At 72.9% G+C, this 56,762-nt stretch carries 52 protein-coding genes and 1 pseudogene (2 of these 53 running past the window's edge); 42 read left to right on the top strand and 11 right to left on the bottom strand.

The genetic code is table 11. The features are described 5' to 3' along the window. The 5 genes from clpB to CNQ36_RS18665 all read left to right on the top strand — a co-directional run. Positions 1-2,527 carry the 3' portion of an ATP-dependent chaperone ClpB gene (gene clpB, locus CNQ36_RS18645; protein ID WP_121546831.1) on the top strand. The gene continues 71 nt to the left of window position 1, outside the view, so only the last 2,527 of its 2,598 coding nucleotides appear in the window; its start codon lies beyond the left edge, outside the window; the stop codon is at positions 2,525-2,527. Between the two features lie 175 nt (positions 2,528-2,702). Continuing rightward, positions 2,703-3,230 carry a YbjN domain-containing protein gene (locus CNQ36_RS18650; protein WP_004928682.1) on the top strand — a complete coding sequence of 176 codons (528 nt, stop codon included), beginning with the start codon at positions 2,703-2,705 and terminating at the stop codon, positions 3,228-3,230. 419 nt (positions 3,231-3,649) lie between these two features. Beyond that, positions 3,650-4,501, top strand: a complete 852-nt coding sequence (locus tag CNQ36_RS18655) for a hypothetical protein (protein WP_121546832.1) — start codon at positions 3,650-3,652, stop codon at positions 4,499-4,501. A 97-nt stretch (positions 4,502-4,598) separates the two neighbouring features. Next, positions 4,599-5,255 (top strand): DUF433 domain-containing protein, encoded by a 657-nt coding sequence (locus CNQ36_RS18660; protein ID WP_004928677.1) that lies wholly within the window; start codon positions 4,599-4,601, stop codon positions 5,253-5,255. Beyond that, positions 5,245-5,631: a PIN-like domain-containing protein gene (locus CNQ36_RS18665; protein ID WP_121546833.1), complete on the top strand. Its 387-nt coding sequence runs from the start codon at positions 5,245-5,247 to the stop codon at positions 5,629-5,631. Before CNQ36_RS18660 ends, CNQ36_RS18665 begins: the two co-directional genes overlap by 11 nt. 87 nt (positions 5,632-5,718) lie before the next feature. Here the strand turns inward: CNQ36_RS18665 and CNQ36_RS18670 are convergent, their stop codons facing one another. After that, a complete protein-coding gene (locus CNQ36_RS18670) occupies positions 5,719-6,912 on the bottom strand; it encodes a pyridoxal phosphate-dependent aminotransferase (protein WP_121546834.1) in 1,194 nt (397 codons plus the stop codon). Positions 6,913-7,713: 801 nt separating this feature from the next. Between CNQ36_RS18670 and CNQ36_RS18680 the strand changes: the two genes are divergently transcribed. From CNQ36_RS18680 to CNQ36_RS18765, 18 genes and pseudogenes are all read left to right on the top strand, one after another. Beyond that, entirely contained in the window at positions 7,714-8,232 is a 519-nt protein-coding gene (locus CNQ36_RS18680; protein WP_163013295.1) for a DUF2617 family protein, read from the top strand. Positions 8,233-8,327: 95 nt separating this feature from the next. Next, complete coding sequence (locus CNQ36_RS18685; protein WP_121546836.1) at positions 8,328-10,001, top strand: polyamine aminopropyltransferase; 1,674 nt, start codon at positions 8,328-8,330, stop codon at positions 9,999-10,001. A gap of 87 nt (positions 10,002-10,088) precedes the next feature. Next, entirely contained in the window at positions 10,089-10,937 is an 849-nt protein-coding gene (locus CNQ36_RS18690; protein WP_121546837.1) for an SRPBCC domain-containing protein, read from the top strand. 595 nt (positions 10,938-11,532) lie between these two features. After that, positions 11,533-12,321 (top strand): aldose epimerase family protein, encoded by a 789-nt coding sequence (locus tag CNQ36_RS18695; protein ID WP_121546838.1) that lies wholly within the window; start codon positions 11,533-11,535, stop codon positions 12,319-12,321. Between the two features lie 10 nt (positions 12,322-12,331). After that, a complete protein-coding gene (gene pyrE / locus CNQ36_RS18700) occupies positions 12,332-12,880 on the top strand; it encodes an orotate phosphoribosyltransferase (protein ID WP_121546839.1) in 549 nt (182 codons plus the stop codon). A 161-nt stretch (positions 12,881-13,041) separates the two neighbouring features. Further along, positions 13,042-14,073, top strand: a complete 1,032-nt coding sequence (gene fbaA / locus CNQ36_RS18705; protein WP_004928656.1) for a class II fructose-bisphosphate aldolase — start codon at positions 13,042-13,044, stop codon at positions 14,071-14,073. A 75-nt stretch (positions 14,074-14,148) separates the two neighbouring features. Further along, complete coding sequence (locus CNQ36_RS18710) at positions 14,149-15,621, top strand: MFS transporter (protein WP_121546840.1); 1,473 nt, start codon at positions 14,149-14,151, stop codon at positions 15,619-15,621. Positions 15,622-15,647: 26 nt separating this feature from the next. Next, entirely contained in the window at positions 15,648-16,061 is a 414-nt protein-coding gene (locus CNQ36_RS18715; protein ID WP_004928648.1) for a DUF3151 domain-containing protein, read from the top strand. Positions 16,062-16,223: 162 nt separating this feature from the next. Beyond that, entirely contained in the window at positions 16,224-17,069 is an 846-nt protein-coding gene (locus tag CNQ36_RS18720) for a tryptophan 2,3-dioxygenase family protein (protein WP_121546841.1), read from the top strand. Then, the gene (gene kynU, locus CNQ36_RS18725; RefSeq protein WP_121546842.1) at positions 17,062-18,255 is read left to right on the top strand and encodes a kynureninase; all 1,194 of its coding nucleotides are present in this window, start codon (positions 17,062-17,064) and stop codon (positions 18,253-18,255) included. The genes CNQ36_RS18720 and kynU overlap by 8 nt, the downstream gene beginning before the upstream one ends. A gap of 160 nt (positions 18,256-18,415) precedes the next feature. Continuing rightward, positions 18,416-19,285, top strand: coding sequence for an alpha/beta hydrolase (locus CNQ36_RS18730; protein WP_121546843.1), 870 nt, complete (start codon positions 18,416-18,418; stop codon positions 19,283-19,285). 141 nt (positions 19,286-19,426) lie between these two features. After that, positions 19,427-20,505, top strand: a pseudogene (locus tag CNQ36_RS18735) (alpha/beta hydrolase). Further along, complete coding sequence (locus CNQ36_RS18740) at positions 20,502-21,692, top strand: acyltransferase family protein (protein ID WP_121546844.1); 1,191 nt, start codon at positions 20,502-20,504, stop codon at positions 21,690-21,692. Before CNQ36_RS18735 ends, CNQ36_RS18740 begins: the two are co-directional and overlap by 4 nt. After that, positions 21,685-23,007: a sensor histidine kinase gene (locus CNQ36_RS18745; protein WP_121546845.1), complete on the top strand. Its 1,323-nt coding sequence runs from the start codon at positions 21,685-21,687 to the stop codon at positions 23,005-23,007. The genes CNQ36_RS18740 and CNQ36_RS18745 overlap by 8 nt, the downstream gene beginning before the upstream one ends. Then, positions 23,004-23,666 carry a response regulator gene (locus CNQ36_RS18750; RefSeq protein WP_121546846.1) on the top strand — a complete coding sequence of 221 codons (663 nt, stop codon included), beginning with the start codon at positions 23,004-23,006 and terminating at the stop codon, positions 23,664-23,666. Before CNQ36_RS18745 ends, CNQ36_RS18750 begins: the two co-directional genes overlap by 4 nt. Before the next feature lie 120 nt (positions 23,667-23,786). Further along, positions 23,787-25,124 carry a sensor histidine kinase gene (locus CNQ36_RS18755; RefSeq protein ID WP_228313004.1) on the top strand — a complete coding sequence of 446 codons (1,338 nt, stop codon included), beginning with the start codon at positions 23,787-23,789 and terminating at the stop codon, positions 25,122-25,124. Beyond that, on the top strand, positions 25,121-25,786 hold the full coding sequence (locus CNQ36_RS18760; RefSeq protein WP_121546848.1) for a response regulator: 666 nt from the start codon (positions 25,121-25,123) through the stop codon (positions 25,784-25,786). Before CNQ36_RS18755 ends, CNQ36_RS18760 begins: the two co-directional genes overlap by 4 nt. A gap of 41 nt (positions 25,787-25,827) precedes the next feature. Continuing rightward, positions 25,828-27,048, top strand: coding sequence for a cytochrome P450 (locus tag CNQ36_RS18765; RefSeq protein ID WP_121546849.1), 1,221 nt, complete (start codon positions 25,828-25,830; stop codon positions 27,046-27,048). Positions 27,049-27,090: 42 nt separating this feature from the next. Here the strand turns inward: CNQ36_RS18765 and CNQ36_RS18770 are convergent, their stop codons facing one another. Together CNQ36_RS18770 and CNQ36_RS18775 are read right to left on the bottom strand one after the other, a co-directional pair. Next, the gene (locus tag CNQ36_RS18770; RefSeq protein WP_121546850.1) at positions 27,091-28,752 is read right to left on the bottom strand and encodes an ABC transporter permease; all 1,662 of its coding nucleotides are present in this window, start codon (positions 28,750-28,752) and stop codon (positions 27,091-27,093) included. Beyond that, positions 28,749-29,693 (bottom strand): ABC transporter ATP-binding protein, encoded by a 945-nt coding sequence (locus CNQ36_RS18775; protein ID WP_121546851.1) that lies wholly within the window; start codon positions 29,691-29,693, stop codon positions 28,749-28,751. The genes CNQ36_RS18770 and CNQ36_RS18775 overlap by 4 nt, the downstream gene beginning before the upstream one ends. A gap of 104 nt (positions 29,694-29,797) precedes the next feature. Here CNQ36_RS18775 and CNQ36_RS18780 point away from each other — a divergent pair, with 104 nt between their 5' ends. Next, entirely contained in the window at positions 29,798-30,295 is a 498-nt protein-coding gene (locus CNQ36_RS18780) for a GbsR/MarR family transcriptional regulator (protein WP_121546852.1), read from the top strand. 84 nt (positions 30,296-30,379) lie between these two features. After that, complete coding sequence (locus tag CNQ36_RS18785) at positions 30,380-30,970, top strand: Uma2 family endonuclease (RefSeq protein WP_121546853.1); 591 nt, start codon at positions 30,380-30,382, stop codon at positions 30,968-30,970. A 6-nt stretch (positions 30,971-30,976) separates the two neighbouring features. On the opposite strand, the gene CNQ36_RS18790 is transcribed toward CNQ36_RS18785, so the two are convergent. After that, complete coding sequence (locus CNQ36_RS18790) at positions 30,977-31,849, bottom strand: diacylglycerol kinase family protein (protein WP_121546854.1); 873 nt, start codon at positions 31,847-31,849, stop codon at positions 30,977-30,979. A gap of 187 nt (positions 31,850-32,036) precedes the next feature. Between CNQ36_RS18790 and CNQ36_RS18795 the strand changes: the two genes are divergently transcribed. After that, positions 32,037-33,320, top strand: a complete 1,284-nt coding sequence (locus tag CNQ36_RS18795) for an adenylosuccinate synthase (protein WP_121546855.1) — start codon at positions 32,037-32,039, stop codon at positions 33,318-33,320. A gap of 100 nt (positions 33,321-33,420) precedes the next feature. Then, a complete protein-coding gene (locus CNQ36_RS18800) occupies positions 33,421-33,711 on the top strand; it encodes a hypothetical protein (protein ID WP_004928597.1) in 291 nt (96 codons plus the stop codon). Positions 33,712-33,717: 6 nt separating this feature from the next. Here CNQ36_RS18800 and CNQ36_RS18805 read toward each other — a convergent pair whose 3' ends face one another. The 3 genes from CNQ36_RS18805 to CNQ36_RS18815 all read right to left on the bottom strand — a co-directional run bounded on the left by CNQ36_RS18805 (position 33,718) and on the right by CNQ36_RS18815 (position 36,701). Next, complete coding sequence (locus CNQ36_RS18805; RefSeq protein ID WP_004928595.1) at positions 33,718-34,368, bottom strand: hypothetical protein; 651 nt, start codon at positions 34,366-34,368, stop codon at positions 33,718-33,720. Between the two features lie 54 nt (positions 34,369-34,422). Continuing rightward, on the bottom strand, positions 34,423-35,196 hold the full coding sequence (locus tag CNQ36_RS18810) for a GntR family transcriptional regulator (protein ID WP_121548509.1): 774 nt from the start codon (positions 35,194-35,196) through the stop codon (positions 34,423-34,425). Positions 35,197-35,345: 149 nt separating this feature from the next. Beyond that, positions 35,346-36,701 carry an aspartate aminotransferase family protein gene (locus tag CNQ36_RS18815; RefSeq protein WP_004928589.1) on the bottom strand — a complete coding sequence of 452 codons (1,356 nt, stop codon included), beginning with the start codon at positions 36,699-36,701 and terminating at the stop codon, positions 35,346-35,348. 185 nt (positions 36,702-36,886) lie between these two features. Between CNQ36_RS18815 and CNQ36_RS18820 the strand changes: the two genes are divergently transcribed. The 4 genes from CNQ36_RS18820 (at position 36,887) to CNQ36_RS18835 (ending at position 41,835) form a co-directional block, all read left to right on the top strand. Continuing rightward, entirely contained in the window at positions 36,887-37,492 is a 606-nt protein-coding gene (locus CNQ36_RS18820) for a DJ-1/PfpI family protein (protein ID WP_121546856.1), read from the top strand. After that, positions 37,489-37,959, top strand: coding sequence for a MarR family winged helix-turn-helix transcriptional regulator (locus CNQ36_RS18825; RefSeq protein WP_121546857.1), 471 nt, complete (start codon positions 37,489-37,491; stop codon positions 37,957-37,959). Before CNQ36_RS18820 ends, CNQ36_RS18825 begins: the two co-directional genes overlap by 4 nt. Before the next feature lie 75 nt (positions 37,960-38,034). Continuing rightward, positions 38,035-40,152, top strand: coding sequence for a serine/threonine-protein kinase (locus tag CNQ36_RS18830; protein WP_121546858.1), 2,118 nt, complete (start codon positions 38,035-38,037; stop codon positions 40,150-40,152). Positions 40,153-40,290: 138 nt separating this feature from the next. After that, positions 40,291-41,835: a substrate-binding domain-containing protein gene (locus CNQ36_RS18835; RefSeq protein WP_121546859.1), complete on the top strand. Its 1,545-nt coding sequence runs from the start codon at positions 40,291-40,293 to the stop codon at positions 41,833-41,835. Between the two features lie 22 nt (positions 41,836-41,857). Here CNQ36_RS18835 and CNQ36_RS18840 read toward each other — a convergent pair whose 3' ends face one another. Further along, complete coding sequence (locus CNQ36_RS18840) at positions 41,858-42,607, bottom strand: SLATT domain-containing protein (protein ID WP_121546860.1); 750 nt, start codon at positions 42,605-42,607, stop codon at positions 41,858-41,860. A 273-nt stretch (positions 42,608-42,880) separates the two neighbouring features. Between CNQ36_RS18840 and CNQ36_RS18845 the strand changes: the two genes are divergently transcribed. The 5 genes from CNQ36_RS18845 to CNQ36_RS18865 all read left to right on the top strand — a co-directional run bounded on the left by CNQ36_RS18845 (position 42,881) and on the right by CNQ36_RS18865 (position 45,372). Next, positions 42,881-43,225 (top strand): YbaB/EbfC family nucleoid-associated protein, encoded by a 345-nt coding sequence (locus CNQ36_RS18845; protein ID WP_004928579.1) that lies wholly within the window; start codon positions 42,881-42,883, stop codon positions 43,223-43,225. A 77-nt stretch (positions 43,226-43,302) separates the two neighbouring features. Beyond that, positions 43,303-43,902, top strand: coding sequence for a recombination mediator RecR (gene recR, locus CNQ36_RS18850; protein WP_004928577.1), 600 nt, complete (start codon positions 43,303-43,305; stop codon positions 43,900-43,902). Next, positions 43,895-44,554: a DUF5063 domain-containing protein gene (locus tag CNQ36_RS18855; protein ID WP_121546861.1), complete on the top strand. Its 660-nt coding sequence runs from the start codon at positions 43,895-43,897 to the stop codon at positions 44,552-44,554. Before recR ends, CNQ36_RS18855 begins: the two co-directional genes overlap by 8 nt. Before the next feature lie 93 nt (positions 44,555-44,647). Then, positions 44,648-45,040, top strand: a complete 393-nt coding sequence (locus tag CNQ36_RS18860; RefSeq protein ID WP_121546862.1) for a type II toxin-antitoxin system RelE/ParE family toxin — start codon at positions 44,648-44,650, stop codon at positions 45,038-45,040. After that, positions 45,040-45,372, top strand: a complete 333-nt coding sequence (locus tag CNQ36_RS18865) for a helix-turn-helix domain-containing protein (protein ID WP_121546863.1) — start codon at positions 45,040-45,042, stop codon at positions 45,370-45,372. The genes CNQ36_RS18860 and CNQ36_RS18865 overlap by 1 nt, the downstream gene beginning before the upstream one ends. Positions 45,373-45,474: 102 nt before the next feature. Here CNQ36_RS18865 and CNQ36_RS18870 read toward each other — a convergent pair whose 3' ends face one another. Further along, positions 45,475-46,029 (bottom strand): M23 family metallopeptidase, encoded by a 555-nt coding sequence (locus CNQ36_RS18870; RefSeq protein ID WP_228313005.1) that lies wholly within the window; start codon positions 46,027-46,029, stop codon positions 45,475-45,477. 317 nt (positions 46,030-46,346) lie between these two features. Here CNQ36_RS18870 and CNQ36_RS18875 point away from each other — a divergent pair, with 317 nt between their 5' ends. The 4 genes from CNQ36_RS18875 to CNQ36_RS18890 all read left to right on the top strand — a co-directional run bounded on the left by CNQ36_RS18875 (position 46,347) and on the right by CNQ36_RS18890 (position 50,983). Beyond that, positions 46,347-47,624 (top strand): aspartate kinase, encoded by a 1,278-nt coding sequence (locus CNQ36_RS18875; RefSeq protein WP_004928564.1) that lies wholly within the window; start codon positions 46,347-46,349, stop codon positions 47,622-47,624. Beyond that, the gene (locus CNQ36_RS18880) at positions 47,624-48,730 is read left to right on the top strand and encodes an aspartate-semialdehyde dehydrogenase (protein ID WP_121546864.1); all 1,107 of its coding nucleotides are present in this window, start codon (positions 47,624-47,626) and stop codon (positions 48,728-48,730) included. Before CNQ36_RS18875 ends, CNQ36_RS18880 begins: the two co-directional genes overlap by 1 nt. Before the next feature lie 364 nt (positions 48,731-49,094). Beyond that, a complete protein-coding gene (locus CNQ36_RS18885; protein ID WP_176117814.1) occupies positions 49,095-49,766 on the top strand; it encodes a SigE family RNA polymerase sigma factor in 672 nt (223 codons plus the stop codon). Next, a complete protein-coding gene (locus CNQ36_RS18890) occupies positions 49,763-50,983 on the top strand; it encodes a hypothetical protein (protein ID WP_121546865.1) in 1,221 nt (406 codons plus the stop codon). The genes CNQ36_RS18885 and CNQ36_RS18890 overlap by 4 nt, the downstream gene beginning before the upstream one ends. 55 nt (positions 50,984-51,038) lie before the next feature. On the opposite strand, the gene CNQ36_RS18895 is transcribed toward CNQ36_RS18890, so the two are convergent. Beyond that, positions 51,039-51,851 carry an SURF1 family protein gene (locus CNQ36_RS18895; protein WP_121546866.1) on the bottom strand — a complete coding sequence of 271 codons (813 nt, stop codon included), beginning with the start codon at positions 51,849-51,851 and terminating at the stop codon, positions 51,039-51,041. A gap of 156 nt (positions 51,852-52,007) precedes the next feature. Between CNQ36_RS18895 and CNQ36_RS18900 the strand changes: the two genes are divergently transcribed. Further along, positions 52,008-53,822: a S9 family peptidase gene (locus CNQ36_RS18900; RefSeq protein ID WP_121546867.1), complete on the top strand. Its 1,815-nt coding sequence runs from the start codon at positions 52,008-52,010 to the stop codon at positions 53,820-53,822. 138 nt (positions 53,823-53,960) lie between these two features. Here the strand turns inward: CNQ36_RS18900 and CNQ36_RS18905 are convergent, their stop codons facing one another. After that, positions 53,961-55,859 (bottom strand): NAD-binding protein, encoded by a 1,899-nt coding sequence (locus tag CNQ36_RS18905; RefSeq protein ID WP_121548511.1) that lies wholly within the window; start codon positions 55,857-55,859, stop codon positions 53,961-53,963. A 131-nt stretch (positions 55,860-55,990) separates the two neighbouring features. Here CNQ36_RS18905 and CNQ36_RS18910 point away from each other — a divergent pair, with 131 nt between their 5' ends. After that, positions 55,991-56,762, top strand: partial view of a permease gene (locus tag CNQ36_RS18910; protein ID WP_398488138.1) — the 5' portion only. 257 nt of this gene lie beyond the right edge of the window; only the first 772 of its 1,029 coding nucleotides appear in the window; the start codon lies at positions 55,991-55,993; its stop codon lies beyond the right edge, outside the window.

Consider the following 56,762-nt stretch of genomic DNA (forward strand, 5'->3'; position numbering starts at 1 on the left):
AAACCCCGACCTCACCCCCGCACACCTGCTGCTCTCCCTGCTCGCCGGGCAGGAGAACGAGAACATCACGGACCTGCTCGCCGCGGTCGACGCCGACCAGGCCGCCGTGCGCTCCGGGGCCGAGCGCGTCCTCGCCGGCCTGCCGAGCGTCACGGGATCCACCGTCGCACCGCCCCAGCCCAACCGTGAGCTGCTCGCCGTGATCGCGGACGCCCAGAACCGCGCCCGCGACCTCGGCGACGAGTACCTGTCCACCGAACACCTCCTCATCGGCATCGCCGCCAAGGGCGGAGCCGCCGGCGAGGTGCTCGAGAAGCAGGGCGCCACCGCGCGGAAGCTGCAGGACGCCTTCCAGAAGGCCCGCGGGGCCCGCCGGGTGACCACCGCCGACCCCGAGGGCCAGTACAAGGCACTGGAGAAGTTCGGCACCGACCTCACCGCCGCCGCACGCGAGGGCAGGCTCGACCCCGTCATCGGACGCGACCAGGAGATCCGGCGCGTCGTCCAGGTGCTCTCCCGCCGCACCAAGAACAACCCCGTCCTCATCGGCGAGCCGGGCGTCGGCAAGACCGCCGTCGTCGAGGGGCTCGCCCAGCGCATCGTCAAGGGCGACGTCCCCGAGTCGCTCAAGAACAAGCGGCTCGTCGCCCTCGACCTCGGCGCCATGGTCGCCGGCGCCAAGTACCGCGGCGAGTTCGAGGAACGCCTGAAGACCGTCCTCGCCGAGATCAAGGAGTCCGACGGGCAGGTCGTCACCTTCATCGACGAGCTGCACACCGTCGTCGGCGCGGGCGCCGGCGGCGACTCGGCCATGGACGCGGGCAACATGCTCAAGCCCATGCTCGCCCGCGGCGAACTCCGCATGGTCGGCGCCACCACCCTCGACGAATACCGCGAGCGGATCGAGAAGGACCCCGCCCTGGAGCGCCGCTTCCAGCAGGTCCTCGTCGCCGAGCCGACCGTCGAGGACTCCATCGCCATCCTGCGCGGACTCAAGGGCCGCTACGAGGCCCACCACAAGGTCCAGATCGCCGACAGCGCCCTGGTGGCCGCCGCCACCCTCTCCGACCGCTACATCACCTCCCGCTTCCTCCCCGACAAGGCCATCGACCTCGTCGACGAGGCAGCCTCCCGGCTCCGCATGGAGATCGACTCCTCACCCGTCGAGATCGACGAACTCCAGCGCGCCGTCGACCGCCTGCGGATGGAGGAACTCGCCATCGGCAAGGAGACCGACGCCGCCTCCCGCGAACGCCTCGACAAGCTCCGCCGGGACCTCGCCGACAAGGAGGAGGAACTGCGCGGCCTCAACGCCCGCTGGGACAAGGAGAAGCAGTCCCTCAACCGGGTCGGCGAGCTCAAGGAGAAGCTCGACGAACTGCGCGGCCAGGCCGAACGCGCCCAGCGCGACGGCGACTTCGACACCGCCTCCAAGCTGCTCTACGGCGAGATCCCCACCCTGGAACGCGACCTCGAGGCCGCCTCCGAGGCCGAGGAGGAGGTCGCCAGGGACACCATGGTCAAGGAGGAGGTCGGCGCCGACGACATCGCCGACGTCGTCGCCTCCTGGACCGGCATCCCCGCCGGCCGCCTGATGGAGGGCGAGACCCAGAAGCTGCTCCGCATGGAGGACGAGATCGGCAAGCGCCTCATCGGCCAGACCGAGGCCGTGCGCGCCGTCTCCGACGCCGTGCGCCGCTCGCGCGCCGGGATCGCCGACCCCGACCGACCCACCGGCTCCTTCCTCTTCCTCGGCCCCACCGGCGTCGGCAAGACCGAACTCGCCAAAGCCCTCGCCGACTTCCTCTTCGACGACGAACGCGCCATGGTCCGCATCGACATGTCGGAGTACGGCGAGAAGCACTCCGTCGCCCGCCTGGTCGGCGCGCCCCCCGGCTACGTCGGCTACGAGGAGGGCGGCCAGCTCACCGAGGCGGTCCGCCGCCGCCCGTACAGCGTCGTCCTGCTCGACGAGGTGGAGAAGGCCCACCCCGAGGTCTTCGACATCCTGCTCCAGGTCCTCGACGACGGCCGCCTCACCGACGGCCAGGGCCGCACGGTCGACTTCCGCAACACCATCCTGGTGCTGACGTCCAACCTGGGCAGCCAGTACCTGGTCGACCCGTTGACCACCGAGACGGAGAAGAAGGAACAGGTCCTGGAGGTGGTCCGGACCTCCTTCAAGCCCGAGTTCCTCAACCGCCTCGACGACCTGGTCGTCTTCTCGGCGCTCACCGGGCCCGAACTGGAACGCATCGCGCGGCTCCAGCTCGACGGCCTGGCCCGCCGCCTCGCCGAACGCCGCCTCACCCTGGACATCACCCCCGAGGCGCTGGCCTGGCTCGCCGCGGAGGGCATGGACCCCGCCTACGGCGCCCGCCCGCTGCGCCGCCTCGTCCAGACCGCGATCGGCGACCGCCTCGCCAAGGAGATCCTCTCCGGCGAGATCAAGGACGGCGACACGGTCCGCGTGGCCCGCTCCGAGGACGGCCTGCAGGTGGGCCCGGCGACCGGGAAGACCCTCTGAGTGGCGCTCCGCTTCCGGGCCCGGCCTCCCTCGCGGACGTTGGGCCCGGCCCCCGCCGGGTACTCCGTAAGTGACCGGATCGAGTCAGCCAGGGGCTGACAGGCCCCGTCGGGGCTTGCCACCCCCCTCCCCGCATGGGGGAGGATGGCGGAATCCGTACGAAGGGAAATTCACGGTGACCATCGACCCGTCCTCGATTCCGAATTTCGGGGGCCAGCCCGAGCCGCAGCCGCAAGGACCGGCGGGCCCCGTCGTCCCGGATCAGGACCTGGTGAAGCAGCTCCTCGACCAGATGGAGCTCAAGTACGTCGTCGACGACGAGGGTGACCTCGCGGCGCCGTGGGAGCAGTTCCGCACCTACTTCATGTTCCGCGGAGAGGACGACCAGCAGATCTTCTCCGTGCGGACGTTCTACGACCGGCCGCACCAGATCGACGAGAAGCCGCAGCTGCTCGAGTCCATCGACGACTGGAACCGGCGCACCCTGTGGCCCAAGGTCTACACGCACACCCATGACGACGGCACGGTCCGTCTCATCGGTGAGGCCCAGATGCTGATCGGCATGGGCGTCAGCCTGGAGCACTTCGTCTCGTCGACGGTCAGCTGGGTGCGGGCCGCCATCGAGTTCGACAAGTGGCTCGTCGAGCAGCTCGGCCTGGAGCAGGAGATCAACGAGGCGGAGAAGCCCGAGGACGACGAGTAGACCGCCCCCGAGCACAGCGTTCCGGCGCATACGGCGACGTACGCGCGGTACGCGGGAAGAGCCCGGCCCCGAGCCGTCCGGCACCACGCCGGCCGCCGGGGGCCGGGCTCTTCCGTTCAGCGGGTCCCGGCGGATGTGGGCCGGCCGGGCACCGGCTGCCGGCCGTCCTCCTGACCCGCCGGGTCCTCGCCCGCGAGGGACCGGTGGGCCACTGACCTCCCCGAAGAACCGGGAGAAAGAACCACCCGCCCACCCACCCTCCCCGCCGGAAGGCCCGCGTCACCCGTGCGAGTGACCGGCTTGCAGGCGCGGGACGCGGGCGGCTACGTTCGCCGCGACAACCGCAAACAGAGACGGCCCCCGGCCGGGACTGGCATCCCGAACGAGGGCCTCACCGATCAGGAAGCAGAACCTTCCCGATGGCTGACCCGCAGTCTAACGCGCGCCCGCGCGCCGCCGCCGGAGCTCCGACTTCCGGCGTGATCCATGTCCGCACCCGGCTCACCGCCGACTTCACAGTGGTCTCCAACGCCCTCGCCCAGCGGCGCGGCAGCGCGGTCACCATCGGCGTCGCGGTGTACATCCAGTCCCTGCCCAGCGGCACACCCGTGTCCATCGCCGCCCTGTGCGCGCACTTCACCGAGGGCGAGATCCTGATCTCCCGGGCGCTGCGGGAGCTGGAGGCGGCGGGCTACCTGGAACGCCGCCGCGAACGCCTGCCGTCAGGGCAGATCCGGACCCGCACGTACTTCTACGACGTCCCGTGCGGCGACAGGCCGCGCCCGGCCCGACGGCCCTCTCGGGACCAGCCGGTCGCCCCGGCGGTCCCGGAGGCGGCCGAGGAACCACAGCCGTCGCTCTCCCACACCGACGACGACACCCACACCGACGCCGATTCCGACCCGCGGGCTCTCGCGGTCCTCGCCGCACTGCAGCGGGTCGATCCGCGCCTGCTCCTCACCGTGCGGGAGGCCGCACGGCTGGCACCGGCCGTCTCCCGGTGGCTCGCGGCGGGCCTGCACACGGTGCAGATCGTGAAGCTGCTGACCGAGGGCCTCCCCGATCACTTCCTGACCCGCCCAGCCGGCCTCCTCGCCTACCGCCTGCGCGAGGCACCCCTTCCCGCCCCGCCCTCCGCCCCTGCCTCCCGAGGCGAGACCCCCACCGTCCACCCGTTCCAGACCTGCGACAGCTGCGACCGAGCCTTCCGCGCCCCGGCACCGGGCCGGTGCCGAGGCTGCCGCTCGGGAAGCCGTCTTCATGCCGCCTGAGCCGACGGGTGGCTGCGCCGTCGACGCTCGGACGGGAGACTGGATGTGCGACGATGCGGGATCCCGCAGCGGACTTGAGATGCGTAGGAGGTGGGGCATGGCCGACCGATTCGCAGATGGGCTTCTGACCCCCGCGGAGACAGCCGCGCACCTGCAGATTCCGCAGTCGACGCTCATCTCGTGGCTGAAAAGCCAAGCCGCCGGGGCACCGCTGGTCCACCAGGTGGAACCACTACGCAAGGGACAACCCTCGGTGCCGTTCATCGCGGTGGCCGAAGCGCACGTGCTCCGTTCCCTCCGCACCCTCGGACTGCGGATGAGTGAGATCAGGGAGGCAGCCGCCGCCGTCCGGGACGCTTTCGACACCCCCTACGGCCTGGTCTCGAAGCGGATCGCGACGGACGGTGTCGACATCTTCGTCGAGCACGGGCTGGGCGACCTTCGCCGGGCCCGAGACGGTCAGGCTCCCATCCACGAGGTCGTCTCCGACTACCTGCGGTACCTGAACTGGGAGTCCGACGACGACTTCCCCACAAGCCTGCGGCTGCGGCAGTATCCGCCGTCCGTCCCCGTCGTGATCGACCCGCGGTTCGGCCACGGAAGGCCCGTCGTGGCCGCCAACCGTGTCGCGGTCAAGGCCATCACCGACCTCTGGGAGGCAGGGGAGAGCGTCGAGGACATCGCGTACGACTTCGACATGACCCCCGAGCAGGTCGACGCGTTGTGCCGGGCAGTGGTGCGCCTTGCCGCCTGAGTTCTTCCTCGACCGCAATCTCGGACGTCGCGTCGCGGAAGGGCTGAGGGAATGCGGCTGGATCATTCACCGCATCGGGGACGTCTTCCCCGACGACGCGCAGGACATCGCTGACGAAGACTGGATCGCTCACGGTCTCGACCAGTCATGGGTACCGATCTCGAAGGACGGCCGGATCAAGAGCAGGGACCTGGAGATCCAACCGGTGCTGGAGCGAGGAGCGGTGCTCTTCTACCTCGACAACCAGCAACTCCCCAGCGTGGAGATGGTCGAGCGGTTCGAGACACATCGCGGGGCCATCCACCGGGCCGTGGCCAGGGGTGGCCCCGCGGCCTACGCGGTGCGACGCGACAGCATCGAGCGCACCTGGCCGTGACGTGCGGGACGGAACGGATGTTGTCCATCCGGCCGATCCCCGCGTCCGTGTACAGGCCGCTGATCTCGTCGGCGTCGACGAGGAGGTTCAGCGGGTTCCGGCGGCCTTGAGGCGGCGGGCTGCCTCCTCCAGTACGGGCTTCTTCTTGCAGAAGGCGAAGCGGACGAACGGGGCGCCCAGCTCGCGGTGGTCGTAGAAGACGGCCGTGGGGACGGCGACCACGCCGGTGCGTTCCGGCAGGGCGCGGCAGAAGGCGATGCCGTCGGTCTCGCCCAGGGGGCGGATGTCGGCGGTGATGAAGTAGGTGCCGGACGGGCGGTGGACCGTGAGGCCGGCATCCTCCAGGCCGGCCGCCAGGACGTCGCGCTTGGTGAGCATGTCCGCGCGGAGGTCCTCGAAGTAGGACTCGGGCAGGGCGAGGGCCTCGGCGATCGCGTACTGGAAGGGGCCGGCGGAGACGTAGGTCAGGAACTGCTTGGCCGAGCGGACCGCCGTGATCAGCGCCGGGGACGCCGTGATCCAGCCGACCTTCCAGCCGGTGAAGGAGAAGGTCTTGCCGGCGCTGGAGATGGTGACCGTGCGGTCGCGCATGCCGGGGAAGGTCGCCAGGGGGATGTGCTCGGCGTCGTCGAAGACCAGGTGCTCGTAGACCTCGTCGGTCACGACGAGCAGGTCGCGTTCCACGGCCAGCTCGGCGATCGCCGCCAGCTCCTCGCGGGTGAGGACCGTGCCGGTGGGGTTGTGCGGGGTGTTGATCAGGAGCAGGCGGGTGCGGTCGGTGACGGCGTCGCGCAGCTCGTCGAGGTCGAGGCGGAAGCGGCCCTCGTGCGGGCGGAGCGTGACGGGGACGCGGGTGCCGCCTGCCATGGCGACGCAGGCGGCGTAGGAGTCGTAGTACGGCTCCAGGGCGATCACCTCGTCGCCGGGCTCGACCAGGGCGAGCATCGCGGCCGCGATCGCCTCGGTGGCGCCGGCGGTGACCAGGACCTCGGTGTCGGGGTCGACGGACAGGCCGTAGCGGCGCTGCTGGTGGGCGGCGACCGCGGTGCGCAGTTCGGGGATGCCGGGGCCCGGCGGGTACTGGTTGCCGCGGCCGTCCCGCAGGGCCCGCACGGCGGCCTCCCTGACCTCTTCGGGGCCGTCGGTGTCGGGGAAGCCCTGGCCGAGGTTGATGGCGCCGGTCCGCACGGCCAGTGCGGACATCTCGGCGAAGATCGTCGTCCCGAACTCTGCGAGCCGGCGGTTGAGGAGGGGGCGCGCGCTGGAGGTCATGGCGGTCATCCTGCGCCGAAGCTCTGGAGTTCCTCAACTCTGCTTTGGGCCGGGCGGCCGGAGGGCATCTCCCGTTCACGCACGTGAGCGAGGCGCCCACGGGGGGCCGCTTCGGGGGATCACGGGGGATTCGGAAGGAGGGGTGGCGTCATGACCTTCGGCATCATCCTGTTCGTACTCTTCGCACTGTTCGTCCTGGCCGCGGTCCGCGGCGGCACGCGACGGACGGGCGCGGGCCGTCCGGGCCGTCGCGGCGGCAGGAGCCGTGACAGCTGGTGGGCGGGTGGCGGCGGAGGCCACGGGGGTTCCTGTGGCTCGTCGGGTTCCGGCGGAGGATCGTCCTGCGGAGGTGGCTCGTCCTGCGGAGGCGGGTCGTCCTGCGGGGGCGGCGGCGGATGCGGTGGGGGAGGCAGCTGACACGGGGCAGCCTGCCTCCACTTCGGGGGACTGTGCATCCGCGACAGCGGGGTCCGCACCTGGGCGGACCCCGCTGCGTCGTTGAGCGGCGGAAAGGGGTCCGGTTCCGGTTGGGCACGGGAGGGGGGCGTACGCCGTCACTCGGGGGCGCACGGCGGGTTTGAACAGTTGAGCTGGGGAGCCCCCGAGGGGATGGAAAGCCCACGAAGTTGGGTAAAAACGCTGTGGTGGCGCCACAGTTCATGATTGCCTATAAATCACCGATGCGGCCCCCGGACCCCCCACGGACCTTTCTTCCGGCCGGGTGACCGGGCTGACGTGCCGAGTTCCCCGGTGCGACCGGGGCGCGCGGGCCCCTATCTCCCTCTCCATGTGTGCTTGCGGAGCCGATCCATGCTCACGACCCTGAACACCTCCTATTCCGACACCCGTGCGGCCGACCTCGCCTGGGCCCTGGGGCGCGAGCCGCTTCCCGCGCTGGCCACGCTCGACCTCGAACTGGACGGGGCCAGACTTCAGTTGCGACTGCTCGGCGCGTCCCACCAGGTGCTGCTGGAGGAGGAGCGCGGGCTCTGCTCGGAGACGGTGGCGTGTATTCCGGGCAGCAGCACGCCGCTTCCGCTGGGCGTGGCCAAGCGGGTGGACGACTGGGAGTACCAGTTCGCGGCCCGCGTCGAGGCGCTCTCGCCGGGCTCCTTCGCGGGCCGGGCCCAGGAGTTGCTCGCCCTGGTCTCCGACCATCCGCAGGGCCTCGCCGGTGTCTTCCCCGGCAGTCCGTACGCCTTCACCGCCCTGCTCGCCCAGCGGCACGACGGCCAGGTCCACTGGCGGACCTGGCACGCCTACCCGCAGGAGGGGCAGCTGGTGGCGACACGGACGAGGGTGGGGATGCGGGTGAGGTCGGCGGTGTGACGCAAGGGATGGGACGGGGGATGAGCCCGGGGATAAACAAAGACCACACGTGTGGGTGACCTTGTGTGGTGCAGGCGTAACGTAACGTCGCTGGAATGATCGAACCGCAGGCCCCCGCCCCGCCCGGCTCCACGCAGTCCCGGGAGGACGCGTACGGCCCCGGTGGCGACCACGGGAGCCCGCTCTGCCTGCCGGTGCGGCAGGGCACCGGGCGGTTCCTGGTCCTCGCGGGCGTGTTCGTCTGCGCCGCCTGCGGACTGGTGTACGAGCTGGAACTGGTCGCGCTCGCCGCGTACTTGATGGGCGACTCGGTCGCCCAGACGTCCGTCGTGCTGTCCGTGATGGTCTTCGCGATGGGTATCGGCTCCCTCGCCGCGAAAGGGCTGCGGCGGCACGCGGCGGCCGGTTTCGGCGCCGTCGAGGCGGCCCTCGCCCTCGTCGGCGGATGCAGTGCGATGGCGCTGTACGCCGTGTTCGCCTGGACGGGCGACTGGGGCGGTGCCTGGGCGAACGGCCCGCGGGCGCTGCTGGTCGCCTTCTCCCTCACCACCGGACTGCTCATCGGCGCCGAGGTGCCGCTGTTGATGGAGCTGATCCAGCGGATCCGCCGGCAGGACGCGGGTGGCGCGGTCGCCGACCTGTCCGCCGCGGACTACGTGGGCGCGCTCGTCGGCGGGCTCGCCTTCCCCTTCCTGCTGCTGCCGCTCCTCGGACAGCTCACCGGCGCGCTGATCACCGGTGCCGTCAACGCGGTCGTCGGCGGCGCGCTGGTGCTCGGGCTGTTCCGGCGGGACCTCACGGTCCGCGCCCGGCGGCTGCTGGTGGGGGCCAACGTCTGTGTGCTGGTGGTCCTCGCCTCGGCCGCCGTCCTCGTCGACGACTTCGAGCGGGCCGCCCGGCACGCGATGTACGGCTCGGACGTACGGGTGGCGCTGCGGACCGACGTCCAGGAGGTGCTGCTCACCGGCGGGCGGAACGGACGGCCGCTCAACCTGTTCCTCGACGGGCGGCTGCGGGTCGCCGGCCGGGACGAACTCCGTTACCACGAGGCGCTGGTGCACCCCGCGATGCACGGCCCGCACGGGCGGGTGCTCGTCCTCGGCGGCGGGGACGGGCTGGCCGTCCGCGAGGTGCTGCGCCACCCCGGCGTGCGCCGGGTCGACGTCGTCGAGATCGACGCGGGCGTGGTGCGGCTGGCCCGCCGGGACCCCGCGCTCTCCGCGCTGAACGCGCACGCCCTCGACGACCCGCGCGTGCGCGTGGCCACCGCGGACGCCTTCGACTGGCTGCGCGGGGCGCCCCCGGCGGCGTACGACGTGGTCGTCTCCGATCTGCCGCATCCGGGGATCACTGCGAGCACCAAGCTGTACTCGCAGGAGTTCTACGGACTGACCCGGCGGGTGCTCGCGCCCGCCGGGCGGCTGGTGGTGCACGGGGGAGCGGTGGAGTCCCGGCCCCGCGACTTCTGGACGGTGGACGCCACGCTCCGCGCGGCGGGCTTGCGCACCGCGGCGTACCGCGCGAGCGGCCGGCGGGACGGTTTCGCCGCCGGACCCGACCGGGGCGCCGTGGCCACCGCCCACGCCCACCGCGACTGGGGTTTCGTGCTGGCCGCCCGCAACGCGCCCGTGCCGCGGCTGGACCCGTCCGGGCCGCGTCCGCGCACCCTCACCGACTCCTCCCTCGTGGCGGACGTCCGGGCGGCGGAGCGCACCCGGGTGACCGGTCTGCCGCCGTCCACGCTGGTGCACCCCCGGTACGGCGGCTGAGGCCCCTTACCGTGTTCCGCGCCGACGCGCCGTGACTTCCCGCCGACGGGGGTGCAGCCCGGCGTCGCGTGGGTAGGCTCCGCACTCATGGAGCACGAGGTGTTCGTTCCGGTCGAGGCGCAGCGGCTCAGGGAGGTGCTGGACGACCCCGCGCGGGTCGCCCGGGCGGTGCCCGGGCTCCAGCACGACGCCGGCGCGGATCCCGTCGCCGGCCGCCTGAAGGTCCGTGTCGGCAGCCACTCCGTCACCTACCGGGGATCCGTACGGGTGTCCGCGCGGGACGACGGTTCCTACGCCGTCGAGGGCGACGCGGCGGAGACCCGCGGCAGCGGCGCGGTGACACTGGTGCTCGGCCTGCGCCTGCGGGACGCCGAGGGCGGCACGGCCCTCACGATCACCGGTACGGCGACGGCGGACGGCCGGGTCACGGAGTTCCCGCCGGACGCGGTGGCCTCGGCGGTGTCCCGGCTGCTGAACCGCTTCGCGGAGAACCTGGGCACCGTCGCGGCGGAGACCTCCGGACCGGCATCCGGCCCGGAGTCGCCCGAGCTGCTCTCGACGGGGGACTTCGAGCCCCGGGCCACCACCGACTTCGAGACCACCCCGGACGCGGAGGACACCCCGCCGCCGGCCCCCGGTCCGGACGCCGCGTCGCCGGACGACGAGGAGAACCCGTCCGTCTTCGACGCGGAGGTCCCGCCGTCCTCCCTCGAGGAGGACGACGACTCCATGGCCGAGGCGGCGCACGCCCGGCGGACGATGATCGGGCGCAGCGCCGAGGAGGTGGACCACGCGCCGCCGCGCGGCCGGTACGCGCCCGTCCCGGCCCCGCAGACCGTCGTGTCCGCCACCCCGCTGCGCTGGGCCGCCCCCGCGGCGGCCCTGGCGGTCGCCTCGGCGGTCGTCGCGATCCGAGCCCTCCGCAAACGCCACTGAGCCCTCGCCGCCCCGGCCCACCGAAGACACCCTCCGGCCTCCGCGCCCTTCGTCGCCCCCTGCCGCTTGGGAGGCTTTCCACGGTTCCCGTGGGGGCTGGGGTGCGCTGCGCGGGCCGTGGGTCTCCGCCCGCCGGACGGCGTGGGGCCGTCCTCTCAGACCCGGACGAGTGCACCCGCCCCGCCTGGGGCGCCTTCCGGCTTCCGCGCCGCCCGGCGACCGTCCCTTCGACGCCCCGCTCGGGGGGGGGCTTTTCACGGTCCGGGGTCGGGACTGGGGTCCCTGAGGGGCGTGGGCGCCCGCGTGGCGTGTGCTGCCGGGGGCAGGCCTGCGGCTGAGTGGGGCGGGGAGCGTGGTCGTCCGCGCGCCGGGTGGTGCCGGGCGGTCCTTCGGGCCTGGGTGGGTGCACCCGACCCGCCCGGCCGAAGGTGCCCTCCGCCCACGGGGGCCGCCCGGATCCGCGTGCCGTGCGGGAGGCGGCGCGCGGCCCCCGTGGGTGTCCGCGTGCTGTCGGGGCGGGTGTGCTTCGCAGGGTTGCCGGGGACGGGAACGGGTGGGGCGGTGGAGGGGGTTGGGGGGACAGTAGGGTCGGCGTGTGCGTAACGAAGACATCACGCTGACCGCGGGTGACGCGGAGGTGGACGTGCTGCCGGGGAACGGCGGCCGGGTCGGGGGGCTGCGGGTCGGCGGCGTCGAGCTGCTGCGGCAGGGGGAGCGGTTCGGGTGTTTCCCGATGGTGCCCTGGTGCGGGAGGATCCGTGAGGGCCGGTTCCGGGACGGCGCCACCGTGCGGCAGATGCCGCTCAACGCCCCGCCGCACGCCATGCACGGCACCGCCCGCGACGCCGCCTGGCGCGTCGCGCGCACCGGCGCCGACGAGGCCGTGCTCACGTACGACCTGGCCGAGCCGTGGCCGTACCCGGGACGCGTGACCCAGCAGTTCGCGCTCACCGCGGACTCCCTGACGCTGACGATGAGCGTGGAGACGTACGAGTCGTCGTTCCCCGCGCAGATCGGCTGGCACCCGTGGTTCAACCGCAGCCTGGGTGGCGAGGACGTGGCGATCGGGTTCGCGCCCGCCTGGCAGGAGGAGCGGGGGGAGGACCATCTGCCGACCGGTCACCGCGTCGACCCGGAGCCGGGCCCCTGGGACGACTGCTTCGGGATGCCCGGCGGCGTCGACGTCACCCTCACCTGGCCGGGGCAGCTGGAGCTGCGGGTGACCAGCCGCGAGGAGTGGGTCGTGGTCTACGACGAACAGCGCGAGGCCGTCTGCGTGGAGCCGCAGACCGGGCCGCCCGACGGGCTGAACACCCACCCCCGTCTGGTCACCCCGCTGGAGCCGCTCGAGGCCTCGACGACCTGGGCCTGGACCCGGCTCTAAGCTGGCTGTCATGAGTGACGTACGTGGCGCGCTGCTGCAGCAGATCAAGGACAAGGCCGTGGTGCACGGCAAGGTGACCCTCTCCTCCGGTCTGGAGGCCGACTACTACGTCGACCTGCGCCGCGTCACCCTCGACGGCGAGGCCGCCCCGCTGGTCGGGCAGGTGCTGCTGGACCTGACCGCGGAGCTGGACTTCGACGCGGTGGGCGGCCTGACCATGGGCGCCGACCCGGTGGCCGCCGCCATGCTGCACGCCGCCGCCGCACGCGGCCGGAGGGTGGACGCCTTCGTCGTGCGCAAGGCCGCCAAGGCGCACGGGATGCAGCGGCGCGTCGAGGGCCCGGACATCAGGGGCCGCCGCGTCCTCGTCGTCGAGGACACGTCCACCACCGGCGGTTCCCCGCTGACCGCCGTGGAGGCCGTGCGCGAGGCCGGCGCGGAGGTCGTTGCCGTCGTGACGATCGTCGACCGGGCGACCGGCGCGGCCGAGAAGATCCAGGAGGGCGCCGGGGTGCCGTACCTGTTCGCCTTCTCCAAGGACGAGCTCGGCCTCGACTGAGGCCACGGGCGGGACATCACCGCGCATAACGACTTGACCTGCGCCGTCGACCAGCCGGACAAGTCTGGGAGGATGGGCCCGACAATGACGTCGCTTCCAAGGTTCCAGGTCAGGGCCGACAGTACGCAGTACGCCAAACCGCACGCATAAGGAGCGGACAGATGCCCATCGCAACTCCCGAGGTCTACAACGAGATGCTCGACCGGGCGAAGGCGGAGAAGTTCGCCTACCCGGCCATCAACGTCACCTCGTCCCAGACCCTGCACGCGGCACTGCGCGGCTTCGCCGAGGCGGAGAGCGACGGCATCGTCCAGATCTCCACGGGCGGCGCCGAGTTCCTGGGCGGCCAGCACAAGAAGGAGATGGTGACCGGCGCGGTCGCGCTCGCCGAGTTCGCGCACATCGTCGCCGAGAAGTACGACGTCAACATCGCCCTGCACACCGACCACTGCCCGAAGGACAAGCTCGACGGTTACGTCCGCCCGCTGCTCGCGGTGTCCGAGGAGCGCGTCAAGGCCGGCCGCGCCCCGCTGTTCCAGTCCCACATGTGGGACGGCTCCGCGGAGACCCTCGCCGACAACCTCTCCATCGCCCAGGAACTCCTCGAGCGCGCCCGCGCCGCGAAGATCATCCTCGAGGTCGAGATCACCCCGACCGGCGGTGAGGAGGACGGCGTCACGCACGAGATCAACGACTCCCTCTACACCACGGTCGACGACGCGATCCGCACCGCGGAGGCCCTCGGCCTCGGCGACAAGGGCCGCTACCTGCTCGCCGCGTCCTTCGGCAACGTGCACGGCGTGTACAAGCCGGGCAACGTCGTTCTCCGCCCCGAGCTGCTGAAGGAACTCAACGAGGGCGTCGCCGCCAAGTACGGCAAGCCGGCCGGCTCCCAGCCGTTCGACTTCGTCTTCCACGGCGGCTCCGGCTCCACCCCGGAGGAGATCCTCACCGCGCTGGAGAACGGCGTCGTGAAGATGAACATCGACACCGACACCCAGTACGCGTTCACGCGTCCGGTCGCCGACCACATGCTCAAGAACTACGACGGCGTCCTGAAGGTCGACGGCGAGGTCGGCAACAAGAAGACCTACGACCCGCGCACCTGGGGCAAGCTGGCCGAGGCGTCCATGTCGGCCCGCGTGCTGCAGGCCTGCGAGAACCTGCGCTCGACGGGCACCCGCATCAAGTAGGGCGGGAACGCTCCCGGAGCATCCGGACGAGCCCGGCACCGTACGCGGTGCCGGGCTCTTCCGTATGCTCGCCCCATGCCCGATGTCCGGCTGTCCTCCCCGCAGGGCAAGTGGATCCTGGTCACCACGGTCCTCGGCTCCAGCATGGCCCTGCTCGACTCGACCGTGGTCAACGTGGCCCTCCCCCGCATCGGCCAGGACCTCGGCGCCGACCTCGGCGCGCTGCAGTGGACCGTCAACGCCTACATGGTCACGCTGGCCGGGCTGATCCTGCTCGGCGGGGCGCTGGGCGACCGGTTCGGGCGGCGGAAGGTGTTCGTCGTCGGGGTGCTGTGGTTCGCCGCGGCCTCCCTGCTGTGCGGCATCGCCCCCGACGCCGGCGTCCTGATCGCCGCCCGTGCCCTCCAGGGCGTCGGCGGCGCCCTGCTCACCCCCGGTTCGCTCGCCCTCATCCAGGCATCCATCCACCCCGACGACCGGGGCCGCGCGGTCGGCCTGTGGTCCGGCTTCGGCGGCATCGGCGCGGCGGTCGGCCCGTTCCTCGGCGGCTGGCTGGTGGACGGCCCCGGCTGGCGCTGGGTCTTCCTGCTCAACGTGCCGCTCGCGCTGCTCTGCGCCCCCATCGCGCTGCGCCATGTGCCGGAGTCGTCGGGCGTGAAGGCGGAGGGCCGGTTCGACGTCCTCGGCGCCGCGCTCGGCGCGATCGCGCTGGGCCTGGTGACGTACGCGCTGATCGAGGCCGAGGGGGACCCCGTGCCGGCCGTGGCCTCCGCCGTCGCCGGTCTGGCCGCCGCGGTCGCCTTCGTGCTGGTGGAGAAGCGCCGCCCGGCGCCGATGATGCCGCCGGCCATCTTCGCGTCCCGGCAGTTCTCCGCGGTCAACGGGGTCACGCTGTGCGTGTACGCGGCGTTCGGCGGGTTCTTCTTCCTCGCCGCGCTCCAGCTGCAGGTGGTCGTCGGCTGGTCGGCGCTGGCCGCCGGCACGGCCCTGCTGCCCACCACCGCCCTGATGCTGCTGCTCTCCGCCCGCTCGGGCGAACTCGGCGACCGGATCGGCCCGCGCATCCCGCTCACCGTGGGACCGCTGCTGTGCGCGGCGGGGATGCTGCTGATGACGCGGGTCGGGCCGGACGCCTCGTACGCCACCGAGGTGCTGCCGGCGCTGCTGGTGCTGGGCCTCGGCATGGTCACCCTGGTGGCGCCGCTGACCGCGACCGTCCTCGCCTCCGTGGACACCGCGCGGGCGGGCCTGGCCAGCGGCATCAACAACGCCGCCGCCCGCGCGGCCGGCCTGGTCGCGGTGGCGGCGCTGCCGCTGCTCGCCGGGATGGGCCCGGAGGCGTACCGGATGCCGGACGTGTTCGACGCCGCGTTCCGGCGGGCGATGGTGCTGTGCGCGGGCGTCCTGGTGGTGGGGTCGGTCCTCGCCTTCACGACCGTACGCCGTCCCGCGCCGGACTGCCGGCACCCCGAATGCCGCACCCACGGCAGCGTGGCGGTGCCCCCGCTGGAGCCGGAGACGGCACCTGGCGGGGAGCGCGGCGGCTAGCCGTGCCGATGTACGAGACTGGACCCATGTCCATTCACGAGAACCTCCTCGGGGGCCCGCCCCCGACCCACCTGCCCGACGACCCCGGCCCGCGCGAGCTGCTCGCCTCGGGCAGCACGCCCGCCGACGTCGCCGGCAAGTACCCCACCTCCTCGCTGGCCTGGGCGCGGCTCGCCGACGAGGCCTACGAGCGGGGCAGCGTCGTGGAGTCCTACGCGTACGCCCGTACGGGCTATCACCGCGGACTGGACGCGCTGCGCCGCAGCGGCTGGAAGGGCCACGGGCCCGTGCCGTGGGAGCACGAGCCCAACCGCGGCTTCCTGCGCGCCCTGCACGCCCTTGCCCGCGCCGCGCGGGCGATCGGCGAGCAGGAGGAGTACGAGCGCTGCAGCCAGTTCCTGAAGGACTCCTCGCCGACGGCGGCCCAGGTCCTCGGCTGACCCGGCCCGTGACGTTCCCGGGGCCCGCCTGCTCGCTCCTGAGCAGGCGGGCCTTGCGGTGGTGGGGGACGATTGCGCAGGATGCACCGTGGGGACCGGGGCCCCCGTGCCGGTAACGGCAGGGGCGGACCGCTACCCGGAGTACATGTACAGGAGACAGCGATGTCCCACGAGGCTCACGAGCCTGAGACCCCGCATCTCGCCCCAAAAATTGACTGGAGCCAGGGAACGACTCCCTACGAGGACTACGTCAAGGCCGATGTCCTCACCCACCTCCAGCACACCCTCTCCGACGATCCCGGAGAGATGGTCTTCCTGGTCACCACCCAGGTGATGGAGCTGTGGTTCACCGTGATCGTCCACGAGTGGGAGACCGCGGCGAAGGCGCTGCGGCAGGACGACGTACCGGTCGCGGTCGACGCGCTGAAACGTTCCGTGCGCGAGCTGGAGGCGCTGAACGCCTCCTGGAAGCCGCTGAGCGGGCTCACCCCGGCGCAGTTCAACTCCTACCGCGCCGCCCTCGGGGAGGGCTCCGGGTTCCAGTCGGCGATGTACCGGCGGCTGGAGTTCCTGCTCGGCGACAAGTCGGCGTCCATGCTGGTCCCGCACCGGGGCGCGCCGCGCGTCCACGCCGAGCTGGAGAAGGCGCTGCACGAGCCGAGCCTGTACGACGAGGTGCTGCGGTTCCTCGCCCGCCGGGGGCACGCGGTCCCGGAGGACGTGCTGCGGCGCGACGTGTCGCTGCGGTACGAGCCGTCGGCGGAGGTGGAGGCGGTCTGGACGGCCGTCTACTCGGGTGACGGACGCGGCGAGGTGGCCCGCCTCGGCGAGGCGCTGACCGATGTCGCCGAGCTGGTGTGGCGCTGGCGCAACGACCATCTGGTCGCCACCCGCCGCGCGATGGGCGCGAAGGCCGGCACCGGGGGCTCCGCCGGAGTGGCCTGGCTGGAGAAGCGGGCGCGCAAGAGCGTGTTCCCCGAGCTGTGGACGGCGAGGTCCTATGTCTGAGCTTGCGGCGCGGGCGGAGAAGCTCGACGGCCTGGACGAACTGGCCCTCAAGCGGGACGAGTTCGTGCTCGACGACGTGGTCTACCTGGACGGCAACTCGCTGGGGGCGCTGCCGGCGGCCGTCCCCGGCCGGGTGGCGGACGTGGTGCGCCGGCAGTGGGGCGAGCTGCGCATCCGGTCCTGGACGGAGGGCGGCTGGTGGACGGCGCCGGAGCGGATCGGCGACCGGATCGCGCCGCTGGTGGGCGCGGCGGCCGGGCAGGTCGTGGTCGGCGACTCGACGAGCGTCAACGTGTTCAAGGCGGTGGTCGGCGCGGTGCGGCTGGCGCGGCTCGCCGACCCTGCGCGGGACGAGATCGTGGTCGACGCGACCACGTTCCCCACGGATGGCTACATCGCGGAGTCGGCCGCCCGGATGACCGGCTGCACGCTGCGACCGGTGACCCCGTCCGAGGTCCCGGGCGCGCTCGGCGACCGTACGGCCGCGGTGCTGCTCAACCACGTCGACTACCGCACCGGCCGGCTGCACGACCTGCCGTCGCTGACCGCCGCGGTGCACGCAGCGGGGGCGTACGTCGTCTGGGACCTGTGCCACAGCGCGGGCGCGCTGCCGGTCGGTCTGGACCGGCACGGCGTGGACCTGGCGGTCGGCTGCACCTACAAGTACCTGAACGGCGGCCCCGGTTCACCCGCGTTCCTGTATGTGCGCGCCGATCTCCAGGACCGTTTCGACTCCCCGCTGCCCGGCTGGAACTCCCACGCGGAGCCCTTCGGGATGCGCCCCGGGTACGAGCCCGCGGCCGGCGCGGTGCGCGGACGGGTCGGCACCCCGGACATCCTCTCCATGCTCGCCCTGGAGGCGGCGCTGGAGGTCTGGGACGGGGTGGCGGTCGACGCGGTGCGGGCCAAGTCCCTAGCGCTGACGGACTTCTTCCTGGAGTGCGTCGAGGAGTACGTGCCCGAGGGCCGGGTCGCGTGTGTGACACCGCGGGCGCACGCGGAGCGGGGCAGCCAGATCGCCCTGCGCTGCCCGGACGCCGGGGCCGTGATGGAGCGGCTGATCGAGCGGGGCGTGGTCGGCGACTTCCGTCACCCGGACGTGCTCCGGTTCGGCTTCACCCCGCTGTACGTCGGTTTCGCGGACGTGGAGCGGGCGGCGCGGGTGCTGGCGGAGGTACTGGTGTAGGCGGGCCCGGGGGCGGTGCCGCACGGTGCCGCCCCCGGTCGCGCTGACCCAGCGTGACATCCGCATGTCGGGGCACGTGGAGCGCCTGATACCGTCCCGGCCAAACGGCCGCGGTTCCGCCCGGTCCGTCGAACCACGTTGTATCGCTGAGAGGTTGAGCATGACGGACGACGTCGCAGCCGCCCGGGCCGCAGCCGAGGAGGAGTCCGCCTTCTCCCATCCGCCCGTGGACCCCGACGCCACGGCGGCCTACGGCGACGCACCGGACCAGCTGGTCGACTTCTACGCGCCCCGGGTGCAGGGCGGGCCCGGGCCCGCGCCCGTGGTGGTCGTCCTGCACGGCGGTGCCTGGCGGGCGCCGTACGGCCGGCGGCACATCAGCCCGTTCGCCGCGTTCCTGGCCGGCCGGGGCTTCGCCGTGGCCAATGTGGAGTACCGGCACGGTGCCGAGGGCGGCGGGGACGCGGTGGCCGGGCGGTGGCCCGACACGTTCGACGACGTCGCCGCCGCGATGGACGCGCTGCCCGCGCTGATACCGGAGCACCTGCCGGGGGCCGACCCGCGGCGGGTCGTGCTCACCGGCCACTCGGCGGGCGGGCATCTGGCGCTGTGGGCCGCCGCGCGGCACGTGCTGCCGGCCGGCTCCCCCTGGCGCACGGACCGTCCCGCGCCGCTGCGCGGTGTCGTCGCCCTGGCCCCGATCGCGGACCTCGAGGTCGCCGACAAGCTGGACGTGTGCGGGGGCGCCGCGCGGCAACTCCTCGGCGGGGACGACGGTTTCGCCGAGCGCCGGCCGCACGCCGACCCCGCGCTGCTGCTGCCCACCGGGATCGCCACCACCCTGGTGCAGGGGCGCACCGACGTCGACGTCCCGCAGGCGGTCGCCGAGTCGTACGCGGAGGCGGCGGCGAAGGCCGGGGAGGTGGTGGGGATGACCCTGCTGGAGGACGTCGGACACTTCCCGCTGATCGACCCGGCGGCGGACGCCTGCGCGGTGGTGGCGGAGGAGATAGCCCAACTCGCCTGGTGAACGCCCCCCTGCGTCATACCCGTAGTACTTGAGAGCCACCCCGCGACTGAGTCCCCCGGCGGGACGCGAACTACCCACGCTCCTCCGTAACTTCCCTTCCCGAGAAGCCCGACGACCGGGCGAACGGGAGGGGTGAAGAAGATGGTGCGGCAGCCATCGTCTCGCGGGCAGTCGTGCCGCTGGGGCGGCACGGGTGGGCGCGACGGCACCCCGACAGCGCCGGGCAGCGCGACCCACCCCCGCCCCACACCGGCACCGGGCAGCCGCACAAGCGCCCGAGCGCCATGGTGGCGAGGCGTCCTCGCCCTCCTCGTCGCGGCCGCCGTGGCCGTCCCCCTCGCGGGCGCGGCCCGCCCACAGCCCCCCGCGCCACCCCCCGCCCACCTCGCCCCACCCACCCCCGCGACCCTCGCCACGACCTACGCCGCCCACCGAGCCAACGCCCGGGAGGCGTCCCGGATGGCCGCCGAGCACGGCGACCACCACCGCGCGGACGTCGAACGCACCCTCGCCACAAGCCAGTTGCTCGACTTCGACGGACGGGGCCCCGGACTGGCCACGGAGGTCCTGGGCGACCTCGCGCACGCCGACCGCGTCGCCGTCCTGGTCCCCGGCTCCGACACCGGCCTCGACACCTACGGCCGGTTCCGCGCCACCGCCCTCGCCCTGCACGGACGGCTCACCCGCGAGGCCCCGGCCGGCACCCGCACGGCGGTGGTGGCTGGCTCGGCTACGAGACCCCCGGCACCGTCAGCACCGCCGTCGCCACCACCGGCCGGGCGGAGGAGGCCGCACCCCGACTGCGCGACCTCGTCCGCGACGTGCGCGCCGTCGCCGGACGGCACGTGCGCCTCTCCCTGCTCTGCCACTCCTACGGCTCCGTCGTCTGCGCCCGGGCCGCCGGCCACCTCGCCGCCGACGACATCGCCCTGCTCGGCAGCCCCGGCACCGGCGCCGACACCGCCGCCGGCCTGCGCACCGGGGCGCGGATCTGGGCCGCCCGCGGCGCCGGCGACTGGGTGGGCGACGTGCCGCACCTCAGCGCGGACCTCCTCGGCACCACCGTCGGCTTCGGCGCCGACCCGGTCTCCCCGGAGTTCGGCGCCCGGGTCTTCGCGGCCGGCGACGGCGGCCACAGCGACTACTTCGCCCCCGGCTCCGCCTCCCTTGCCAACCTCACCCGGATCGTCCTCGGCGAGACCCGGGCGGTGACCTCATGAGCGGCCGGCTCGGCACCGCGGCACGTGACGCCGCCCGGCGCGTCGACGCCGCCACCCCGGACCACCGCGACCGTGCCGTGGACGCCCTGCGCGCCCTCGCCGTGCTCGGTGTGGTCCTCGGCCACTGGCTGGTCACCGCCGTCGTCGCGGACGGCAGCACCCTGCGCACCGCCAGCCCGCTCCAGCACCTGCCGTGGCTCGCGCCCTTGTCCTGGGCGTTCCAGACCCTCGCCGTGTTCTTCCTGGTCGGAGGGCATGTGGGGACCCGCGGATACGCCTCGGCGCGCGCCCGCGGCATCCCGTACCACCGCTGGCTGCGCGGCCGTACGGCCCGGCTGTTCAAACCGGTCGTCGCCGTCCTCGTCCTGTGGACGGTCGTCGCGGCCGCCCTGCTGCTCTCCGGCGCCGAGTACGCCACCGTCCGCACGCTGGTGAAGCTCGCCCTGTCGCCGCTGTGGTTCCTGCTGGTCTTCGCCGCCCTCACCGCCGCGACCCCGCTGCTCGCTCGGCTCCACCCGCTGTGGCCGCTCGCCGTCGTCCTCCACGTCGACCTGCTCCGCTTCGGCTTCGGCGCCCCGGACGGGATCGCGTGGCTGAACCTGGTGGCCGGCTGGCTGGTGCCGTACACCCTGGGCGCGGCCTGGACGCGCGGCGAGCTGGAACGCCGCAGGACCGGCTGGACCCTCCTCCTCTCCGGCACGGCCGCCACGGCCGGCCTCGTCGCCTGGGCCGGCTACCCGGCGTCGATGGTCGGCGTCCCCGGCGCCGGGGTGTCCAACCTCAACCCGCCGACGCTCGCCGCCGTCACCTTCGGCCTCGCCCAGTGCGGGCTCACCCTGCTGCTGCGGGACCGGCTGCGCACGGCGATGCGCCGGCCGGTCGCATGGGCGGCGGTGGCGCTGGTCAACCTCTCCGCGATGACCGTCTTCCTCTGGCACCAGACCGCCCTGATGGCGACCACCGCCACCGCTCTCCCCGCCGGCCGCCTCCCCGGCCTGCACACCGTCCCCGACGGCCTCGGCTGGGTCGCAGCCCGGCTTCTCTGGCTGCCGGTGTTCGCCCTCGCCCTCACCGTGTGCGGGGTCGCGTTCCGCTCCTGGGAGCGGGGCGGGGGCGACCGGCGGCGCGGGCCGTCCCGCGTGGTCCGCGCCCACCGGCCCGCCACGGAGGACGTACGGCATGTCTAGGCTGAACCGCGTGGCGAACAAGGGGGCACAACTCGTCCGGCGGTGGCTCGGCGTGCTGCGGGACGACCTGTGGACCTGGCGGGCGGACCCGCTGCCCCCTTCGGTGTGGCTGCGCTGGGCGCCGCACGGATTCCTCTGCCTGATCGCGGTCGCCGTGGTCCTCGGCGGCCTGGCCCAGCTCACGGAGGACGGCAGGCTCGGCGACGGCCACTCCCTGCTGGTCGCGCTCGGGCAGGGCGGCGCGGTCGTCCTCGCGCTGCGGCGCCCGGTTCCGGCGCTCTGGGTGTCGGTCACCGCCACGCTGGTGTGCGCCGTTCTGCTGCGCCGCATGCTGATGGCCGGCCAGATCGACGGTTTCCCGTGGCCCTGGACGCCGTGGGGGATCGTCGCCCATCTGTGCGTGCTGCTGCTGCTCGCGCTGCGCGCGCCCACCCGGGTCTCCTTCGAGGCGCTGGCCGTGACAGGGCTGCTCACCTACGTCCTCCAGGGCCTCTGGGGTGCGTGGAACCACTCGTCCACCGGACAGCTCGCCGTCACCCTGTTCGCCGTCGTCGTGGTCCTCGGCGCCGCCCTGCGCGGCCGTCGCGAGGCCCGCGCCGAACTGGGCCGGCAGACCACGCTCACCGCCGAGGAACGCGCCCGGCGCACCCTCCTGGAGGAGCGCAGCCGGATCGCCCGCGAGCTGCACGACGTGGTGGCCCACCACATGTCGGTGATCTCCATCCAGGCGCAGGTCGCCCCGCACCTGACCCGGGACCCCTCCGACGAGCTGAGGGAGAACCTCGCCGGCATCCGGCAGAACGCCGTCGAGGCGCTGACCGAGCTGCGCCGCGTGCTGGACGTGCTGCGTTCCGAACACCCCGGCCCCGGCGAGGCCTCGGACGCCCCGCAGCCCACCCTGGACCGGCTGGAGGCGCTGGTGGAGAACACCCGCGCCGCCGGACTGACCGTGACCACCGAGATCACCGGCGGCCGGCGCCGGCTGCCGTCCGGCGTGGAGCTGTCGGCGTACCGGATCGTGCAGGAGGCGCTGAGCAACGTGCTGCGGCACGCGCCCGGCGCCACCGCCCGCGTCACCCTGGCCTACGATCCGCGGGGGCTGCGGGTGGAGGTTGTCAACACCCGTCCTGCCCGGGAGGCGCCGCCGTCCTCCGGCGCCGGGCACGGGCTGCTCGGCATGCGGGAGCGGGCCGTCATGCTGGGCGGCAGGCTGACCGCCGGCCCCTGGACCGGCAGGGGCTACCGGGTCGACGCCTACCTCCCGGCCCCCGCCCCGACCGCCACCGACCCCCTTCCCCAGGACGGCACCGCATGATCCGCGTACTCGTCGCCGACGACCAGCAGATGGTCCGGCAGGGCTTCACCGTGCTGCTCAACACGCAGCCCGACATCGAGGTCGTGGGACAGGCGGTGAACGGGGTGGAGGCGGTCGCGCAGGTCGCCGGACTCGCCCCGGACGTCGTGCTGATGGACATCCGCATGCCCGAGCTCGGCGGCATCGAGGCCACCGCCCTCATCACCTCCGCCACCCCGCAGGTCAAGGTGCTGGTGCTGACCACCTTCGACCTCGACGAGTACGTGTACGAGGCGCTGCGCGCCGGGGCGTCCGGGTTCCTGCTGAAGGACGCCTCCGCCGACCAGCTCGCCGAGGCGGTACGGGTGGTGGCGGCCGGGGACGCCCTGCTTGCGCCCGGCATCACCCGCAGGCTGATCGCCGAGTTCTCCCGGCTGGACGCCCGTCCCCGCACCCCGCTCAGACAGCGCGTCGGCGAGCTGACCGAACGCGAGACGGAGGTGCTGGCGCTGATCGCGCAGGGCCTGTCCAACGCGGAGATAGCGGTACGGCTGGTGGTGGCCGAGCAGACCGTGAAGACCCACGTCGGCCGCATCCTGGTGAAGCTGGGACTGCGGGACCGCACCCAGGCCGCCGTGTTCGCGTACGAGTCGGGGCTGGTCCGGCCCTCGGGGTACTGAAGGGCTCGACGGCGTACCGCGCGGCACGCCGTCGTGGCCCGCGTAGTACCTGAGAGGGACGCCCGGAAACCCGTCTCGGCGGGGACGACCGCCGTCACCCGGTCGGCCTACCGTGTGAGCGTGACCGAGACGACTCACCAGCAGCACGGGAACGGGACCCGCAGCCCGGAGTACCGGCTGGCCCGGAACTCCCTGCGGGGACTGCGCCAGGACCTCTTCCACGACCCCTTCGCCTACCGCCCGCTGCCGCCCCGGCGCACGGACGGCCCGTTCGTCCGCCGGCTGCCCGCCCGGGCGAGGGCGGCCGCGCAGCACCTGCCGCACGCCGTGGTGGGAGGGCTCGCGCTGCTCGCCCTGGCGGCCGGCGCGCTGTCGAGCGGTCTGCCCGGCGGGGACGTGGCCGCCCTGCTGATCGGCGTGCTGTGCGCGCTCCCGGTGCTCGCCACCCTGGTCCGGCCGGCCGGAGCGTTCTGGCTGTCCCTCGCGGTGACCCCGGTGGTCGCGCTGGTCAAGAACGGCTCGGGCGACTGGCCGTGGATGCCCGGCGCGTTCATCTGCCACCTGTCCGTACTGGTCGTGGTGGCCCTGCGCACCCGGCCGCGCACCGCCGCCTGGATGTGGGGGCTGACCGTCGCGTACGCCTTCCTTTCCGACGTCTTCTTCGGCGGGTCGTACTACTACACCAACAGCGGGCCCATGCTGGTGACGTCCGCCTTCGCCCTGCTCGTGGTCTCCGTCTGGCACATCCGCCGCACCGCGGAGCAGGAGGTGACCGCCCAGCAGACGGTCACCGCGCACGAGCGGTCCCGGCGCACGGCGCTGGAGGAGCGCACCACCATCGCCCGCGAGCTGCACGATGTGGTGGCCCACCACATGTCGGTGGTCGCCATCCAGGCCGAGGCCGCGCCCTACCGGGTGGAGAACCCGCCGCCGGAGCTGGAGCGCGCCTTCGTCACCATCAGGGAGAACGCGGTCGCCGCCCTCACCGAACTGCGCCGCATCCTCGGTGTGGTCCGCGCCGAGGACTACGAGGCCCCGGACGCCCCCCAGCCCACCCTCGCCGACCTGGACGCCCTGCTCGTCAACGTGCGCGACGCCGGTCTGCCGGTGGAGAAGGTGGTGACCGGTGCGGTGCGGGAGCTGCCGCAGGGGGTGGAGCTGTCGGCGTACCGGATCGTGCAGGAGGCGCTCAGCAACAGCCTGCGGCACGCGCCCGGCGCGAGCGCCCGCGTCGAGATCGGGTACGTCCTCGGCGGGCTCGGGGTGCGCGTGGTCAACGGTCCCGCACCGGAGCCGAGCCTGGTGAAGCCCTCGCCCGGCGCCGGTCACGGCATCACCGGCATGCGGGAGCGGGTCACCATGCTGAACGGCGAGATGACGGCGGGCCCGGCGGACGACGGGGGCTACGAGGTCGCCGTGTTCCTGCCGGTCGCCACGGTGAACGAGGGTGACGCATGACCATCCGCGTCCTGATCGCGGACGACCAGATGATGGTCCGCGAGGGCTTCTCCGTCCTGCTCAACGCGATGCCGGACATCGAGGTCGTCGGAGAGGCGGTCAACGGCCGGGAGGCGGTCGAACGGGTCCGTGAACTCGCCCCCGACATCGTCCTGATGGACATCCGCATGCCCGAGCTGAACGGCATCGAGGCGACGCGGGAGATCGTCGCCGCTGACGGCGCGGCGAAGGTGCTCGTGCTGACCACCTTCGACCTCGACGAGTACGTCTACCAGGCGCTGCGCGCGGGCGCCTCCGGCTTCCTCCTCAAGGACGCCTCGGCCCGCCAGCTCGCCGAGGGGGTGCGGGTGGTCGCGTCCGGGGAGGCGCTGCTCGCCCCCACGGTGACCCGACGGCTGATCACCGAGTTCTCCAAGCTGTCCGAGGCCCCGCGGCTGATGCCGGCCGCGCACGCGGCGTACGGCGATCTGACCGAGCGGGAGACGGAGGTGCTGGTGCTGATCGCGCAGGGCCTGTCGAACGCGGAGATCGCCGGGCGGCTGGTGGTCGCCGAGTCGACGATCAAGACGCACGTCAGCCGCATCCTGGTGAAACTGGGCCTGCGCGACCGCACCCAGGCGGCGGTGTTCGCCTACGAGGCACGGCTGGTCACACCGGGCTGACCCCCCTGGTCAGAGGCGGTTTTCCGGGCTACCGTCCGTCCATGGCAGCCCTTTCCGACCTCGCGTTCGACCCGTGGGACCCGGCGTTCGTCGCCGACCCGTACCCCGCCTACGCCGAGCTGCGGGAACAGGGCCGGGTGCGGTACTTCGAGCCGACGAACCAGTGGCTGGTCGCGCACCACGCGGACGTCTCGGCCCTGCTGCGCGACCGGCGCCTGGGACGGACGTACCAGCACCGCTTCACCCACGAGGAGTTCGGCCGCACCGCCCCGCCGCCGGAGCACGAGCCGTTCCACACCCTCAACGACCACGGGATGCTCGACCTCGAACCGCCGGACCACACCCGGATCCGCCGCCTGGTGTCGAAGGCGTTCACCCCGCGCACCGTGGAGCGCCTGAAGCCGTACGTCGAGGGGCTGGCGGGGGACCTGGTGACCGCGCTGGCCGACGCGGGCGGCGGCGACCTGCTCAAGGACGTCGCCGAGCCGCTGCCGGTCGCGGTGATCGCCGAGATGCTGGGCATCCCGGAGGCCGACCGGGCCCCCTTGCGTCCCTGGTCGGCGGACATCTGCGGGATGTACGAACTGAACCCGTCCGGGGACGCGGCGGCGAAGGCGGTGCGGGCCTCGGCCGAGTTCTCGGAGTACCTCCGCGAGCTGATCGCCGTGCGCCGCCGCAACCCCGGCGACGACCTGATCTCGGGCCTGATCGCCGCCCACGACGAGGACGACGACCGGCTCACCGAGCAGGAGATGATCTCCACCTGCGTGCTGCTGCTGAACGCCGGCCACGAGGCCACCGTGAACTCCACGGTCAACGGCTGGTGGGCGCTGTTCCGCAACCCGGACCAGCTCGCCGCCCTGCGCGCGGACCACTCCCTGGTCCCCTCGGCCGTCGAGGAGCTGATGCGCTACGACACCCCGCTCCAGCTCTTCGAGCGCTGGGTGCTGGACGAGATCGAGATCGACGGCCAGGTGATCCCGAGGGGCGCGGAGATCGCGATGCTCTTCGGCGCCGCCAACCACGACCCGGCGGTCTTCGCCGACCCGTCCCGCCTCGACCTGACCCGCGTCGACAACCCCCACATCTCGTTCAGCGCCGGCATCCACTACTGCATCGGCGCCCCGCTGGCCCGCATCGAACTGGCGGCCTCCATGACGGCCCTGCTGGAGAAGGCCCCGACCCTGCGCCTCGCGGCGGAGCCGGCGAGGAAGCCGAACTTCGTGATCAGGGGGCTGGAGGGGCTGGCGGTCGAGGTCTGAGCCGGTGGCCGGGGAGCCCGTGCGGGGGCCGCCCCGGCGCGGTCACTTCATGTCCAGGTCACGCCGGCGGAAGCCCGCCAGACCCAGCCACACCAGGCCGGCGGCGACGAGCGTCAGCAGGAGCAGCGGGGTCCAGTCCAGGTCCGCGGCGGGAAGCCGGGGGATGTGGCCGAACGGGGAGAGGTTGTTCATCCAGCCGGGGAACTGGAGGATCTGGCCGAGGTAGCCGACCACGAAGGCGTACACCGGCACGATCCAGGCCGCCTGGCCCGCCCGTGGGAACCAGCCGAAGAGCACCACGGCCACACCGGCCGTGACCCACAGCGCGGGCGCGTACGCGAGGGCCGCGCCCACCAGGTCCGGCAACAGCCCGGCGTCACCGGTCGAGGCCGCCCCGGCGACGCCGAAGCCGAGCCCGGCCAGCAGCAGCACGACCGTGCCGCCGCCCATCGCCACGGCCAGGTGGCCGCCCACCCAGCGGGAGCGCGAGAGGCCGGTGGCGAGGAGCGGCTCGGCGCGGCCCGCCGTCTCCTCGGCGCGGGGCCGCAGGGCCGCCATGACGACGTACACCGCCGCCACGACCGTCAGGACGACCATGACCATCGAGGCGAAGGACTCGACGACGGAGGCCCCGCCGAGGCGCGCCAGGGCCTCCTCGATCTCGTCGATGCCCTGCAGCATGTCCTCCGCTTCCCCGAGGACCGACCCGTACATCGCGCCCATCAGGAACAGGCCGGCGCCGAAGCCGGTCAGCATGCCGCGGTGCAGGCGCAGGGCGAAGCCGACCGGTGTGGCGAGCGCGGCGGAGGCGGTGGGGCTGCCCAGCTTCTCCGGACGCAGGCCCGCGCCCACGTCCCGCCGGGTGGACAGCACGAACCCGGCCGCCGCGCACGCCACCGCGCACACCAGGCACAGCAGCAGCGGCCACCAGCGGTTGTCGACGTACGGGTAGCTGCGCTGCACCCAGCCGATCGGGGACAGCCAGGACAGGGCGCCGTCGCCGCCGCTGTCACCCGCGGCGCGCAGCGCGTAGGCGACGCCGATGACGGCCAGTGCCGCGCCGGACGCCCCGCGCGTGTGCGCGGTGAACTGGGCGGTGACCGCGGCCACGGCGGCGAAGACCAGGCCGGCGGCCGCGTGGGCGAAGCCGTAGACCAGCGAGCCGGCCGCGTCGACGCCCTCCAGGCCCAGGCCGGTCAGGCCGAGGGCCAGCAGCAGGGCGAGGACGAGATTGGCCAGGACGGCGACGGAGAGGGCGGCGGCGAGGTGCGCGTGGCGCCCGACGACGGTCGAGCGCACCAGCTCGGCGCGGCCCGTCTCCTCCTCCGCGCGGGTGTGCCGGGTGACGACCAGCACGCTCATGAGACCGACGAGGACGGCCGTGAAGCCGATCATCTGGTGGCTCAGGATGGAGCCGAAGCCGTCGTCGGTGAGGTAGTGGCGGGGGCCGGACAGGGCCAGGTTGGCCGGGCTGTCCGCGCCCGCGACGGCGTTCGCCCGGTCCTGCGGGTCGCTGTAGAGCGTCCGGAAGCTGTTCGCCGTGGTGAGCGTGCCCAGGAGCAGGGCCCCGATCCACACCGGGAGCCGGACCCGGTCGCGGCGCAGGGCGAAGCGGATCAGCGTCCGGGTTCCGGCCAGCGCGTTGCCGCCCGCGACGGGTGCGGCGGAAGCCCGGGTGCCGGGGGCGGTGGTCGCGGAGGTCATCGCGGCTCTCCGTCCGTGTCCCGTGCGGCGCCGTGCCCGTTGGCGGCGAGCTCGTCGCCGTAGTGGCGCAGCATCAGTTCCTCCAGCGTGGGCGGGTGGCTGATCAGGCTGCGGATGCCGAACTCGGTGAGCTTGCGGACCGCGCCGTCGACCAGTCCGCCGTCGACGGCGAAGCGGATCCGGCCGGTGGCGTCGTCGACGGTCCGCAGGCCGTGGACACCGGGCAGGGAGTCCAGGCCGGTCACGGGCCGCTCGGTCTCCGCCTCGATGGTGGTGCGGGTCAGGTGGCGCAGCTCGCCGAGGCTGCCGGACTGGACGGTGCGGCCCAGCCGGATGATGCTCACCCGGTCGGCGAGCTTCTCCACCTGGGCCAGGATGTGACTGGAGAGCAGCACGGTCCTGCCCGCCGCCTTGGCTTCGCCGATGACGTCCTGGAAGACGACCTCCATGAGCGGGTCCAGTCCCGCGGTCGGCTCGTCGAGGACCAGCAGCTCGGCGTCGGAGGCGAGGGCGGCGACGATGGCGACCTTCTGCCGGTTGCCCTTGGAGTAGGCGCGGCCCTTCTTGGTCGGATCGAGGTCGAAGCGCTCGACGAGCTCGGCGCGCCGCCTCCTGTCCAGGCCGCCGCGCAGCCGCGCCAGCAGATCGATGGCCTCGCCGCCGGTCAGGCCGGGCCACAGCTCGACGTCGCCGGGGACGTAGGCGAGGCGGCGGTGCAGCTCCACGGCGTCCGCCCAGGGATCGCGGCCGAGCACCTGGGCGGCGCCCGAGTCGGCGCGCAGCAGGCCGAGCAGGACGCGGATGGTGGTGGACTTGCCGGCGCCGTTAGGGCCCAGGAAGCCGTGGACCTCGCCCGGTTCGACCTCCAGGTCGAGACCGTCGAGTGCGCGCGTGCGGCCGAACGACTTGTGCAGCCCGGACACGGTGATGGCCTTCGTCATGTTTCGGAACGTACGCTTCATTCAGAAATTTGTGAAGTTAAGGAACCGTATAAACGCGGGGCTAGACTGATCGGCGGCGGCTGAGCAGGGGAGATGATCGGGTCATGGCGGAACCGGGCGGGACGGACCGGGACCCGGAGGCGGTCTCGCGGTTCGTGGAGCACTTCGCGGCGCAACTGGTGGAAGCCGGTCTCCCGCGCATGCCGGCCCGCGTCTTCGCCGCCCTGCTCGCGTCCGACACGGGCGTGCTGACCTCCGCCGAACTGGGCGAACGGCTCCAGATCTCACCGGCCGCGGTCTCCGGCGCGGTGCGCTACCTGGCGCAGCAGCACATGGTCTCCCGCGAGCGCGAACCCGGCTCGCGCCGGGAGCGGTACCGCGTCCACGGCGACCAGTGGTACGAGGCCCTCACCAACCGCGAGGCCGTCATCAAGCGCTGGGAGGACGCCCTCCGGGAGGGCGTGACCAGCCTGGGCGCGGCGACCCCGGCGGGCCGCCGGCTGGCGGAGACGCTGGCCTTCTTCGAGTTCGTGGAGAAGGAGATCGACACGATGATGGACCGCTGGCGCGCCCACCGTGAGGAGCGGTTCGGGCGGGGCTGAGGGGTTTCCCGGAAGCCGTCACCGGTGCGTGACGGAGCGGATACGCTGAGTGGCATCTGTTCCGCATCGAGGGGAGGGCGCATCATGACTGTCATGGCAGAGCGACCGACGACACGCGGCACCGAACCCGACAGCTTCGAGGGCCTGCTGAACACCCTCGACGAGCTGGACGTGCCCGACGGCTACACAGCCGAGATCATCAGGGGGAGCATCGTCGTGTCGCCGTGGTCCAAGGGGTATTACACCCGTGTGATGCGTTTGGTGTGCCAGCAGTTGGAGCCGCACCTGCCCGAGGGGCACGTGATCGAGCGGGCGCCCAACCTGTACGTCTTCCCGGGTGCCGAGCGGGCTTATGGGCCGGACATCCACGCGACGCACGCGAAAGCCCTGGAAACGGCAGACAACCATGTCGATGGCGGGGCCCTCTGCTTCGTGGCCGAGCTCACGTCATCCACCACCCGGGACGACGACCTCACGGACAAGGTGAAGGTCTACGGGCGGTCCGGCATCCCCGTCTATCTAGTTCTCGACATGCAGGAAGAGCAGGCCACGGTCTTCTCGATGCCCTCCGCCAAGGGTTACGAGTCCCGTGACACCAAGCCGTTCGGCGAGAAGCTGCGCATTCCCCAGCCGTTCGACTGCGTGCTGGACACGACCGACTTCAAAGCTCCCTGAGGGGCCCTACCCCGTCGGTACCGTCAGTCCCCACGCCCCCTCCCGCACCACCCACGTCCGGGTGCGGACCGGGCCCGAGACGGCGGCGTCCGCGCGGTAGCGGAAGTGGGCGCCCGAGACGGTCACCGCACGGGCCTCCGCACGCAGCGGCGACGCCTCCGCGCCCACCGACACCGGGCGCACCTCGACCCTGGCCCTCCCGCAGACGCCGGGCACGACCGAGACGCCCTCCACCGGCTGTCCCAGGTCGACGAGGGTCTCCCCGTCCACCTCCACCCGCAGCCTGGCCGGCCCCGTCTCGGGGGCGGAGACGATCCCGGACGGCCGGGCCGGCACCAGGGTCCGCACCAGCGACCGGCAGGTCCGCAGCCACGGACGGCCCGCGCCGCCGTCCGCCTCCGGCTCCCGCGCCACGCCCCCGACCGGCGGGATCCGCAGCGCGCCGAGCACCACCCCGTCGCTGTCGTCCACCAGCAGGTCCATCCGCCGCACGGCCCCGTCGAGCACCGCCCGCGCCGCGGCCACCGCCCCCGTCGGCACGCCCAGCGACCGGGACAGCGCCAGCGCGCCCCCGACCGGAACCAGCGACAGCGCGCAGCCCGCCAGCTCCCGCTGCCGGTGCAGCAGCGTCACCGCCCGCACCAGCGCCCGGTCGTCGCCGACCACCACCGGCCGCCGGGACCCGCGCCGCGCCAGCGCCTTGGCGAACTCCTCGGGGCTGTCCGGCAGGCACACCTTCGTGCCGGCCGCACCCGCGCTGAGCACGTCCTTCGCGATCCGGACGGACTCGCCGTCCGCCCGTCGGGCGACCGGATCGATGACCACCAGGAGCTGCTCGGACGTCGCGGGAAAGGTCCTGGAAGTCGCCACCTCGGCCATGCCTCGCTTCCTCGGGTAGCATCTTTGTGCAAGAGCCCCTTGCGCTGTTGCGCCAGGGGTTTCGTCTATTCCGGGGCATCCGGTCCGACGGTTGGCGGCCAATGGTGGTCGCACGGTGCACGCGGCGGTGATCCTCCGTGTGCGCCCCTGACCTTGGACATGCCCCGCCCGGAAGGGGTGTACGCGCGTGCCCGCACTTGTGCTGCTCGGTGCTCAGTGGGGTGACGAAGGCAAGGGAAAGGCGACGGACCTGCTCGGTGGTTCCGTCGACTATGTGGTGCGCTACCAGGGCGGCAACAACGCCGGCCACACGGTAGTCGTGGGCGACCAGAAGTACGCCCTGCACCTGCTCCCTTCCGGAATTCTCTCCCCAGGCTGCACGCCGGTCATCGGCAACGGCGTCGTCGTCGACCCGTCGGTCCTGCTCTCCGAGCTGAGCGGTCTGAACGAGCGCGGCGTCGACACGTCCAAGCTCCTGATCAGCGGCAACGCCCACATCATCACGCCGTACAACGTGACGGTGGACAAGGTGACCGAGCGCTTCCTCGGCAAGCGCAAGATCGGGACCACGGGCCGGGGCATCGGCCCGACCTACGCCGACAAGATCAACCGTGTCGGCATCCGCGTCCAGGACCTGTACGACGAGTCGATCCTCACCCAGAAGGTGGAGGCGGCCCTCGACGTCAAGAACCAGATGCTCACCAAGCTCTTCAACCGGCGCGCGATCGGCGTGGAGCAGGTGGTCGAGGAGCTGCTGGGCTACGCGGACAAGCTCGCCCCGTACGTCTCCGACACGGTGCTGGTGCTGAACCAGGCGCTGGAGCAGGACAAGGTGGTCCTCTTCGAGGGCGGCCAGGGCACGCTGCTCGACATCGACCACGGCACGTACCCCTTCGTCACCTCCTCCAACCCGACCGCGGGCGGCGCCTGCACGGGCTCGGGCGTGGGCCCGACGAAGATCAGCCGGGTCATCGGCATCCTGAAGGCGTACACGACCCGCGTCGGCGCCGGCCCGTTCCCGACCGAGCTGTTCGACGAGGACGGCGAGGCCCTGCGCCGCATCGGCGGGGAGCGCGGTGTCACCACCGGCCGCGACCGCCGCTGCGGCTGGTTCGACGCGGTCATCGCCCGCTACGCGACCCGCGTCAACGGCCTCACCGACTTCTTCCTCACCAAGCTCGACGTCCTCACCGGCTGGGAGCAGATCCCGGTCTGCGTGGCGTACGAGATCGACGGCAAGCGCGTCGAGGAACTGCCCTACTCGCAGACGGACTTCCACCACGCCAAGCCGGTCTACGAGATGCTGCCGGGCTGGAGCGAGGACATCAGCAAGGCGAAGTCCTTCTCGGACCTCCCGAAGAACGCCCAGGCGTACGTCAAGGCACTGGAGGAGATGTCCGGCGCCCCGATCTCCGCGATCGGCGTGGGCCCGGGCCGCACCGAGACGATCGAGATCAACTCGTTCCTGTAGCCGCGGCGGGACCCCTCACCGGCGCCCGCGCGGGCGCCGGTGAGGGGGCATAGCCTGGAGTGGCACGACCGCGTGCGTCGACGAGAAGAAGGTGAGTGCGATGCGCGTGATGCTCAAGGCGACCATGGACACCGAGAAGTCGAACGAGCTCCTTCACGCCGGGAAGATGCCCGAGATGATGAAGCAGATGCTCGACCGGCTCCACCCCGAAGCCGCCTACTTCGGGCCCGTGGGCGGACGGCGGACCGCCCTGCTGTTCTTCGACATGGCGGACAGCTCCGAGCTGCCGCCCACCGGTGAGCCGTTCTTCACCCTCATGAACGCCGAGGTCGAGGTGACCCCGATCATGAACGCGGAGGAACTGCAGAAGGGGCTCTCCGAGCTGCGGTGACGCCCGTCAGCTGAAGACGATCATCGACCCCTGCGCCAGACTCCGGGTCGCCGCCGCGTGCAGGCCCAGCCAGACGTGCCGTTCGCGGGCGAAGGGGCTGGGGTCGTACGGCGCGGGGACGGCCGGCTCCTCCAGTTCGGTCGGTCCGCGCGGGGGCTCGGGGGCCGGCGGCGGGTTGGCCGGGTCGATGCCGATGGACGGGGCGACCAGCTCCAGCTCCTTCAGCAGCGCGTGGGAGGAGCCCAACGGGCCGCCGCCGGCGAGAAGTTCGTCGTTGGCGAGAGGGTGCGGGAAGTCGACGGGGACATACGCGCCCGCGTGGTCGTAGTGCCAGACCAGGTGGGACTGCTGGGCCGTCGTCTCGAACATCTCCAGCAACTGCTCGTAGTCGCCGCCCAGTTCGTCCACCGGCGTGACCGGGAGACCGCACACCTGGAGCAGGTGGACCCGCCGCAGGAAGTGCAGTGCGTCGTAGTCGAAGCCCGCGACCGGGGCCACCTCGCCGGACAGTCCCGGCATGTACTGGTACACCGGCACCGGTGGCAGCCCCGCCTCTGCCAGCACCGCGTTGTACTGCGCGAGTTCCTCGGCGAACGGGTTGTCGGGCGTGTGGCACAACACGTCGACGAGCGGTACCAGCCACAGGTCACAGGCCAAAGAGGGCTCCTCACACAGCACGGTCGTCGGGACGGTCGTCGCGGTCGGACGTGGTCAGGAAAGCGTATCGGCGCCCGGCGCGGGCGGCTCCTCCCCTGCGGATCCTCGTGCAGGTCCCTTACCCATACCGCCGGCCGTCAGCCCCTCGACGAGGGACAGCGAGTGCGCGTCGTAGGACTCGACGATGGTGCGGGCGGCATCGATGTCACGGCGGGCCAGGACGTCCACCAGATCGGTGTGTTCGGCCCACAGTCGGCCCCGGAGATCCGGCAGCCGCCGCAGGTGCTGCACCACGAACACCCAGGTCTGCACGCGCAGCCGGTGCAGGAAGTCGGTGAGGTACGGGTTGCCGAACACGGATCCGAGTTCACGCCAGAAGCGCAGGTCGTAGCCGATCAGCACGGTGAGGTCGCCGGCCAGGGCGGCCCGCTGCGCCTCCTCGCCGCGTCTGCGCACCCCGGCGAGGGCGGCGGCGACCCGCGGTTCGTCCGGCTGGAGATGCGCCATGTGGCCGTCGGTCAGCGCGTGGAACATCCCGTCGGTCACCAGGGTGCGGGCCTCGATCATGCCGTGGAAGTCCTCGGGGGAGTACTCGTGCGCACGGAAACCCCGGTGCTGGTCGGCGTCGAGCAGCCCCTGCGCCGACAGGTCGACCAGCGCCTCCCGGACGGGGGTCGCGGACACCCCGTACTGGTCGGCGATCTCCCTGACGGTGAACTCCTGCCCCGGCTGGAGCCGCCCCGCCAGCACCTCGTCACGGAGCGCGTCCGCGATCTGCTGCCGCAGGGTGCTGCGGGTCACGGCGAAGTTGCCGCTGGCGCCGGGCATGGTCGGGGCGTCTCCCTCATCGCGTTCGAGTGCGTGCACGCGGATGTCCGTGAGCACGTCACCTTACGCGGTCGTCCGGGCCGCGGGGTGTTCGAACGGGGGCGGGGGGAAGGCCCCCTCGCCCCCGTCACGCCGGGCCTCCGGAGCGCTTACTCCACGTAACCGTCCGCCACCGACAGCGCCGTGTCCAGCGCCGCCAGCCCTTCCTTCAGCTCGGCCTCGCTCGTGTTGCACGGCGGCACCACATGCGTGCGGTTCATGTTCACGAAGGGCCAGACGCCCGCCTCCTTCGCGGCGGCGGCGAAGGCGGCCATCGGGGCGTTCGCCTCGCCGGCCGCGTTGTACGGCACCAGCGGCTCCCGGGTCTCCGGGTTCCGCACCAGCTCCAGCGCCCAGAACATGCCGGTCCCGCGCACCTCGCCCACGCTGGGGTGCCGCTCCGCCAGCTCCCGCAGCCCGGGTCCGACGACGGACGCGCCGAGCGCCGCCGCGTTCTCGACGACACCCTCCTCCGCCATCACGCCGATCGTCGCGACGGCGGCGGCGCAGGCCAGCGGGTGCCCGGAGTAGGTCAGCCCGCCCGGGTAGGGCCGCTTGCCGAACGTGTCCGCGATCGCCCCGGAGATGGCGACGCCGCCGAGCGGCACGTACCCGGAGTTCACGCCCTTGGCGAAGGTCATCAGGTCCGGGACGACGTCGTACAGGTCCGCCGCGAACCAGGTCCCGGTCCGCCCGAAGCCGGCCATGACCTCGTCGAGGACGAACACGATCCCGTACTTGTCGCAGAGCTCGCGGACGCCGGCGAGGTAGCCGGCGGGCGGCGGCATGATGCCCGCCGTGCCCGGGATCGTCTCCAGGACGATCGCCGCCACGGTCGACGGCCCCTCGAAGGCGATCGTCGTCTCCAGGTGCTCGAGCGCCCGCGCGCACTCCTGCTCCTCCGTCTCGGCGTAGAAGCGCGAGCGGTACAGGAACGGCGCCCAGAAGCGCACGACCCCGGCCGTGCCGCTGTCGGAGGCCCAGCGGCGCGGGTCGCCGGTGACGTTGACCGCCTGCTGGGTGCCGCCGTGGTACGAGCGGTAGGCGGAGAGCACCTTGGGGCGGCCGGTGTGCAGCCGTGCCATGCGCAGGGCGTGCTCGATCGCGTCGGCGCCGCCGTTGGTGAAGAAGATCTTGTCCAGGTCGCCCGGGGTGCGCTCGGCGATCAGCCGCGCCGCCTCCGACCGCGCCTCGACGGCGAACGCCGGCGCGAACGTCGTCATCCGCGCCGCCTGCTCCTGGATCGCGGCGACGACCTTCGGGTGCTGGTAGCCGATGTTCGTGTAGACGAGTCCGCTGGTGAAGTCGAGGTAGCGCCGGCCGTCGTAGTCCCAGAAGTAGGACCCCTCCGCCCCGGCGACGGCGAGCGGGTCGATGAGCTCCTGCGCGGACCAGGAGTGGAACACATGGGCACGGTCGGCGGCCTTGACGGCGGCACCGACCTCGGGGTTCGGCTGAGGGGTCATGGGGCCGAGGGTAGGTGCCGGATGTGGTGCGGCGACATCGGCGGCCTGTCTGCGGTGGGGGAGTTTCCGCGACAGGTTGTCGACGGGGGAGGCGGGGAGAGGGCGCGATGGACAGGATGCTGTCGTAGTGACAGGATGCTGTCATATAGCCGAGAAGGTTCTCCGTCACTCGCCAGGGAGCGGTCATGACCCGCAAGCCCGTGCATCTCGCCGTCTACGACACCTTCGCCGACTGGGAGACCGGTCACGCCACCGCGCATCTCGCCCGCGCCGGGTACGAGGTGCGTACCGTCGCCCCGGACCGCGAGCCCGTCACCAGCATCGGCGGACTCCGCGTGCTGCCCGGCCTCGCGCTCGACGAACTGCGTCCCGGGGACAGCTCCCTGCTGATCCTGCCCGGCGCCGACCGCTGGGACGAGGGCGACGAACTGGCCCCCTTCGCCCGGGCCGCCCGCGCCTTCCTCGACGCGGGGGTGCCCGTCGCCGCGATCTGCGGCGCCACCGCCGGGCTGGCCCGCGAGGGGCTGCTCGACGACCGGGCGCACACCGGCGCCGTCTCCTTCTACCTGGCCGCGACCGGCTACGCGGGCGCCGGCCGGTACGTGGAGGCCGACGCGGTCACCGACGGCGGTCTCGTCACCGCCGGACCGACCGAGCCCGTCGCCTTCGCCCGCGAGATCTTCCGGCTGCTCGGCGTCTACGAGGACACGGTGACCGACGCCTGGTACCGGCTGTTCCACGACTCCGACCCGGGGGCCTACGCCGAGTACGCGCAGGCCACGGCGCGGTGAGCGGCGAACCGCAGGACCTGCTCAGCCGGGGCGCGCTCGGCACGTTCCGGCTGAACGGGCAGTTCCTCGCGCTCGCCGAGGAGCTGGCCCGGCCCGCCGGGCTCACCGCCGCCTGGTGGCAGGTGCTCGGCGCGGTCCTCGGCGAGCCGCTGCCGGTCTCCGGGATCGCCAGGGCCATGGGCATCACCCGGCAGAGCGTGCAGCGCGTCGCCGACCTGCTGGTGCGGCGCGGGCTCGCCGAGTACCGGCCCAATCCCGCCCACCGCCGCGCCAAGCTCCTCGCCCCCACCGAGCAGGGACGCGCCGCGGTCAGCCGCATCGACCCCGGCCACGCGGCCTTCGCCGAGCGGCTGTCGAAGGCGTACGGGGAGGCGTACGGGGACGCCGAACTGGCCCGCGCGGTGGAGGCGCTGGAACGCCTCTCCGCGGTGCTCGACGCACTCGGTCCGCCTGTTACGGAACCGTAGAGGTCGCCCAGGTCACCCGGTACCCGCCCCGCACTATCCTCGGAATGTTGCTCAACGGGGGGAGGCGGCGCGGGGATGGACAAGCTCGGGCCCGGGGATCCGCAGGGAATCGGGGCGTACCGGCTGCTCGCCCGGCTCGGCGCCGGCGGCATGGGGCAGGTCTATCTGGCCCGCTCCGAGCGGGGACGCACCGTCGCCGTGAAGCTGGTCCGCGAGGAGCTGGCGCGGCGGGAGGAGTTCCGGGCGCGCTTCCGCCAGGAGGTGCGCGCCGCGCGCCAGGTCGGCGGCGACTGGACGGCTCCGGTGCTGGACGCGGACACCGAGGCGCCCGTGCCGTGGGTGGCCACCGGGTATGTGGCCGGGCCCAGCCTGCAGCAGGTGGTCGGGCACGACCACGGGGCGCTGCCCGAGCGGTCGGTGCGCATCCTCGGCGCCGGTCTCGCGCACGCGCTGAAGGACATCCACGCCGCCGGCATCGTGCACCGGGACCTCAAGCCGTCCAACGTGCTCGTCACCATCGACGGTCCGCGCGTCATCGACTTCGGCATCGCGCGGGCGCTGGAGACGGTGACCGACGGCGGGCTCACCCGCACCGGGGCGCTGGTCGGCTCGCCCGGCTTCATGGCCCCCGAGCAGGTGCGCGGCGACCGGATCACGCAGGCCTGCGACGTGTTCTGCCTCGGCTCGGTGCTCGCCTACGCCGCGAGCGGCGCGCTTCCGTTCGGCACCGCCGGCAGCGGGGTGCACGCGCTGATGTTCCGCATCGCGCAGGAGGAGCCGGACCTGGCCGGCGTGCCGGAAGGTCTCGCCGACCTGATGCGCGACTGTCTGCACAAGGACCCGGCCGCGCGACCGCCGCTGGACGAGGTCCTGCGGCGCACCGGCGCGGACGACACCGTCGCCGACGGCCGCGCCCGCGACCCCTGGCTGCCGGGCGCCCTGGTGGCCCAGCTCGGCCGCCACGCGGTCCGCCTCCTCGACACGGAAAACCCAGAACCCCCACCACCCAGCCCGACCGCCACCCCCACCTGGCCCCCGGCCGGGCACCAGTCGCCGCCCGGTCCGGCCGGCCCCGGCGCTGCCGGTCAGCCGGGCAGCTCCGCCGACCAGTCGGCCGCCACCCCCGCCTGGCCACCGGCCGGGTCGGCCGTCCCGGGCGCTCCCGCCTGGGGTCCGGCGGGCGGGCACCAGTCGCCGCCCGGTGCCTCCGGCGGGCCGGTGGTCGGTCAGCCGTTGGCGTCCGGCTCGGGGGTTGCCGGTCAGCCGGGCGGTGTCGCCGCTCCGGGGCCGGGTGCCGGACACGAGACACCGGCCGGTTCGGGCGGTCCCGGTGTTGCCGATGTGGCGGCCGGTTCCGGCGGGTCGGTGGCGTTCGGCGCGGGGTCTCCGGGGGCCGGCGGTCAGCCGGGTGGTGGGTCGGGGACGGCCGGGGCGGGGGGTTTCGCGGACCCCGCCGGCACGCCCGAGCACGCCCGTGCCGACGACGACACCGTCGTGCCGCCGCGGGTGCATCATCCGCCGACCCTGGTGGCCGGCCAGGGCGTCCCCGCCCCGCACCCGGGTCCGTACGGGCATCCCCAGCAGCCCGCGTACGGCTACCCCTACGACGGCTACGGCGCCGGCCAGGCGCCGCCGGCCCCCGAGCCGCGCCGGGACGGCCGTTCCACCGCGCTGCTCGTGGTGATCGCGCTGGTCGTCGCGCTCGGCGCGGGCGGCTCCGTGTACGCCCTGATGAGCGGCGGCGACGCCGACCACCGCACCGGCGGCGACCCGACCGCATCTCCGTCGCCCACCGCCGCCACCTCCGGCGACACACCGGGGCCCAGCACCTCCGCGCCCGCGGACGGGACCGTCCCGGCCGGCTACCTGGGCAGCTGGTCCACCACCATCGACAACGCGAGCGGGCAGCACACCCGCCGCCTGACGCTCCAGCAGGGCGACGTCGGCGACACCGTCATGTCGCTCGTCGCCGACGGGCCCACCGGCGACGGCACCTACCACTGCGTCTTCGAGGCCCGCCTCACCGGCGCCTCCGGCGACCGGCTGGAGCTCGGCCCGTCCGCCGTGTCGGTCGGGCAGCCCAGCGGCGCCTGCACCCCCGGCTCCGCCAGCGAGCTCACCCTGCTGTCCGGCGGCTCCCTGCAGCGCGTGAACACCGGCGACGGCGAACACCTCACCTACACACGGGACTGACACCGCCGAGCCGACTCCGCGCCCGGCCAACGTCGTTGAACGTTCGGCGAACTCCCGCGAACGAACACCGCCGGCCCCGCCGGGCCGCCGTACGGTGGCCACCCGGTCGCAACGGGCGGGCACTGGCGGGGGCGGCAGATGGAGTGGCTGAGCGCGGAGAACCTGGTGGCCGTGGCGACGGCGATCCTCGGCATCGTCGCCTCGGCGGTGATGGTCTGGTACGAGCGCAGGGTGCCGCGCCGCAAACGCATCGGCTACCGCGTGCAGCTGGACACCCCGATCGGCGACGACGGCCGGTCCCGTCACACCAACCGCCGGGTGGGCTGGTTCAGCACGGAGACCGGGATGAACCACGCCAGCATGGTGCTGCTGCGCATCGAGAACGACGGCTCGCAGAGCATCACCCGCGACGACTACGAGAGTCCGGGAATCCACGGCCTGACCGTGGAGTTCGGGCGGCGCACCGTCCTCGGGGTCGCGGTCACCCAGCCGTCGGAGACCAGTCACGTCCTCGGCAACTTCACGGAGCGGCTCGGCTTCGGCTACCGGGGCAGCACCCTCAGCATCCCGCGGGTCCCGCTCAACCGGGGCGCCTACTACAAGCTGCTTGTGCTGCTCTCCGGCGGTCAGGTGGGCGACGACATCCAGGTGAGCGGCGACCTGAAGGACGGGGACGTGCACCGCAACCGCAGTGCCACCCCGGACGAGAAGGCCCCGCTGTTCAGCCGGGCGGCCCGGCTGATCACCATCACGCTGACGCTGTGCGTGGTCGGCCTCGCGGTGATCGTCGTGGCGCAGGACGACAGCCCGCCGCCCATCGGCTGCGAGAGCGGCACCCTGACCCTCACCGGTTCGACCGCGTTCGCGCCGGTGCTGCGGGAGGTCGCGGAGAAGTACGAGCGGGACTGCGCGGACGACGACACCCGCGTCGACGTGGACCCGCGCGGATCCACGTCCGGGATACGGGAGCTGGCGGCGGCCGGGGAGAAGGCGGAGCACGGTTCGCCGCCGCTGGTGGCCCTGTCGGACGGCCCCAAGCCCGGCGGGATGCCCGAACTGCGCGAGAACCGGGTGGCGGTGTCCGTGTTCGCGCTGGTCGTCCACGAGGACGTGGGCCTGCGCGACCTGTCGACGGCGGACGTACGGCGCCTGTACCGGGGCGAGATAGCCAACTGGAGCGAGCTCGGCGGCCCCGACCTGCCGGTCCACCTGGTCAGCCGGGACGCCAACTCGGGCACGAGACAGGTGTTCCAGCGCCGTGTGCTGGGCCGGGGCGAGATCGCCAACTCCTCCGTCGACTGCGTGCACAAGGACGACCCGGCCGCCCCCGTGCTCCGCTGCGAACTCGGCTCCACCGAACAGGTGCTGGCGACCGTCGCCGAGCTGCCCGGCGCGATCGGCTACAGCGAACTCAACCTCGCCGCCCGCGCGAAGGGACTGCTCCGGCTGGACCTCGACGGCCACCCCGCCTCCGTCGACGCCATCGAGCACGGGACGAGCTCCTACCCGTACCGGGAGATCGAGTACGCCTACACCTACGGGCAGCCCCCGGCGGACTCGCTGGCGTCGAGCTTCCTGACGTACCTCACGCGCGGCAACGGCCAGGACGTTATCCGCACCCACGGCCATCTGCCGTGCTGGACCCCGGAGGGCATGGAGCTGTGTGCGCGGGCCGCGCCGTGACGTGCCCGCGGCCCGCCTCGCCTCACCTCGGCTCGGGCGGACGCTGCCGGGGCATGTTGGGCCGGGCCGCTCCCGGCGGGGAAGGGAAACGGCCGTGCGGCAGGGCGCCCTCCGGGCGGCCCGCGCCGCCCGCCGACGCCGTCTGGACGCCCAGCGGCGCGCCGCCCGTGCGGAACGCCACCATCCAGTCGGCCGTCTCGACCCGCACCAGCTCCGTGACGTCCTCCGAGAACCTCCGCAGCACCGTCAGGCACCGCTCGGCCGCCTCGCTCGCCGTGCCGTCCGCCGGGCCGAGCACCTCGCGGATGCACTCCGACGCCCAGTCGAACTGGAACGCCTGGAGCCGCCGCTGCACCGCCTGAGCGGTCGCCACGTCCCGCATCCAGCCGGAGGTCACCCCGAAGAACCGGTCGCCGGCCGCGCACGCCACGCCGAGCAGCAGCGCCAGATACCCCCAGGGCGCGGACCCGTCGGCCACCCCGGTCAGGTCGAGCAGCGGCAGCGCGGCCCCGGTCAGCGCGCCCGCGGCCGTACCGGCCCGCAGCGCCCAGCCGCACCGCCGCTTCCACACCCGGTCGGCGAGGTACCAGGCGGCCGTGTCCAGCGCCCCGCGCTCCACCCACCGGTACAGCTCGTCCAGTCGGGTCGCCGGATCGCCCCAGTCCCCGAGCGGGAACTCCCGCCCGGCCGGGTCGCCCGGCCGGGGCCCGGCCGCCCCCTCGCCCCGCCGCTCCTGAGGCCGGCCCTCGGGCTGCATCTCCGGCTGACCCACCCGGTCTCTCCCTACTGGTGCCCCTGCTGACTCCGCGTACGTTCCGTGCGTGAAGTGTGACGGCACGTGCTCGCCCGCCCGGCCCTTCCTACCGCCCAATGGGTGGCGGCGCCGGGGGTTCGGGCTCCTTGTCGCCCGGAAGATGGCCGTGATCAGGTATAGGGCCCCGCCGTGACTCACTCGAAAGAGTGCCGGGGCAACGGCCACTGCGACCACGTAGGCTCGTGCCGAACGGTAAATCCCTTACCGACGGACCGACCAAGGAGCCCAATCGTGATCCCCGGTGGTGGCCAGCCGAACATGCAGCAGCTGCTCCAGCAGGCCCAGAAGATGCAGCAGGACCTGGCCAAGGCTCAGGAGGAGCTGGCGAGGACCGAGGTCGACGGGCAGTCGGGCGGCGGCCTGGTGAAGGCCACCGTCACCGGCTCCGGCGAGCTGCGGGCCCTAGTGATCGACCCGAAGGCGGTGGACCCGGAGGACACCGAGACCCTCGCCGACCTGGTCGTCGCGGCGGTCCAGGCGGCCAACGAGAACGCGCAGAACCTCCAGCAGCAGAAGCTCGGCCCGCTGGCCCAGGGTCTGGGCGGCGGCGGGGGCATCCCGGGTCTGCCCTTCTGACCTTTCCGGCCTTTCTAAGAAGGCCCGCGGGCCTCTACGGTACGTACTGAAGGAACACCAGGAAGGACGGCAGTCCGTTGTACGAAGGCGTGGTCCAGGACCTCATCGACGAGCTGGGGCGGCTGCCCGGCGTCGGTCCCAAGAGCGCGCAGCGGATCGCCTTCCACATCCTCCAGGCCGAACCCACGGACGTACGCCGCCTCGCGCACGCGCTGATGGAGGTCAAGGCGAAGGTCCGCTTCTGCGCCACCTGCGGAAACGTGGCGCAGGAGGAGCAGTGCAACATCTGCCGCGATCCGCGCCGCGACCCGGCCGTCATCTGTGTCGTGGAGGAACCGAAGGACGTCGTGGCGATCGAGCGCACCCGCGAGTTCCGCGGCCGCTACCACGTCCTCGGCGGCGCGATCAGCCCCATCGACGGCGTGGGCCCGGACGACCTGCGGATACGGGAGCTGCTGGCCCGGCTGGCCGACGGCACGGTCACGGAGCTCATCCTGGCCACGGACCCCAATCTCGAGGGCGAGGCCACGGCGACGTACCTCGCTCGCATGATCAAGCCCATGGGCCTGAAGGTCACCCGCCTGGCCAGCGGCCTCCCGGTGGGCGGCGACCTGGAATACGCGGACGAGGTCACCCTCGGACGCGCCTTCGAGGGGAGACGACTCCTAGATGTCTGATGCCACGCTGCACGCGACGGACCAGAACCCGGACGACTTCGCGGTCCAGATCGCGGATCAGATCGAGAGTTTCCTGGTCGCCGTCACGGAGGTGGCGAAGGGCGACGAGCCGGACTCGGCGGTTCCCTTCCTCCTCCTGGAGGTCTCCCAGCTCCTCCTGGCCGGCGGCCGCCTGGGCGCGCACGAGGACATCGTCCCGGACGAGCGCTACGAGCCCGACCTGGGCCCCGAGGCCGACGTGGACGAGCTCCGCGAGAACCTCGCCCGGATGCTCGACCCGGTCGACATCTACTCGGAGGTCTTCGACCCCTACGAGCCCCGCAAGGCCCCGGTCCCGGCCCGTATCTCCGACGACCTCACCAACGTCATCACCGACCTCCGCCACGGCATGGCCCACTACCGCGCCGGCCGCACCACGGAGGCCCTGTGGTGGTGGCAGTTCTCCTACTTCTCCAACTGGGGCTCCACGGCGTCCGCGACCCTGCGCGCGCTGCAGTCGGTGGTCGCCCACGTCCGCCTGAACCAGCCCCTCGCCGAACTCGACGGCCTCGACACCGACCAGGGCGTGGGCGACGACACCCTGGAGTTCGAGGCGGGCAGAGTAATGGCGGAAGAGATCGCCGCCCCCCTGGGCGTCCGCCCGGTCCAGTAGCGGCGAGCACCGCACCACACCCGGAAGCGGGATTTCACTCTTTCAGCTGAGGGTATAAGGATTCGCTTATGTCGATCCGGGTCCTATGCTCGGATGCGAAGCATGAACTGGGAGATCAACCTCCATCCCGCGGTGGAGTCGTGGCTGCTCAAGCTGGCGGAAGAGGATCCGGCGGCCGCTGACCTCATCGAAACGGCGATCGACATGCTCGCGGTCAGCGGACCTTCGCTGGGGCGTCCGCTTGTCGACCGGCTGTCCGGCTGTCGCACCCACAACCTCAAGGAGCTGCGGCCGGGCAGTTCAGGGCGTACCGAGGTGCGGATCCTGTTCGTCTTCGATCCCCGGCGGGAGGCGATTCCTCTCGTAGCCGGAGACAAGGCGGGCCGCTGGAGGGACTGGTACCGCGAATCGGTCCCGCTCGCCGAGGCGCGCTATCACGAGTATCTGGCCGCGGCCGACGAGGCAGGAACGGACGGGAACGCCTGATGAGTCAGTACAGCAGCTGGGCCGAGGTCAAGCGTCGGATCCGCGAGAACCAGCCCGAGGTGCCCGACGCCGAGTGGGAGTCCCGCAAGCAGGCCGCGCGTACGGCAACCGATGCCTATGTGGTCGGACACCATCTGCGTGAGATCCGTGAGGAGCAGGGGCTGACGCAGGGCCAGGTGGCCGCGTCGGTGGGAATCTCCCAGGCGAGGGTCTCCCAGATCGAGCGGGGAGAGATCCACAACCTGGAGACCATGCGTGCGTACGCGGAGGCGCTCGGGGCCAGGATCACCGTGACGATCGAGTACGGCGGCCCGACGGCGGGCGCGGCCTGACCGGGGCACGCAGCGCCGTGGGCTGATCATGCGGCACCGGTGTCCGGTGCCGCACTCGGTTGGGCCGTGCACACGATGCGCGCTACCGGTCCCTGCCGTCGCTCAGGCGTAGTTGTTGGTGCTGACCGGCCAGGTGCCGGTCCACGGCACCCAGCCCTGCAGGCTGGCGGGGATGCCGACCCGGGTGTTGCAGTCGATCACCTGGAAGTGCAGGTGCGGTGCGGTCGACGCGCCCGTGGACCCTGTGTAGCCGACGATCCGGCCCTGGGGGACCCAGTCACCGGGCCAGTAGAACGACTGGTTCAGGTGGGCGTAGTGGGTGCACTGGCCGTTGGGGTGCCGGATGATCACCTCGATGCCGTTCTGCCAGTACGGTGACCAGTCGGAGTACACGATGGTGCCGCCCTGCGCGGCGGAGACCTCGTAGTTCGCGGGGAGCCCGAAGTCCCAGGCGTACTCGTTGTACGGGCCCGTGTGCGAGTAGGTGCCCTCCGGACCCTGGGTGACCATGTAGGACTCGCCCGCCGGGTAGGGAAGCTTGTAGTAGGAGTCCGCCGCCGCGGCGGGGGAGGCGCCGGACAGCATGATGCCGGCGGCCATCAGCATCGCGCCCGCCAGGGCGGCGAGCCGGCGCCGGCCCGTTCTCGTTCCGTTCACCGCATGACCCCTCTCGGAAGGAAGAAAGCCGGAGTGTCATGGTCATGGCTTTCCGGGGCCGCGGTCCGGGCTGCTGCCGCATTAGGCACGCGGGGGTTCGGCCGGGCGACCGGCACGGAGGCGCGGGAACTGTGACGCGGGTCGCTTTTCCGAGTGGTCCGCGCCCGGATGGGCAGGAGCCCCCTGCACGGGCGGCCGGACGTCTCATCATGCGATATCGCGGAGGGGTTTTTCGGACGCTCGATAGACTGAGCCGACCGCGGCGCACACATATGTGTGCGGACTGTGGAAAACGACGGACTGAGCGAGGAGCGCACGTGGGCCTTGTCGTGCAGAAGTACGGAGGCTCCTCCGTAGCCGATGCCGAAGGCATCAAGCGCGTCGCCAAGCGGATCGTGGAAGCCAAGAAGAACGGCCACCAGGTGGTCGCCGTGGTTTCCGCGATGGGCGACACGACGGACGAGCTGATCGATCTCGCGGAGCAGGTTTCCCCGATCCCTGCCGGGCGCGAGCTCGACATGCTGCTGACCGCGGGGGAGCGGATCTCCATGGCCCTGCTGGCCATGGCGATCAAAAACCTGGGCCACAACGCCCAGAGCTTCACCGGCAGCCAGGCAGGTGTCATCACCGACTCGGTCCACAACAAAGCCCGCATCATCGATGTCACGCCGGGCCGGATCAAGACCTCGGTCGACGAGGGCAACATCGCCATCGTCGCCGGTTTCCAGGGCGTCAGCCAGGACTCCAAGGACATCACCACGCTGGGCCGCGGCGGTTCCGACACCACCGCCGTCGCCCTCGCCGCGGCGCTCGACGCCGAGGTGTGCGAGATCTACACGGATGTCGACGGCGTGTTCACCGCCGACCCGCGCGTGGTGAGCAAGGCCCGGAAGATCGACTGGATCGCGTTCGAGGACATGCTCGAGCTCGCGGCCTCCGGGTCGAAGGTGCTGCTCCACCGCTGTGTGGAGTACGCCCGCCGGTACAACATCCCGATCCACGTCCGCTCGTCCTTCAGCGGACTGCAGGGCACGTGGGTCAGCAGCGCGCAGACGAAGCGAGGGGAAAAGCAGGTGGAGCAGGCTCTCATCTCCGGTGTCGCGCACGACACCTCCGAGGCCAAGGTGACGGTCGTCGGCGTGCCGGACAAGCCCGGCGAGGCCGCCTCGATCTTCCGCACGATCGCCAATGCCGAGATCAACATCGACATGGTCGTGCAGAACGTGTCCGCCGCCTCCACGGGTCTGACGGACATCTCCTTCACCCTCCCGAAGACCGAGGGCCGCAAGGCCATCGACGCCCTGGAGAAGAACAAGGGCACCATCGGCTTCGACTCCCTGCGCTACGACGACCAGATCGGCAAGATCTCCCTGGTCGGCGCGGGCATGAAGACCAACCCCGGCGTCACGGCCGACTTCTTCACGGCGCTCAGCGACGCGGGTGTGAACATCGAGCTGATCTCGACCTCCGAGATCCGCATCTCGGTCGTCACCCGCAAGGACGACGTGCCGGAGGCCGTCCGCGCCGTGCACTCCGCGTTCGGACTGGACTCCGACAGCGACGAGGCCGTGGTCTACGGAGGCACCGGCCGCTGATGACCGGACCCGCGGGACCCGGGCGTTCCGGGCGGCCGACGCTCGCGGTCGTCGGAGCGACCGGGGCCGTCGGCACGGTCATGCTCCAGATCCTGTCCCAGCGGGCCGACGTCTGGGGCGAGATCCGGTTGATCGCCTCCCCGCGCTCGGCCGGCCGCAAGCTGGCCGTGCGCGGTGAGGAGATCGAGGTCCTGGCGCTCACCGAGGAGGCCTTCGACGGGGTCGACGTCGCGCTCTTCGACGTACCCGACGAGGTCGCCGGGCGGTGGGCGCCGTTCGCCGCCGCGCGGGGCGCGGTGGTCGTCGACAACTCGGGCGCCTTCCGCATGGACCCGGACGTGCCGCTCGTCGTGCCCGAGGTCAACCCGCACGCCGTGCGCACCCGCCCGCGCGGGATCGTCGCCAACCCGAACTGCACCACCCTGTCGATGATCGTCGCGCTGGGCGCGCTGCACGCCGGGTTCGGCCTGCGCGAGCTGGTCGTCTCCTCGTACCAGGCGGTCAGCGGCGCCGGGCACGCCGGCGTGCGGACCCTGCGCGAGCAGCTGTCGCTGGTGGCCGGCACGGAGCTGGGGACCAGCCCCGGCGACGTGCGGCGGGCCGTCGGGGACAACACGGGGCCGTTCCCGGAGCCGGTCGCGCTGAACGTCGTCCCGTGGGCCGGGTCGCTGCGCGAGGACGGCTGGTCCTCGGAGGAGATGAAGGTCCGCGACGAGTCCCGCAAGATCCTGGGCCTGCCCACGCTCCCCGTGGCGGTCACCTGTGTACGCGTCCCGGTGGTCACCACGCACTCCCTCACCGTGCACGCCCGCTTCGAGAACGAGGTCACCGTCGACCGGGCCCGCGAGATCCTCGCGACGGCGCCCGGCGTCGTCCTGTTCGACAACCCGGCCGCGGGGGAGTTCCCCACCCCCGCCGATGTCGTCGGCACCGATCCGACCTGGGTCGGGCGGGTCCGCAGGGCCCTCGACGACCCCACCGCGCTGGAGCTTTTCGTGTGCGGCGACAATCTCCGCAAGGGTGCCGCGCTCAACACCGCACAGATCGCCGAGCTGGTGGCCGTCGAACAGCAAAAAAGTTCTGGATCACACGGCGTTCCTGCGTAGGATCCCGGTAAGCCCTGTCGGCCGGACACCCGGCCCGGGCCACTTGATCGGAGCGGTCCGGCAACCGAGGATTGCACCAGGATTCATCTCCCCGTTCTCCGCAACCGCGCGGAGGGCGGGGAGCGTCTTTGCGGTCACCCCTGCCGGGGCGTGGGGACGCTGCCTTCCGGACGTGGGGACGCCCGGAACCGGGCGTGGGGACGTCCGTTCATATGGGACACAGGGGAAGAGCGGGACACATGAGGGCATTTGACGTGCTGTCGGTGGCGCTGCCCGACGCGGACGGGCGGCCGGTGTCACGGGCGGTCACAAAAGTGACGCCCGGCGCGTACAACCCTTGCGGGGGGAAGCGTGTCCAACTGGCGTGGCTGAGGTACTCGACTTCACAGCGCCGCGCGGCACGGCCCTACGGCCGCCCCGCCAGGCCCTCCGACCCCGCAGGGCCGGCGCGTCCGGTGGCATGCCGGTGATCGCGCCCATGCCCGCAGCGCGCCCCGCCCGCATACCCGGTCAGCGTGACGGAGCCGACGACGCCGTCGCGGCAGGCACCACCGTCGACCATCTCACCGAGACGTACCGCGCGCACTACCGCTCGCTGCTCGGTCTCGCGGCCCTCCTCCTCGACGACACCGCCTCCTGCGAGGACGTCGTCCAGGAGGCCTTCATCCGGGTCCACTCGGCCCGCAAACGCGTCCGGGACCCGGAGAAGACGCTGGCCTATCTGCGCCAGACGGTCGTCAACCTGTCCCGCTCCGCGCTGCGCCGCCGCATACTCGGCCTCAAGCTGCTCTCCAAGCCCATGCCCGACATGGCGAGCGCGGAGGAGGGCGCCTACGACCAGCTGGAGCGCGACTCCCTCATCAAGGCGATGAAGGGCCTGCAGCGCCGCCAGCGCGAGGTCCTGGTGCTGCGTTACTTCGCGGACATGACCGAGGCGCAGGTCGCCGAGACCCTCGGTGTCTCGCTGGGCTCGGTGAAGGCGTACGGCTCACGCGGCATCGCCGCGCTGCGGGTGGCCATGGAGACGCCGGTATGAGCGACGGCAAGGACGCGCGGCGCGACGAGCGCGGGCCGGACGCCCCCGCCCCGGAGAGCCCCGAGGGAGCGGGTCCCTCCCGCTCCGGGCAGGACTCCGAGGGCGTGACCGCGCCCGAGGACGTACGGGAATCCGGCGACGGGCACGCACCGGAGCACACGCACGCTGGGAACGGAACTGTGAACGACGGCCTGGACGGACAGACCTCCGAAGGGCTCGACCCGGACGAGCTGGGCCTGCGCAGCCTGCTGCGGCAGGCGGTGCGCGAGGTGGAGCCGAGCGACGGCACGCTGGACTACCTGCGCCGGGCCGTGCCCGCCCGCCGGGCCCGCAAGCGCCAGGCCCTCGTCGGCGCGGCGGCGGCCGCCCTCTTCCTCGGCACCGCCGTCCCCGCCCTGGTGCACGTCTCCGGAGTCACCGGCTCCGACGCCAACCCCTCCGCCGTCGGCCACGCCTCGCAGGCGCAGGGCGGCACGGGCTCGGGCAAGGGCCCGGACGGCGGCGAGAGCACCGCGGGCAGCTCCTCCGGCCAGGTCGAGGGGACCGACAAGGGCCACCGGAAGGACGAGGACGAGGACGGCGCGAGCAGCGGCTCCGGCACGGGCACGACGGAGGGGGCCGACCCCTCGTCCAGCACCGCGGCCGGGACGCCCTCCTGCACCGCCGCCCAGCTCGGCCCGGCGATCGCGTCGAGTGCCGCCCCCGACTCCACGGGCGCGGTCTACGGCTCCTTCCGGGTCACCAACGTCTCCACCGCCGGCTGCACCGTCGAGGCCGTCGGTCTGGTGGGCGTGACCGCGCAGGGCGCGGCCGACGCCACCAAGGTGACCGCGGCGCGGCATGTGGCGGGTGACGCGGCGGCCGGACTGCCGGACCCCTCCCTGGAGGCCGCGCAGCTCGAGCTCGAGCCGGGTGCGGCGTACGAGGTGAAGTTCGCCTGGGTGCCCTCGGGGCCCTGCACCACGCCGGGCGACACCACCGGCGGCGGCACCGGCGGACCCTCGCCCGACCCGTCACCCACCGGCAACCCGCCCACGACGGCCGGCACGTCCACGGGCACCGACAGCGGCACGACCACGCAACTGGTCATGGACGACGGCACGGTGGAGGGCAGCGTGGCGGTGACGTACACCGCGTCCTCGGGCTCGGCCACCGCGACGGTCGGCAACGCGTGCGCGGGCACCGTCTACTGGACGGGGCTGCTGGCGGCGGGGTGACGGACGGCCTCCGGCCGTGCGTCCGGGCTCCCCGCCCGGCCCCCGCCCCCCGGCGTCAGACCGCCGACGGGCTCGGCCGCTCCGGCTCCCGCTCCCCGGCCGTGTCCGGCTCGGGGGCCAGGCCCAGTTCCGCGTCGCGGGCGAACTCCAGCTCGCGGCGGAGCAGCCGGAACCACATGAAGATCACGAAGCCGACGAAGGCGAACCACTCGGCGGTGTAGCCGAGGTTCTGGAACGCCTTCAGGTCCAGTCCGGTGCCGCCGGGCGCGGTCGCCGGCACCGCCTTCATCCCCGAGTCGCCGCGGTTGAGCGTGACCCAGGCGTCGTACACGTCGTACTCCACGAGGTTCACCAGGGACGCCGAGCTGATCGCCGCCGTCTGCCCCCCGGGCAGTCCGCCACGGGCGCTGACGCCGTTGTTGCCCGGTGTCTCGGAGGCCTGCAGCGCGCCGGTGACGGTGACCTCACCGGTGGGCGCCGCGGGCACCTCGGCCGGGTCGGGCGTGCCGGGCAGCCAGCCCCGGACGACGGGCAGCGCCCGGCCGGTGTCGGTGCGCAGCAGCGTCAGGACGTAGTAGCCGTCCTTGTCTTCCAGCTTGCGGTCGGGCACCAGCAGCTGGGTGTCGTACCGGCCGGTCGCGGTGGTCTGCTTGCCGGAGGTCGCCTTGGTGACGGGCAGCAGCCCGTCCAGCGGCCTGGCCTCCTCGCGCTTGTCCGAGACGACCCGCGCCTCGGCGTCGCGGTGGTCGTCCACCCGGGCCTCGAACCGGCCCAGCTGCCAGGACCCCATGAAGATGCAGAAGGGGATGGACAGCAGGACGAAGACGTTGATCCCCCACCAGCGGGGTGTCAGCAGAAACCGGTACACGCCCTCAACGGTACGGGTCCGCGGGCGGTTCCCGTCCCGCGGGGTCGCCGTGCCGCGGCGGTCCCGACGACGGGCCGGTGAAGGATCGGGAAGAAGTTGTCCACAGCCTGGGGACCTCGGCGGCGCGATGCCCGCCGGGACGGGCAGTATGGGGTCATGACTGAGAGCAACGCGTCCGACGCGCCGGACATGCCCGACTGGGAGAAGCGCTTCCGGGCGCCCCGGGTGTCCCTTCCCGACTGGGCCGAGGACGCCCCCGACCGTTCCCTGTTCGTGTCGAACGCGACGGGGACGTACGAGCTGTACGCCTGGGACCGGTCGACGGGGGACCGGCGCCAGGTCACGGACCGGGCCAACGGCACGACGGACGGCGTGCTCTCGCCGGACGGCGAGTGGATCTGGTGGTTCGACGACAAGGACGGCGACGAGTTCGGCGTCTGGCGCCGGCAGCGGTTCTCGGGCGGCGAGGACGAGCTCGGGGCCCCGGGCCTGGACCCCTCCTACCCCGCCGGTCTCGCCCTGGGCAGGGACGGCCGCACGGCGGTCGTGGGCCGCTCCACGGACGAGGACGGCACGACGATCCACCTGGTCCGCACGGGCGAGGGTCCGGCGGAGATCTACCGGCATCGCGAGTCGGCGGGCGTCGGCGACCTCTCCCACGACGGCGCGCTGATCGCCGTGGAGCACACCGAGCACGGTGACGCGATGCACTCCGCGCTGCGCGTGCTGCGCCCGGACGGCACGACGGTCGCCGAGCTCGACGACACCGAAGGCGGGACGCGGGAGCTGGGCCTGGAGGTCCTCGGTTTCGCGCCGGTGGAGGGCGACACCCGGCTGCTCATCGGGCACCAGCGGCGCGGACGCTGGGAGCCCCTGGTGTGGGACGTGGCGACGGGGGAGGAGACGGACCTCGCCCTCGACCTGCCCGGTGACGTGAGCGCCGAGTGGTATCCGGACGGCAGCGGCCTGCTGATCGTGCACGGCTTCGAGGCCCGCGGCGAGATCTTCCGCTACGACCTCGCCGAGGGCCGGCTGGAGAAGGTCCCGACCCCGCCCGGCGCGGTCTCGGGCGCCACGGTCCGCCCCGACGGCAGCGTGGAGTACCTGTGGTCGTCGGCCGCCGTACCGCCGGCGGTGCGGTCCACGGCGGGCGGTGTGGTGCTGGAGCCGCCCGGGATGAAGTCGCCCGGGTCGGTGCCGGTGGAGGACGTGTGGGTGGAGGGGCCGGGCGGCCGTATCCACGCGCTGGTCCAGAAGCCGGCCGGGGCGACGGGTCCGCTGCCGACGGTCTTCGACATCCACGGCGGCCCCACCTGGCACGACAGCGACTCCTTCGCGGCCGGCCCGGCCGCCTGGGTCGACCACGGGTACGCGGTGGTCCGCGTCAACTACCGCGGCTCCACCGGCTACGGGCGGGCCTGGACCGACGCGCTGAAGCACCGGGTGGGCCTGATCGAGCTGGAGGACATCGCGGCGGTACGGGAGTGGGCGGTCGCCTCCGGCCTCGCGGACCCCGCCCGGCTGATCCTCACCGGCGGCTCCTGGGGCGGCTATCTCACCCTGCTCGGGCTCGGCACCCAGCCCGAGGCGTGGGCGCTGGGCATCGCGGCGGTTCCGGTCGCCGACTACGTCACGGCGTACCACGACGAGATGGAAGCGCTGAAGGCGATGGACCGCACGCTGCTGGGCGGCACCCCGGAGGAGGTCCCCGACCGCTTCGAGGCGTCGTCCCCCCTCACCTACGTGGACAAGGTGAAGGCGCCGGTCTACATCTCGGCGGGCGTCAACGACCCACGCTGCCCGATCCAGCAGATCGAGAACTACGTCAAGCGCCTGGAGTCCCGCGGCGCGGTCCACGAGGTCTACCGCTACGAAGCCGGCCACGGCTCCCTGGTCGTCGACGAACGCATCAAACAGGTCCGCCTCGAACTGACCTTCGCCACCAACCACCTCCCCGCCCAGCAGCCCTAGCTGCGGGCAGTCGTGCCTCCCCCAGTGCCCGAAAGGGCCTGGGAGGTACCCCCAGGGGCGGCACGGGTGGGCGCAGCGGCACCCCGCCAACGCGGGCAAGCGAAACCCACCCCCGCCCAGCCGCAGCGCGCACAAGCGCTACGTCGCGCTCCGCGCCCGCCGCCCCAGCAGCTCCGCCAGCCCCCGCCGGGTCGCCGCCAGCACCACCCGGTCCTCCGCCCGCAGCACATACGTGTCGGGAAGGTCCCACACCAGCCCCGCCCCCGGGACCTCCTCCGCACCACCACCCCCGCCCGCCCGCACCGCGGCCGTGTCGAGCGCCAGCACCCGCCACGCCCCCGCCCGGAACGCCTCCCCCACCGTCCGCCCCTCCAGCTGCGGATGCCCGCCCACACCCACCGCCGCGAACAGCAGCACCCGCCGCTCCACCGGGATCGCCCCTAGGATCTGCCGCCCCATCATCGCCACGGCGAACGCGGGCGCGGCCAGATGGGAGACGCTCCGGCTCCGTGTCAGCGCCAGCGGGTGCGCCGTCCGCAGCGTCCGGTACACGGCCTTCGCGAAGTCGTCGTCGTACAGCCGCAGCACCGCCCGCAGATCCGGCCGCACGGACCGCGCGTACAGCACCGCCTCGAGATTGGTGGTGTCCTCGCTGGTCAGCGCCAGCAGCGCGTCCGCGCGATGGATCTTCGCCGCCTCCAGCACCCCCTCCTGCGTGACGTCCCCCATCACCACCGGCACCCGCAGCCGCCGCGCCACGGGCATCCCCCGCGCCTCCGGGTCGGCCTCGACGCAGACCACCGGAATGTGCAGCTCCCGCAGCCGCGTCAGCACCCGCGTCCCGATCTTGCCGAGGCCCAGCAGCACCACGTGCCCGCCCAGCCCGCGCGGCGGCTTCCGCAGCGCCGACGCCGTACGGAACGTCCCCAGCGCCTCCAGCACCGCCGCGAGCAGCACCGGCAGCAGCAGCAACCCCACCAGCCCGGACAGCAGTTGCAGCACCTGCCGCCCCGTGGACTCGTGGTGCGCGGGCTCGTTGATCGCGAAGAGGTCGAGCAGCGTGACGTACGTGGCGTGCAGCGGGTCGTCGTCCGTGACCAGCGCCAGTACGACGGCGAGCGCGACCGTGGCCGCCACCAGTCCCGCCAGCGACCACCGCAGCCGCCGGGAGAACAGCGAGGCGAACGGCGGCACCCCGCCCCGCCGGGCGGGCAGCGGCGTCCCGGAGTACGACACCTGCTCCAGCACCACCGTCCCGCGCCCGGTGGCCTCCGCCACCGCCGCCGCGTCGGGCAGCAGCCGCGGGGCCTGGTCGCCGCTGTCGTCCTCCGAACCCTCGTCGCCCGCAGGGTCGTTGCTCGTCGCGGACAGCAGCGCCAGCGTGCACAGTCCGGGGTCGGCCACCTCGCCCGGCCGCGGGGGCCGGCGTTCCACCGCCCGCAGCAGCAGCCCGTCCGCGTCGACGACCTTGCTGGTGCCGACGAGCGCGGTGGCGACCAGCGCGGGCGCGGTGGTGTCGGCGTCGGACAGCACGGTCGTGGAGACATCGGCGCCGGCCCGGTCCGCCGCCCCGCCGCCGCCCGCCAACTCGGCTGCCTGGTCGAGCAGTTCCTCGATGTGCTGGCCCAGCCGCCGGTTGTACAGCCGGAGCACCAGCCGCAGCCGGGGGTTGAGCCGGCGGGCGGTCAGGGCGGCGCGGATGTTGGTCTCGTCGTCGTCGTACACCAGCGCCAGCGCGGCGGCCCGCTCCACCCCGACCTCGGCGAGCACGGTCTCGGTCGGCTCGGCCGCCTCCACCACCCGCTCGCCGGCTCCGGAGGGCGAAGTACCGTCGGGAGAGCCGCCGTTGCCCCGGTTGACGGCGGTCACCACTCGGTCGATGAGTGCGGCGGAGGCCGCCCGGGCCCGCCCCACCACCGGCTGCCGTCCGCCGAGCCGCCCGGCGGGCGGCACCACGAGGGCCACCTGTTCGCGGTACACCCCGCGCAGTTCGGCGGCGAGCCGGTGCGCCAGCCCGTCGTCGCCGCACACCACCATGTGCGCCGAAGGGTCGCTGGGCAGGGCGGGGTTGGGAAGGAGGCTCACCACAGGGGAAGAGACTGCCTCATCGCGGCGGCCGGTTCCAGACGGCGGCTGAACGGCCGCGCCCCGTCCCGCGTATCAAGGGGGTGGCCCTCACCAGACAGTCCCCGCGCGGAGCCGGCGCACCCGGCGACGCACGGCAGGGGAAGGAGCCCGTCGAGGAGCCCCGCCACCTCGACTCCGCGCTCCTGCTCACCCTGCTCCTGCTCACGGCCGTGATGTTCCAGGACCCGGTGCGCCGCGCCCTGGCCGCCCCGGTGATGCAGAGCTGGATGACGGTGTTCGTGGCGGTGGTGCTCCAGGCCCTTCCGTTCCTGGTGCTCGGCGTCCTGCTGTCGGCGGCCATCGCGGTGTTCGTCCCGCCGTCCTTCTTCGCCCGCGCCCTGCCGAAGCGCCCGGCGCTGGCCGTCCCCGTGGCGGGCGCGGCGGGCGCGGTGCTGCCGGGCTGCGAGTGCGCGTCCGTGCCGGTGGCGGGCGCCCTGGTGCGCAGGGGAGTGGCCCCGGCGGCGGCCCTGGCGTTCCTGCTGTCCGCCCCCGCGATCAACCCCGTCGTGCTGACGGCGACCGCGGTCGCCTTCCCGGACGCCCCCGAGATGGTCCTCGCCCGCTTCGTCGCGAGCCTGCTGGTGGCGTGCGCGATGGGCTGGCTGTGGCAGCGTCCCGGCCGCGCCGACCGGCTCCGCACGCCCTCCCGTTCGTCGTACGAGGGTCAGGGCAGGGGCCCGGCGTTCTGGGGCTCCGTACGGCACGACGTGACGCACGCCGGCGGCTTCCTGGTAATCGGCGCGATGGCGGCGGCGACGCTGAAGGCGGTGGTCCCGGCGGAGTGGCTGCGTGCCGCGGCCGGACACCCGGTGC

Source organism: Streptomyces fungicidicus, assembly GCF_003665435.1.
Lineage (GTDB): Bacteria > Actinomycetota > Actinomycetes > Streptomycetales > Streptomycetaceae > Streptomyces > Streptomyces fungicidicus.

Coding starts and splice junctions, on each gene's coding strand:
- CNQ36_RS18710 (WP_121546840.1), top strand. CDS start 14,149: ATGCCCGATGTCCGGCTGTCCTCCCCGCAGGGCAAGTGGATCCTGGTC.
- CNQ36_RS18860 (WP_121546862.1), top strand. CDS start 44,648: ATGCGAAGCATGAACTGGGAGATCAACCTCCATCCCGCGGTGGAGTCG.
- CNQ36_RS18730 (WP_121546843.1), top strand. CDS start 18,416: ATGACGGACGACGTCGCAGCCGCCCGGGCCGCAGCCGAGGAGGAGTCC.
- kynU (WP_121546842.1), top strand. CDS start 17,062: ATGTCTGAGCTTGCGGCGCGGGCGGAGAAGCTCGACGGCCTGGACGAA.
- CNQ36_RS18690 (WP_121546837.1), top strand. CDS start 10,089: ATGGAGCACGAGGTGTTCGTTCCGGTCGAGGCGCAGCGGCTCAGGGAG.
- CNQ36_RS18660 (WP_004928677.1), top strand. CDS start 4,599: ATGGCCGACCGATTCGCAGATGGGCTTCTGACCCCCGCGGAGACAGCC.
- CNQ36_RS18865 (WP_121546863.1), top strand. CDS start 45,040: ATGAGTCAGTACAGCAGCTGGGCCGAGGTCAAGCGTCGGATCCGCGAG.
- CNQ36_RS18855 (WP_121546861.1), top strand. CDS start 43,895: ATGTCTGATGCCACGCTGCACGCGACGGACCAGAACCCGGACGACTTC.
- CNQ36_RS18680 (WP_163013295.1), top strand. CDS start 7,714: ATGCTCACGACCCTGAACACCTCCTATTCCGACACCCGTGCGGCCGAC.
- CNQ36_RS18815 (WP_004928589.1), bottom strand. CDS start 36,701: ATGACCCCTCAGCCGAACCCCGAGGTCGGTGCCGCCGTCAAGGCCGCC.
- CNQ36_RS18720 (WP_121546841.1), top strand. CDS start 16,224: ATGTCCCACGAGGCTCACGAGCCTGAGACCCCGCATCTCGCCCCAAAA.
- pyrE (WP_121546839.1), top strand. CDS start 12,332: ATGAGTGACGTACGTGGCGCGCTGCTGCAGCAGATCAAGGACAAGGCC.
- CNQ36_RS18820 (WP_121546856.1), top strand. CDS start 36,887: ATGACCCGCAAGCCCGTGCATCTCGCCGTCTACGACACCTTCGCCGAC.
- CNQ36_RS18765 (WP_121546849.1), top strand. CDS start 25,828: ATGGCAGCCCTTTCCGACCTCGCGTTCGACCCGTGGGACCCGGCGTTC.
- CNQ36_RS18715 (WP_004928648.1), top strand. CDS start 15,648: ATGTCCATTCACGAGAACCTCCTCGGGGGCCCGCCCCCGACCCACCTG.
- CNQ36_RS18780 (WP_121546852.1), top strand. CDS start 29,798: ATGGCGGAACCGGGCGGGACGGACCGGGACCCGGAGGCGGTCTCGCGG.
- CNQ36_RS18905 (WP_121548511.1), bottom strand. CDS start 55,859: ATGGTGGTGTGCGGCGACGACGGGCTGGCGCACCGGCTCGCCGCCGAA.
- CNQ36_RS18900 (WP_121546867.1), top strand. CDS start 52,008: ATGACTGAGAGCAACGCGTCCGACGCGCCGGACATGCCCGACTGGGAG.
- CNQ36_RS18890 (WP_121546865.1), top strand. CDS start 49,763: ATGAGCGACGGCAAGGACGCGCGGCGCGACGAGCGCGGGCCGGACGCC.
- fbaA (WP_004928656.1), top strand. CDS start 13,042: ATGCCCATCGCAACTCCCGAGGTCTACAACGAGATGCTCGACCGGGCG.
- CNQ36_RS18655 (WP_121546832.1), top strand. CDS start 3,650: ATGGCTGACCCGCAGTCTAACGCGCGCCCGCGCGCCGCCGCCGGAGCT.
- CNQ36_RS18775 (WP_121546851.1), bottom strand. CDS start 29,693: ATGACGAAGGCCATCACCGTGTCCGGGCTGCACAAGTCGTTCGGCCGC.
- CNQ36_RS18790 (WP_121546854.1), bottom strand. CDS start 31,849: ATGGCCGAGGTGGCGACTTCCAGGACCTTTCCCGCGACGTCCGAGCAG.
- CNQ36_RS18750 (WP_121546846.1), top strand. CDS start 23,004: ATGATCCGCGTACTCGTCGCCGACGACCAGCAGATGGTCCGGCAGGGC.
- CNQ36_RS18770 (WP_121546850.1), bottom strand. CDS start 28,752: ATGACCTCCGCGACCACCGCCCCCGGCACCCGGGCTTCCGCCGCACCC.
- CNQ36_RS18760 (WP_121546848.1), top strand. CDS start 25,121: ATGACCATCCGCGTCCTGATCGCGGACGACCAGATGATGGTCCGCGAG.
- CNQ36_RS18830 (WP_121546858.1), top strand. CDS start 38,035: ATGGACAAGCTCGGGCCCGGGGATCCGCAGGGAATCGGGGCGTACCGG.
- CNQ36_RS18740 (WP_121546844.1), top strand. CDS start 20,502: ATGAGCGGCCGGCTCGGCACCGCGGCACGTGACGCCGCCCGGCGCGTC.
- CNQ36_RS18745 (WP_121546845.1), top strand. CDS start 21,685: ATGTCTAGGCTGAACCGCGTGGCGAACAAGGGGGCACAACTCGTCCGG.
- CNQ36_RS18670 (WP_121546834.1), bottom strand. CDS start 6,912: ATGACCGCCATGACCTCCAGCGCGCGCCCCCTCCTCAACCGCCGGCTC.
- CNQ36_RS18785 (WP_121546853.1), top strand. CDS start 30,380: ATGACTGTCATGGCAGAGCGACCGACGACACGCGGCACCGAACCCGAC.
- CNQ36_RS18880 (WP_121546864.1), top strand. CDS start 47,624: ATGACCGGACCCGCGGGACCCGGGCGTTCCGGGCGGCCGACGCTCGCG.
- CNQ36_RS18810 (WP_121548509.1), bottom strand. CDS start 35,196: ATGCCCGGCGCCAGCGGCAACTTCGCCGTGACCCGCAGCACCCTGCGG.
- CNQ36_RS18685 (WP_121546836.1), top strand. CDS start 8,328: ATGATCGAACCGCAGGCCCCCGCCCCGCCCGGCTCCACGCAGTCCCGG.
- CNQ36_RS18835 (WP_121546859.1), top strand. CDS start 40,291: ATGGAGTGGCTGAGCGCGGAGAACCTGGTGGCCGTGGCGACGGCGATC.
- CNQ36_RS18800 (WP_004928597.1), top strand. CDS start 33,421: ATGCGCGTGATGCTCAAGGCGACCATGGACACCGAGAAGTCGAACGAG.